The organism is Mesorhizobium sp. M0152, from assembly GCF_040322415.1.
In the GTDB taxonomy this organism is placed as follows: Bacteria; Pseudomonadota; Alphaproteobacteria; order Rhizobiales; family Rhizobiaceae; genus Mesorhizobium.
On record NZ_JAMYTH010000022.1, the window covers coordinates 55,710 to 110,355 of the forward strand.

Annotated in this window: 57 protein-coding genes and 3 pseudogenes (2 of these 60 only partly in view); 20 read left to right on the forward strand and 40 right to left on the reverse strand. The window is 62.7% G+C overall.

The window, feature by feature from the left end; all coding sequences use genetic code 11:
• A protein-coding gene (locus NKJ26_RS21275; RefSeq protein ID WP_352696906.1) for a VOC family protein crosses the window boundary here: on the reverse strand, positions 1–127 show its 5' end (the start). 455 nt of this gene lie to the left of the window's left edge; 127 of the gene's 582 nt are visible here — the first part of the coding sequence; the start codon lies at positions 125–127; the stop codon falls past the left edge of the window.
• Between the two features lie 392 nt (positions 128–519).
• Here NKJ26_RS21275 and NKJ26_RS21280 point away from each other — a divergent pair, with 392 nt between their 5' ends.
• On the forward strand, positions 520–1,416 hold the full coding sequence (locus NKJ26_RS21280) for a DMT family transporter (RefSeq protein ID WP_352696908.1): 897 nt from the start codon (positions 520–522) through the stop codon (positions 1,414–1,416).
• Between the two features lie 92 nt (positions 1,417–1,508).
• On the opposite strand, the gene NKJ26_RS21285 is transcribed toward NKJ26_RS21280, so the two are convergent.
• From NKJ26_RS21285 to NKJ26_RS21295, 3 genes and pseudogenes are all read right to left on the reverse strand, one after another.
• Positions 1,509–1,964, reverse strand: coding sequence for a hypothetical protein (locus NKJ26_RS21285; RefSeq protein WP_352696910.1), 456 nt, complete (start codon positions 1,962–1,964; stop codon positions 1,509–1,511).
• A gap of 1 nt (position 1,965) precedes the next feature.
• Positions 1,966–2,730: a hypothetical protein gene (locus NKJ26_RS21290; protein WP_352696912.1), complete on the reverse strand. Its 765-nt coding sequence runs from the start codon at positions 2,728–2,730 to the stop codon at positions 1,966–1,968.
• A gap of 529 nt (positions 2,731–3,259) precedes the next feature.
• Positions 3,260–4,111: pseudogene (locus NKJ26_RS21295) on the reverse strand (LysR substrate-binding domain-containing protein); the annotation flags it as partial.
• 113 nt (positions 4,112–4,224) lie between these two features.
• On the opposite strand from NKJ26_RS21295, the gene NKJ26_RS21300 reads away from it, so the two are divergent.
• The 3 genes from NKJ26_RS21300 to rarD all read left to right on the forward strand — a co-directional run bounded on the left by NKJ26_RS21300 (position 4,225) and on the right by rarD (position 8,126).
• A complete protein-coding gene (locus NKJ26_RS21300; RefSeq protein ID WP_352607953.1) occupies positions 4,225–4,632 on the forward strand; it encodes a tautomerase family protein in 408 nt (135 codons plus the stop codon).
• Positions 4,633–4,764: 132 nt separating this feature from the next.
• Positions 4,765–6,987 carry an AMP-binding protein gene (locus NKJ26_RS21305; protein ID WP_352696914.1) on the forward strand — a complete coding sequence of 741 codons (2,223 nt, stop codon included), beginning with the start codon at positions 4,765–4,767 and terminating at the stop codon, positions 6,985–6,987.
• Between the two features lie 206 nt (positions 6,988–7,193).
• Entirely contained in the window at positions 7,194–8,126 is a 933-nt protein-coding gene (gene rarD, locus NKJ26_RS21310) for an EamA family transporter RarD (RefSeq protein ID WP_352607949.1), read from the forward strand.
• Here the strand turns inward: rarD and NKJ26_RS21315 are convergent.
• Both NKJ26_RS21315 and NKJ26_RS21320 read right to left on the reverse strand, forming a co-directional pair.
• Complete coding sequence (locus tag NKJ26_RS21315; RefSeq protein ID WP_352607947.1) at positions 8,104–9,102, reverse strand: transporter; 999 nt, start codon at positions 9,100–9,102, stop codon at positions 8,104–8,106. The genes rarD and NKJ26_RS21315 overlap by 23 nt on opposite strands.
• A gap of 162 nt (positions 9,103–9,264) precedes the next feature.
• Positions 9,265–9,555, reverse strand: coding sequence for a hypothetical protein (locus tag NKJ26_RS21320; protein ID WP_352696916.1), 291 nt, complete (start codon positions 9,553–9,555; stop codon positions 9,265–9,267).
• A gap of 110 nt (positions 9,556–9,665) precedes the next feature.
• Between NKJ26_RS21320 and NKJ26_RS21325 the strand changes: the two genes are divergently transcribed.
• On the forward strand, positions 9,666–10,556 hold the full coding sequence (locus NKJ26_RS21325; RefSeq protein ID WP_352696918.1) for a LysR substrate-binding domain-containing protein: 891 nt from the start codon (positions 9,666–9,668) through the stop codon (positions 10,554–10,556).
• A 42-nt stretch (positions 10,557–10,598) separates the two neighbouring features.
• Here the strand turns inward: NKJ26_RS21325 and NKJ26_RS21330 are convergent, their stop codons facing one another.
• Positions 10,599–11,210 carry an LOG family protein gene (locus NKJ26_RS21330; RefSeq protein ID WP_027026355.1) on the reverse strand — a complete coding sequence of 204 codons (612 nt, stop codon included), beginning with the start codon at positions 11,208–11,210 and terminating at the stop codon, positions 10,599–10,601.
• A gap of 116 nt (positions 11,211–11,326) precedes the next feature.
• Between NKJ26_RS21330 and NKJ26_RS21335 the strand changes: the two genes are divergently transcribed.
• The 4 genes from NKJ26_RS21335 to NKJ26_RS21350 all read left to right on the forward strand — a co-directional run bounded on the left by NKJ26_RS21335 (position 11,327) and on the right by NKJ26_RS21350 (position 15,633).
• Positions 11,327–12,805, forward strand: coding sequence for a LysM peptidoglycan-binding domain-containing protein (locus NKJ26_RS21335; RefSeq protein WP_352696921.1), 1,479 nt, complete (start codon positions 11,327–11,329; stop codon positions 12,803–12,805).
• A gap of 121 nt (positions 12,806–12,926) precedes the next feature.
• On the forward strand, positions 12,927–13,274 hold the full coding sequence (locus NKJ26_RS21340; protein ID WP_352607937.1) for an ArsR/SmtB family transcription factor: 348 nt from the start codon (positions 12,927–12,929) through the stop codon (positions 13,272–13,274).
• A 25-nt stretch (positions 13,275–13,299) separates the two neighbouring features.
• Positions 13,300–15,186, forward strand: coding sequence for an ABCB family ABC transporter ATP-binding protein/permease (locus NKJ26_RS21345; protein WP_352696923.1), 1,887 nt, complete (start codon positions 13,300–13,302; stop codon positions 15,184–15,186).
• Between the two features lie 105 nt (positions 15,187–15,291).
• Positions 15,292–15,633, forward strand: a complete 342-nt coding sequence (locus NKJ26_RS21350) for an antibiotic biosynthesis monooxygenase (RefSeq protein ID WP_352696924.1) — start codon at positions 15,292–15,294, stop codon at positions 15,631–15,633.
• Here NKJ26_RS21350 and NKJ26_RS21355 read toward each other — a convergent pair.
• Positions 15,630–16,496: an SMP-30/gluconolactonase/LRE family protein gene (locus tag NKJ26_RS21355; RefSeq protein ID WP_352696925.1), complete on the reverse strand. Its 867-nt coding sequence runs from the start codon at positions 16,494–16,496 to the stop codon at positions 15,630–15,632. The two genes, NKJ26_RS21350 and NKJ26_RS21355, sit on opposite strands and share 4 nt — an antisense overlap.
• 243 nt (positions 16,497–16,739) lie before the next feature.
• Here NKJ26_RS21355 and NKJ26_RS21360 point away from each other — a divergent pair, with 243 nt between their 5' ends.
• Together NKJ26_RS21360 and NKJ26_RS21365 are read left to right on the forward strand one after the other, a co-directional pair.
• The gene (locus tag NKJ26_RS21360; RefSeq protein WP_352696927.1) at positions 16,740–17,438 is read left to right on the forward strand and encodes a phosphatidylserine decarboxylase; all 699 of its coding nucleotides are present in this window, start codon (positions 16,740–16,742) and stop codon (positions 17,436–17,438) included.
• Positions 17,439–17,441: 3 nt separating this feature from the next.
• Positions 17,442–18,260, forward strand: coding sequence for a CDP-alcohol phosphatidyltransferase family protein (locus tag NKJ26_RS21365; protein WP_502903164.1), 819 nt, complete (start codon positions 17,442–17,444; stop codon positions 18,258–18,260).
• 42 nt (positions 18,261–18,302) lie between these two features.
• Here the strand turns inward: NKJ26_RS21365 and cimA are convergent, their stop codons facing one another.
• The 8 genes and pseudogenes from cimA to cysS all read right to left on the reverse strand — a co-directional run bounded on the left by cimA (position 18,303) and on the right by cysS (position 24,407).
• Positions 18,303–19,925: a citramalate synthase gene (gene cimA, locus NKJ26_RS21370; RefSeq protein WP_352696928.1), complete on the reverse strand. Its 1,623-nt coding sequence runs from the start codon at positions 19,923–19,925 to the stop codon at positions 18,303–18,305.
• Between the two features lie 205 nt (positions 19,926–20,130).
• Complete coding sequence (gene pip / locus NKJ26_RS21375; RefSeq protein ID WP_352696930.1) at positions 20,131–21,081, reverse strand: prolyl aminopeptidase; 951 nt, start codon at positions 21,079–21,081, stop codon at positions 20,131–20,133.
• A complete protein-coding gene (locus tag NKJ26_RS21380; protein ID WP_352696932.1) occupies positions 21,078–21,554 on the reverse strand; it encodes a GFA family protein in 477 nt (158 codons plus the stop codon). Before NKJ26_RS21380 ends, pip begins: the two co-directional genes overlap by 4 nt.
• Positions 21,551–22,042 (reverse strand): GFA family protein, encoded by a 492-nt coding sequence (locus tag NKJ26_RS21385; RefSeq protein WP_352696934.1) that lies wholly within the window; start codon positions 22,040–22,042, stop codon positions 21,551–21,553. Before NKJ26_RS21385 ends, NKJ26_RS21380 begins: the two co-directional genes overlap by 4 nt.
• A gap of 6 nt (positions 22,043–22,048) precedes the next feature.
• On the reverse strand, positions 22,049–22,435 hold the full coding sequence (locus NKJ26_RS21390) for a VOC family protein (protein WP_352607917.1): 387 nt from the start codon (positions 22,433–22,435) through the stop codon (positions 22,049–22,051).
• Positions 22,432–22,560 (reverse strand): annotated as a pseudogene (locus NKJ26_RS21395) (endonuclease domain-containing protein); the annotation flags it as partial. The pseudogene NKJ26_RS21395 and the gene NKJ26_RS21390, both read right to left, overlap by 4 nt.
• A 38-nt stretch (positions 22,561–22,598) precedes the next feature.
• Positions 22,599–22,801, reverse strand: a pseudogene (locus tag NKJ26_RS33615) (hypothetical protein); the annotation flags it as partial.
• 154 nt (positions 22,802–22,955) lie between these two features.
• Positions 22,956–24,407 carry a cysteine--tRNA ligase gene (gene cysS, locus NKJ26_RS21400; protein WP_352696936.1) on the reverse strand — a complete coding sequence of 484 codons (1,452 nt, stop codon included), beginning with the start codon at positions 24,405–24,407 and terminating at the stop codon, positions 22,956–22,958.
• Between the two features lie 165 nt (positions 24,408–24,572).
• Between cysS and NKJ26_RS21405 the strand changes: the two genes are divergently transcribed.
• The gene (locus NKJ26_RS21405) at positions 24,573–24,713 is read left to right on the forward strand and encodes a hypothetical protein (RefSeq protein ID WP_352599737.1); all 141 of its coding nucleotides are present in this window, start codon (positions 24,573–24,575) and stop codon (positions 24,711–24,713) included.
• Positions 24,714–25,032: 319 nt separating this feature from the next.
• Here the strand turns inward: NKJ26_RS21405 and NKJ26_RS21410 are convergent, their stop codons facing one another.
• A complete protein-coding gene (locus NKJ26_RS21410) occupies positions 25,033–25,794 on the reverse strand; it encodes an SOS response-associated peptidase (RefSeq protein ID WP_352696938.1) in 762 nt (253 codons plus the stop codon).
• Positions 25,795–25,921: 127 nt separating this feature from the next.
• Between NKJ26_RS21410 and NKJ26_RS21415 the strand changes: the two genes are divergently transcribed.
• The 4 genes from NKJ26_RS21415 to NKJ26_RS21430 all read left to right on the forward strand — a co-directional run bounded on the left by NKJ26_RS21415 (position 25,922) and on the right by NKJ26_RS21430 (position 28,363).
• On the forward strand, positions 25,922–26,356 hold the full coding sequence (locus tag NKJ26_RS21415) for an NUDIX hydrolase (protein WP_352696940.1): 435 nt from the start codon (positions 25,922–25,924) through the stop codon (positions 26,354–26,356).
• A gap of 62 nt (positions 26,357–26,418) precedes the next feature.
• On the forward strand, positions 26,419–26,796 hold the full coding sequence (locus NKJ26_RS21420; RefSeq protein ID WP_352696942.1) for a TIGR02301 family protein: 378 nt from the start codon (positions 26,419–26,421) through the stop codon (positions 26,794–26,796).
• Positions 26,797–27,247: 451 nt separating this feature from the next.
• Positions 27,248–27,505 carry a hypothetical protein gene (locus NKJ26_RS21425; protein WP_008874920.1) on the forward strand — a complete coding sequence of 86 codons (258 nt, stop codon included), beginning with the start codon at positions 27,248–27,250 and terminating at the stop codon, positions 27,503–27,505.
• Between the two features lie 69 nt (positions 27,506–27,574).
• Complete coding sequence (locus tag NKJ26_RS21430) at positions 27,575–28,363, forward strand: hypothetical protein (protein WP_352599728.1); 789 nt, start codon at positions 27,575–27,577, stop codon at positions 28,361–28,363.
• A 47-nt stretch (positions 28,364–28,410) separates the two neighbouring features.
• On the opposite strand, the gene NKJ26_RS21435 is transcribed toward NKJ26_RS21430, so the two are convergent.
• Entirely contained in the window at positions 28,411–29,742 is a 1,332-nt protein-coding gene (locus tag NKJ26_RS21435) for a dihydroorotase (protein WP_352696944.1), read from the reverse strand.
• An 82-nt stretch (positions 29,743–29,824) separates the two neighbouring features.
• On the opposite strand from NKJ26_RS21435, the gene ygfZ reads away from it, so the two are divergent.
• From ygfZ to NKJ26_RS21450, 3 genes are all read left to right on the forward strand, one after another.
• Positions 29,825–30,691: a CAF17-like 4Fe-4S cluster assembly/insertion protein YgfZ gene (gene ygfZ, locus NKJ26_RS21440; RefSeq protein WP_352696946.1), complete on the forward strand. Its 867-nt coding sequence runs from the start codon at positions 29,825–29,827 to the stop codon at positions 30,689–30,691.
• Positions 30,691–31,326 carry an HD domain-containing protein gene (locus tag NKJ26_RS21445; RefSeq protein WP_352599722.1) on the forward strand — a complete coding sequence of 212 codons (636 nt, stop codon included), beginning with the start codon at positions 30,691–30,693 and terminating at the stop codon, positions 31,324–31,326. The genes ygfZ and NKJ26_RS21445 overlap by 1 nt, the downstream gene beginning before the upstream one ends.
• Positions 31,327–31,465: 139 nt before the next feature.
• Complete coding sequence (locus tag NKJ26_RS21450) at positions 31,466–33,532, forward strand: putative bifunctional diguanylate cyclase/phosphodiesterase (RefSeq protein WP_502903166.1); 2,067 nt, start codon at positions 31,466–31,468, stop codon at positions 33,530–33,532.
• A 16-nt stretch (positions 33,533–33,548) separates the two neighbouring features.
• On the opposite strand, the gene NKJ26_RS21455 is transcribed toward NKJ26_RS21450, so the two are convergent.
• The 22 genes from NKJ26_RS21455 to rpoZ form a co-directional block, all read right to left on the reverse strand.
• Complete coding sequence (locus NKJ26_RS21455) at positions 33,549–34,439, reverse strand: fatty acid desaturase family protein (protein ID WP_352696950.1); 891 nt, start codon at positions 34,437–34,439, stop codon at positions 33,549–33,551.
• A 23-nt stretch (positions 34,440–34,462) separates the two neighbouring features.
• Positions 34,463–34,549 (reverse strand): hypothetical protein, encoded by an 87-nt coding sequence (locus NKJ26_RS21460; protein ID WP_352696993.1) that lies wholly within the window; start codon positions 34,547–34,549, stop codon positions 34,463–34,465.
• A gap of 142 nt (positions 34,550–34,691) precedes the next feature.
• The gene (locus tag NKJ26_RS21465) at positions 34,692–36,155 is read right to left on the reverse strand and encodes a RimK family ATP-grasp domain-containing protein (RefSeq protein WP_352696952.1); all 1,464 of its coding nucleotides are present in this window, start codon (positions 36,153–36,155) and stop codon (positions 34,692–34,694) included.
• Complete coding sequence (locus NKJ26_RS21470) at positions 36,152–37,258, reverse strand: peptidase C39 family protein (RefSeq protein ID WP_352695611.1); 1,107 nt, start codon at positions 37,256–37,258, stop codon at positions 36,152–36,154. The genes NKJ26_RS21465 and NKJ26_RS21470 overlap by 4 nt, the downstream gene beginning before the upstream one ends.
• Positions 37,259–37,466: 208 nt before the next feature.
• Positions 37,467–38,258: an anti-sigma factor family protein gene (locus tag NKJ26_RS21475; RefSeq protein ID WP_352696954.1), complete on the reverse strand. Its 792-nt coding sequence runs from the start codon at positions 38,256–38,258 to the stop codon at positions 37,467–37,469.
• Positions 38,255–38,773 carry a sigma-70 family RNA polymerase sigma factor gene (locus NKJ26_RS21480; RefSeq protein ID WP_352599712.1) on the reverse strand — a complete coding sequence of 173 codons (519 nt, stop codon included), beginning with the start codon at positions 38,771–38,773 and terminating at the stop codon, positions 38,255–38,257. Before NKJ26_RS21480 ends, NKJ26_RS21475 begins: the two co-directional genes overlap by 4 nt.
• A 165-nt stretch (positions 38,774–38,938) precedes the next feature.
• Positions 38,939–39,373 (reverse strand): type II toxin-antitoxin system VapC family toxin, encoded by a 435-nt coding sequence (locus NKJ26_RS21485; RefSeq protein ID WP_352696956.1) that lies wholly within the window; start codon positions 39,371–39,373, stop codon positions 38,939–38,941.
• Positions 39,373–39,615 (reverse strand): type II toxin-antitoxin system VapB family antitoxin, encoded by a 243-nt coding sequence (locus tag NKJ26_RS21490; protein ID WP_352696958.1) that lies wholly within the window; start codon positions 39,613–39,615, stop codon positions 39,373–39,375. The genes NKJ26_RS21485 and NKJ26_RS21490 overlap by 1 nt, the downstream gene beginning before the upstream one ends.
• 61 nt (positions 39,616–39,676) lie before the next feature.
• A complete protein-coding gene (locus tag NKJ26_RS21495) occupies positions 39,677–42,418 on the reverse strand; it encodes a DUF2339 domain-containing protein (RefSeq protein ID WP_352696960.1) in 2,742 nt (913 codons plus the stop codon).
• An 83-nt stretch (positions 42,419–42,501) separates the two neighbouring features.
• Positions 42,502–43,020, reverse strand: coding sequence for a PaaI family thioesterase (locus NKJ26_RS21500; protein WP_352696962.1), 519 nt, complete (start codon positions 43,018–43,020; stop codon positions 42,502–42,504).
• Complete coding sequence (gene recO / locus NKJ26_RS21505; protein ID WP_352696964.1) at positions 43,017–43,793, reverse strand: DNA repair protein RecO; 777 nt, start codon at positions 43,791–43,793, stop codon at positions 43,017–43,019. Before recO ends, NKJ26_RS21500 begins: the two co-directional genes overlap by 4 nt.
• A 135-nt stretch (positions 43,794–43,928) precedes the next feature.
• On the reverse strand, positions 43,929–45,023 hold the full coding sequence (locus tag NKJ26_RS21510) for a porin (protein WP_352696966.1): 1,095 nt from the start codon (positions 45,021–45,023) through the stop codon (positions 43,929–43,931).
• Between the two features lie 492 nt (positions 45,024–45,515).
• The gene (locus NKJ26_RS21515; protein WP_352696968.1) at positions 45,516–46,412 is read right to left on the reverse strand and encodes an aminoglycoside phosphotransferase family protein; all 897 of its coding nucleotides are present in this window, start codon (positions 46,410–46,412) and stop codon (positions 45,516–45,518) included.
• Between the two features lie 108 nt (positions 46,413–46,520).
• Positions 46,521–47,447, reverse strand: coding sequence for a GTPase Era (gene era, locus NKJ26_RS21520; RefSeq protein WP_352696970.1), 927 nt, complete (start codon positions 47,445–47,447; stop codon positions 46,521–46,523).
• Complete coding sequence (gene rnc, locus NKJ26_RS21525; protein WP_352696972.1) at positions 47,444–48,169, reverse strand: ribonuclease III; 726 nt, start codon at positions 48,167–48,169, stop codon at positions 47,444–47,446. Before rnc ends, era begins: the two co-directional genes overlap by 4 nt.
• Before the next feature lie 4 nt (positions 48,170–48,173).
• Positions 48,174–48,923 (reverse strand): signal peptidase I, encoded by a 750-nt coding sequence (gene lepB / locus NKJ26_RS21530; protein ID WP_352599692.1) that lies wholly within the window; start codon positions 48,921–48,923, stop codon positions 48,174–48,176.
• 79 nt (positions 48,924–49,002) lie between these two features.
• Complete coding sequence (gene acpS, locus NKJ26_RS21535; RefSeq protein ID WP_352696974.1) at positions 49,003–49,416, reverse strand: holo-ACP synthase; 414 nt, start codon at positions 49,414–49,416, stop codon at positions 49,003–49,005.
• Positions 49,413–50,012 carry a DUF2062 domain-containing protein gene (locus NKJ26_RS21540; RefSeq protein WP_352696976.1) on the reverse strand — a complete coding sequence of 200 codons (600 nt, stop codon included), beginning with the start codon at positions 50,010–50,012 and terminating at the stop codon, positions 49,413–49,415. The genes acpS and NKJ26_RS21540 overlap by 4 nt, the downstream gene beginning before the upstream one ends.
• A gap of 258 nt (positions 50,013–50,270) precedes the next feature.
• Positions 50,271–50,651, reverse strand: a complete 381-nt coding sequence (locus NKJ26_RS21545; protein WP_352696978.1) for a VOC family protein — start codon at positions 50,649–50,651, stop codon at positions 50,271–50,273.
• A 13-nt stretch (positions 50,652–50,664) separates the two neighbouring features.
• Entirely contained in the window at positions 50,665–51,243 is a 579-nt protein-coding gene (gene pyrE, locus NKJ26_RS21550) for an orotate phosphoribosyltransferase (RefSeq protein WP_352696979.1), read from the reverse strand.
• A gap of 24 nt (positions 51,244–51,267) precedes the next feature.
• Positions 51,268–53,496, reverse strand: coding sequence for a RelA/SpoT family protein (locus tag NKJ26_RS21555; protein ID WP_352599684.1), 2,229 nt, complete (start codon positions 53,494–53,496; stop codon positions 51,268–51,270).
• Between the two features lie 128 nt (positions 53,497–53,624).
• Entirely contained in the window at positions 53,625–54,026 is a 402-nt protein-coding gene (rpoZ, locus tag NKJ26_RS21560) for a DNA-directed RNA polymerase subunit omega (protein ID WP_027026396.1), read from the reverse strand.
• A 321-nt stretch (positions 54,027–54,347) separates the two neighbouring features.
• Here rpoZ and NKJ26_RS21565 point away from each other — a divergent pair, with 321 nt between their 5' ends.
• Positions 54,348–54,646: the 5' portion of a LabA-like NYN domain-containing protein gene (locus NKJ26_RS21565; protein ID WP_352696981.1), read on the forward strand. 283 nt of this gene lie beyond the right edge of the window; only the first 299 of its 582 coding nucleotides appear in the window; it begins with the start codon at positions 54,348–54,350; its stop codon lies beyond the right edge, outside the window.

Consider the following 54,646-nt stretch of genomic DNA (forward strand, 5'->3'; position numbering starts at 1 on the left):
TGTCGAGGTTGGGCTGCTCGAAAATGAAAGGCATGCCTAGCACGCCTTCCCAGAAATCGATCGACGTCTGACGACCGGCGCCGACCAGCGTGATGTGATGGACGCCTTGCGATTGCAGCTTCTGCATTGCGTTCTCCCCTGCCATGTCGGTGTCTCGACACTAGAAGTGCCAGGTTTCAGGGCCCGCCGCGCACGATGCGAATGGCACCTCTCATGCGAGCGATGGTTTCCTGGTCCGCACCGTTCCTTAGCGTTCTGCGCGCCGCCCAGCGTCACGCGCCGGCTTTTGTGAGACAATGCTAAACCAATCAGTCGCGCCACGCCAGAAGTCGCATCCGGGATCACCCTGCCCCAACGCAAGCATGGCGCTGGAGCAGCGCCATGCAAGGTTTCGCCCCTATAGCTGGCAGGGGCGGAGCCGACCGGGGCCGGAGCGAGCATTTCCGCAAACGGCTGTGATGGGCATGGCCAGACTGCTGACACTACGATGTCAGGACAGAACCGCGTAAATTGGCTTTCATGACCGATGTTGCAGCCGCCACCGACCCCGCAGAACGGACACTTGGCATCATCCTGGTGTCGTCCTCGGCGGCCGTGTTCGGGCTGACCGGCGTGCTGACCAAGTCGATCCATGCCGACCCGCTGACCATCACCTGCTGGCGCGGCTTCGTCGGTTCGATCCTGATCACGCTCTATGTGCTGTGGCGCCGCCACCGCTCCGGCAATCGCGAAACGTTGCGGCTTGGCTGGCGCGGCTGGCTGCTGGCGGTGGAAGGGGCGCTGGCCAGCATCGCCTTCATCTCTGCCTTCAAATTCACCTTCGTCGCCAATGTCGCGGTCATCTATGCAACGTCGCCCTTCATCGCCGCCTTGCTGGCCTGGGTGCTGGTGCGCGAACCTTTCCGCCTGCAGACGATGGCGGCCGCGGCTGTATCGCTATTCGGCGTGGCGGTCATGGTCTGGTCCGGTTTCGGCACCGGCAATCTGTTCGGCGACGGACTGGCGCTGCTTATGACGATCGGCAGCGCGCTCTACATGATCATGGTGCGCGCCTTCCGCGATACGCCGGCGGTGTGGGCCGGCGCGGTTTCGGCCTTCCTGTTGTTCGTGCTCGGCTGGTTCGTTACCGATCCACTGGCGGTTTCCTCGAGGGACGCCGTTCTGCTCGCCACCTTCGGCGCATCCTTCGCGCTGGCTTCCATCCTGTGGACGGAAGGCTCGCGGCTCATCCCGGCGCCTGAATCCGGCCTGCTTGGCTCAGCGGAAGTGCCGTTTGCGATCCTGTTTGCCTTCCTGTTCCTCGCCGAGATACCGCCAATGGCCAGCATGATCGGCGGCACCATCGTGCTCGCCGCGGTGTTTGCCCATGCCGGACGCGACTGGCTGGCAGCCAAGCAACGGGCTACAGACACATGACCAGCATCGTGGTGCGTTCCGGGCGCCGAGTTCGCAATGTCCCGCCGCTTTCCGTCAAGCGACTACTCATTCGGCCGTCTGACCGCGATTGACTACAATGCACCAACGATTGCGGCAAATGCCGAGAGGATTGCGGCCGCGTTGTTCATGTTTGTGATGGTCTGCTTCGCCTGTTGGTATGCTGCTTTCAAGCTGGCGGCGACGGCCTTCAGCTCTTGCGTGATCGGTTGATAGCGCTGGCCTTGAGTATTAAGGTCAAGTTGGGTGGCCTGCGCCAGCTCCATCAATGTCGCATGCATGAGCTCAGCATAGTGAGCCCGCCTGGCCGGATTTCGGCGAGCAAGCTCGGCTAATGCAGAATGGGTTGCGGCCAATGCTTGGGCAGCCCCTTTGTTAGTAAGCTGCGGAACCGCAAGCGCAATTGCGCCTCCGGCCTTCGGAACCGTCCTGGCAAAGGCCGCTGCTGCGTCCTTGACCCCCTCAGGTACCAGCCGCTTGATCTTCCTGTTCTGGCTTCTGACAAACTTTCGAAAAACATCCTGATCCATCTCAGCCACCCTGTGTTGTCTTCAAGGCCTTCACCAAAGCAGCAAGATCAGTTGCGACAGCTGCAAACGCCTGCACTCTGGCGCTAGCGTCCGGCGAGCCCTCTGCCAAGGCCTTGTGCGCAGCAGCCAGCTTGCTGAAGATGTTTCCTGAATTCTCCAACGTCTCCTGCAACGTCACCGTGCTGTCGACGTCCGCACGGGCAGCGAGATACTCCTTGTATCGCTGCAGTCGATTCACCCTTCCATCCCGCCGCAATGCGTCAAGCACTAGAAGCCGATCAACCTCGTAGTCCTCGACCTGAGCGTGGACGAGTAAAGCGACGGAGTTCAGGCTATCTGGCATGTTCTTGGCAATGAACTGTACCGCCGGATCTGCTTTCCTGATGATGCCCTGTATTTTCGTTGCGTACGCATCTTGAAGGGCGAGCCCAGCCAAATTGCCGGCCAACTTGATGGCAGGGCCGGAAATAGGTGCGGCGCCTGGCACGGCAGCGCCTGCAAGTTGGCCAGCGGCGGCCCCCAATTTGTTGGCCGCATCCACAAGCTGAGTGCCAACACCTTGGTCGCCCGCCTGCACCAAGGCTCTCGCATAAGCATCGAGAGCAGAAAGGACTTCCAGCTGCGCCGGGGCAGTTACGATCAGCTTCTTATCGTAATCATTCAGCCGAAGCTGATAGCCGGGGCTTCCCGTCATGTAAGCCAGACCCTCTCTTTCCTGGCTTATGCGAACGGCAAGCATGCGGTTTGTAGTGAGCGCCTCTTCCATGGACGAAGCGGACTTTGACGCCGCGTCTCCAAACGCCTTTACTTGATCCCCCGGCGGAAGATTTGCGCAAGACGATACGAAAATACACGCCGAAGCTATCAGCCACGCTGAATAGCCCTTCACCCCGTTGACCATCTGTCTCCCCCAACCCCGAAGAAACGGTATTTATTTTCTCTTCATGAGTCAAATCTTATTTAATATTGCTAATTAGCGAAAATATTCTCTTGACTTGGTGCGGCCCCCGCAACTTCAGCAAGCTTCCGCGCGGTTCACAGCGCGTGGCTGTCAATCACATGGTCAAGCCGAGATACGAGCAGTTCGGGTTCCATGAGGGCTGTCGAACCGCTCTCCACGACCATCTCGAAAATATTTTTTTAGTTCATGGAACCAATCATCGGGGTCGGGCATTGTTAGTGCGACGGGCCACCCCAAGTCCCCCCAAACCCCTCGGCCCGTCCTACTCCAAGCCGACCGCAAGGTCGGCTTTTTCTTTGCCATCGTGTTGGTTGCGCGGCGGTTCGCCCGGTGGCCCATGCAGAGCCAGGTTGCCGCTGAGCAGCGCCGCCAGATCGCCAGCGGGACGGTCGGCGCCGGCGCGCAGCCGGATCGCGAACTCAGCCACCGGAACCCTCGGCAGGGCGAATTCGCGCGAAGCCTCGACAATGCCGGAATGGGCAAAGCGCGCGGTTCGCAGCGTCAGCGCCACACCGGCGTTCACGGCGGTTCGCAACCCGGCCAGACTGGCGCTGCCGGCAGCGATGCGATAGCGGCGGCCGGCCGCATCCAGCGATGCGAGCGCGGCCTCGCGAAAGCCGCAGTGGGGATCGAGCAGCGCGAGCGGCAACTCCTCCTGTCGCGAGGCCAGCCCTTTTTGCGAACACAACCATATCATCGGTTCACGCAACACGCCGACCTCGTCCGGCGCCGGGGTGTGGCGCATCACGATCGCCAGATCGAGGCTGCCTCCCTGCAGCGCCTGCGCCAGTTCAGCGGAGCGGCCGACCCGCAGTTCGATCCTGACGCGCGGATGACCGACGGCGAAGGCGCGCAGCAGATCCGGCAAGCCGCTGTCGGCGAAATCCTGCGTCGTGCCAATGGCGACGCGCCCGGCAGCCCGTGCTCCTTTCAGCGCCAGCCACGCCTCGCGATGCGCGGCCAGGATGCGCCTTGCATGGCTAACGAGGTCCTCGCCAGCCGGCGTCAACCCGCGACCCCTGCCTTGTGGCATCAAAAGCGGTTCGCCGACGATCTCCTCAAGCCGCTGCATCTGAGCGGTTACCGCCGAGGGTGAACGGCCGACGTGTGACGCCGCCTGCGCCAGTGAGCCGCTGTCGACGAAAGCAAGGAAAGTTCTGAGCAGATCGGGATCGAGCGTTTCCATAATTCGACCGTATCGAATCTTTCGTTTAAAACAATTCGATTTTTCCAACTCAAGGATGATGGCATCGTGCTCCCAACGGCAAACGACGCCGGTCCCAACCCAGGAGAAGAAAAATGCCCATCATCAATATCAGCATCACCGGTCAACCCGACGCCGCTCTGTCCGCCAGCATCGCCAGGCAGGTGACTGAAATCACCGCCACGCAGTTGCGCAAGGATCCGACGATCACCGCGGTCGCTGTCACCTATATCGACCCGCAGCACTGGTTCGCCGGCGGCAAGTCGCTTGCCGAGCACGGCACCAAGACGTTCTGGCTGGATATCAAGGTCGTCGACGGCACCAACACCAAGCTTGAGCTGGAAGCCTATCTCAAGGCGATCTTCGCCGCCTTCGGCAGCCTGCTGGGCGGCGTGCACGAGGAAAGCTACGCTTTCGTGCATGAAGTGCCGGCTGCCGCCTATGGCTATGGCGGCAAGACACAGGAATTCCGTTTCATCAGTGGCAAGTTGAGGGCGGCATAGCGCATTCTTCCCTTCCTCGCTTGCGAGAGAAGAAAGAAGCTCCGCATTGACCTTGCCCCCACATGGTCTAGGGTCTGGCCGACGCGGCCGCAAAAGAGCCGCGATGCTAAAAATCGTTGGGAGAGATGCGGCATGATCCTGACACTGGCGCTGCTTGCGGGTCTTGTCCTGGCTTGGCTGCTGATCGGCGTGGTGGAGAAATTCCGCCTCGGCCTGCGCTTCACCCAGGCGCTGCTCTATGTGCCGTTCAAACTCGCCTACCGGATCGGCGACAGCCGCATCACGATCGCCCGCAAGGCGCAGGTGCCTGTCATCTATGTCATCTCGCACCAATCGCGCTTCGAGCCGGCGCTGATGCTGTCGCTGCTGCCGGACGACACACTGCATATTCTCGACGAGGTCTCGGCGCGGTCGCCATGGCTCGAGCCGTGGCGCGAGCTTGGGCGCACCATCGCCTTCAACGCCGAACATATCTTCGTCAGCCGGCGGCTGGTGCGCGTGCTGAAGGGCAAGGGACGGCTCGCCGTCTATCTGCCGGATGCGGTCGAGCCCGACGTCAAGACGTTTCGCCTGTTTCGCGCCGTCACCCGTATCGCCATGCAAGCCGACGCCCGCATCGTGCCGATCTTCGTCGCCGGCGCGCGCAGCCTGCCAGTGTCGCTGACGTCGGCGGACAAGGCACCGCGACACTGGTTTCCGCGACTGTCGATCAGCGTTCTGGAGCCGATGACAATCGCCGAGCTGGTGGCGCGCAACCCGGACCAGGCTTCGAACACTAACGCGCTGTTCGATCGTGTCGCCGAGGCGCGGCTTTTCGGCACCGATCTCGATCGTGGCCTGTTCCTGGCCATCCGCGATGCCGCAACCAGGGTCGGCGCCTCGCACCCGATCATCGAGGACGTCATCTCCGGTTCGCTGAGCTACCGCAGGATGTTCATCGGCGCGCGGGTCCTGGGCAGGCGTTTCGAGGCTGCGACGGCGCCGGGCGAGGCAGTCGGCCTGATGCTGCCCAACGCCAACGGCGTCGTGCTGTCTTTCGTCGGGCTTTTGTCGGCCGGCCGGGTGGCGGCGATGATCAATTACACGGCCGGACCGGCAAGCGTAACCGCCGCCGTTCGCACCGCGATGATCCGCACCGTCGTTTCGTCGCGCGCCTTCGTCGAGAAAGCCGACCTCGCCGACATCGTGGCGGCAGTCGAAGAGGGCGGCGCCAGGCTCCTATGGCTGGAGGATGTGCGCGACAGCGTCGCCGCGCTGGACAAGCTTGCCGCTGCCTTGCTGTGGCGCTTGCCGTTACAGCGGCAGGACGGTGCCAAGCCGGCAGTCATCCTCTTCACCTCGGGCTCGGAAGGCACGCCCAAAGCTGTGGTGCTGTCGCACAGGAACCTGCTTGCCAACGCAATGCAGGCTGAGGCGCGCATCACCATCTCGCCGGCCGATATCCTGCTCAACGTGCTGCCGGTATTCCATTCCTTCGGCTTGACGGGCGGCACCATCCTGCCGCTGGTCACGGGCGTTAGGCTGTTCCTCTACCCCTCGCCGCTCCACTACAAGATCATCCCCGAGGTCGCGCGCAAGGCGAAGCCGACCGTCATGTTCGGCACCGACACGTTCCTCGCCAACTACGCACGCACCGCAAAGGACGGCGACTTTTCCAGCCTGCGCTTCGTTGTCGCCGGCGCCGAGGCGGTGAAGCCGGAAACCCGCCGCACCTACCGCGAGCGCTTCCAGGCCGAGATCATCGAAGGCTTCGGGCTGACCGAGGCCGCACCCGTCGTTGCCGTCAACACCGCGATCCACGGCCGCGACGGCACGGTCGGGCGGCTTTTACCGGCCATGCGCATGAAGCTGGAACCGGTCGAGGGCATCAGCGACGCCGGCCAACTATGGCTCGACGGACCGAACCTGATGATGGGCTACATGACAGCGGACCGGCCCGGTGAGCTGCAGCCGCTGACCGGCTGGCACGATACGGGCGACATCGTCGCCGTCGACCGCGAAGGCTTCATCACCATTCGCGGCCGTGCCAAGCGCTTCGCCAAGATCGCCGGCGAGATGGTGTCGCTGGGCGCGGTCGAGATGCTGGTGCAGTCGCTATGGCCGGAAGAGCGCCACGCGGCGGTGGCGGTGCCGGACAAAAGACGCGGCGAGCGCATCGTGCTGGTCACCACCGCCGACGATGCCAGCGCGGAGGAACTGCGCCAGTTCGGCAAAAAAGCGGGCGCGGCCGAACTGATGGTTCCCAACGACATCGTCAAGGTGGAAGAGATCCCGGTGCTGGGATCGGGCAAGACCGACTATGTATCGACCAGAAGGTTGGCGATCGACAGGCTGGGGCTAGGCATGGCGGCGTAGAACAGGGACGGTTGCGGGACGGAACTCTTGCAAACGCCGCTGAACAGCGCCCCCCTTCTGTCCCGCCGGACATTCCCCACATGCGCGAAGGAATGCCATCGTGCGATGCTTGTGTGCGAACCACCTTGAACCATCAGCAAGAGTCCATTGATCCATCAGAACTTTGCGATGGTCTTGCCGGCATTGCTGGGCCATAGCGTTGGTCCATGGCCACCGATGCAATCGCCCTCGAAGCAGATACAAAAACCCGCCGCGGCTTTCTTTTGGCGCTGGGCGCTTATCTTCTATGGGGACTGTTGCCGTTCTACATGAAGGCGGTCGCCCATCTGCCGCTTGCCGAGGTGATCGCCCACCGAATCGTCTGGTCGGTGCCGATCGCCGCGGCGGTCCTGGTCTGGGCCGGCCGCACGGCGGATTTCAAGGCGGCAATTCGCTCGCCGCGCACCATTTCGATGGCCGCGCTGACGGCGGCGCTGATTTCGGTCAACTGGGGCATCTATGTCTGGGCGATAGCCGTCGACCGCACCGTCGAGACCGCGCTCGGCTACTACATCAACCCGCTGGTCAGCGTCGTCGTCGGCGCGCTGCTGCTCGGCGAACGGCTCGACCGGCTGCAGATCGCGGCGGTTGTGCTGGCCGCGATCGCCGTCGCGGTGCTGACGATCGAGGGTGGCAAGCTGCCCTGGGTGTCGCTGGCATTGGCGTTTTCGTTCGCCGCCTACGGCTTCTTCCGCAAGACGCTGCCGATCGGCCCGAGCCAGGGGTTCCTGCTCGAAGTGCTTCTGCTGTCGGTGCCGGCCCTGGGCTACATCGGCTATCTCATAACGACCGGGCAGGATCACATCGTATCCAGCAATGCCACCGACATGGCGTTGCTTATGGGCTGTGGCCCCATCACGTCGGTGCCGCTGCTGTTGTTCGCATTCGGCGCCAAGCTGCTGCGGCTCTCCACCATCGGCATCATGCAGTACATCGCGCCGACCATGGTGTTCCTGATCGCGGTTCTGATCTTCAATGAGCCGTTCGGTACCACCCAGGCCATCGCCTTCGCCCTGATCTGGGCAGCACTGGCGGTCTATTCCTGGTCGATGCTGGTCACCGCTCGCCGGGCTGCCGCTACATCTGTCCGAGCCGCCTGACGAAAAGATAGGTCGCTCCCGCGATCAGCATCGACACCGCCGTCACCACCCAGAAGCCCATCGGCGTGTCGACCAACGGCAAGCCGCCGACATTCATGCCGAAAAGGCCGGAAATGATGGTCATCGGCAACAGCACCGCCGTCATCACCGACAGCACGTAGAGCAGCCGGTTCGACTGCGTCGTCAGCTTGGCCATCAGTTCGTCCTGCAAAAGCCGGGCGCGCGCCTGCAACTGCTCGCCGTCATAGTGCAGCGTATGTGCCCGATGCGAGAGCCGCGCCGCCATGTCGTTGATCGAATCGGGCAGGTCGTTGCGGTGCGAATGGTCAAGATGGCGAAACAGATTGGTCAGCGTCGCCATCTGCCGGTGGATCACCACCAGGTGCCGTCGTTCGTCGACCAGCGCCTGCCGCTCATTGTGCCATGCGTCGCAAACGATGCGATCCTCGATGCCGTCGAGACTGTCGCCGAGTGCGGCAAGTTCCGCCGCCATGCCGTCGAACGACTGGCCCACAACCGCCTCGATCAGTTCGGCCGGCGAACGGAATTTGCGGGAGCCGTTCTCGATCGCCTTGCGGATGTTGTCGACCGACTGAAGCGGCTGCTTGCGGGCGCCGACCAGCATGGTGTCGTTGAGGGCGAAGCGGAAATGGCCAAGTCCGCGGGCTTCCGCCGAATAGTCGTGGCGCAGGTCCGGCAGGTCGCCATAGAGCCAGTCATCCTCGAGGTCGATGTGACAACCATGGCTGGCGGACAGGAAGGCCTCGCGTACCGGTGCCGGCAAAGCCTGATCGGCGCCGATCTCATGGCGCGCACGCATGTCGGAGAGCTGATAGCTGCGCCATGTCCAGTGCGCGGCGGCCGCGTCCTTGGTCCGCGCGCCCTCGGCGGTAAAGTGGTAGATGAAGAACAGCCCGTGCTCGTCGGGCAGGTAAGGCGACAGGTCGGTGCCTTCCGGGGCGAGAGCGATATCCATGGACGCGGGTGCCAGATGCGGTTTTCGACAGCGGCGCCGCACGGCGGGCGCGTGGCCGCAACTTCTAGCACGAGCGAAGCCGGTTTCGTGTGACGGTTTCTTGACAGCAGATCACAATGCGTCGAGCGGCAGCGCATGCGCCGCCGCCGACGATTTTGCCATTCAGCGCTTGGGCCCAAACCCGGGATACGGATTGAGAGGCACGATTGCGGCAATGTCCATCATGCCCGCCTTGACCAGAGGCAAGGTGGCGAGGTGGCCGCGCACGTCGGCGTCGCTGACGGCCTCGAACATCATGCCGCTGCCGGGAATGTCGCCACGGTTCCAGACCTGGCGCACGGCGCCTTCGGCATAGAGCGTGCGCCGTTGCTCGGCCTCGCCGGGCAGAAGCGGTGCGAAATCGGCATCGGTGAACTTTTCGGTGTTGCGGGCAAGAAGGGCGAAGAACTGCATGGCGGTCTCCTTTGGTTGGGATGACCGACTATCGCCTCGACTGGTCAGACTTTCCAAGACTGATTAGGATAAAGTTAAGACCTATTGGGACTTGAAGCCTCGGAGAAAAAATGTTCGACCTGCGCCAGCTCCGCTACTTCGTCACTGTTGCCGAAACCGGCAATGTCGGTCGCGCCGCCGAAATCCTGCACATTTCCCAGTCGCCGCTCAGCCGGCAGGTCATGCAGCTCGAGGCGCAATTGGGCGTCGCCTTGTTCGAAAGAGCCAGGCAGCGGGTTCATCTCAACGCCGAGGGCCGCGCCTTTCTCGGCGAGGCAAGGGCACTGCTTGCCAGTGCGAAACGCCTGGAGGAGCTCGGTCGCGACCTTGCGACTGGCGCGGCAGGGCACCTCGCCATCGGCTATGTCGAGGGAGCGGTGCATGCCGGGGTGCTCAGCCAGATGCTTGGACAGTTCCGCCGGGACCGGCCCGAACTCCATCTGCGGCTGCTGAGCCAGCGTTCGGCCGCGCAACTGGAGGAATTGCGCCAGCGCACGCTCGATCTCGGCCTCGTCTATTCGCCGCCTGCGAATGACGATCCCGACATCGCCTCGACGCTGGTCCAGCGCGAGCCGCTGGTGCTGGCGATACCGCAGGGCGATGCGCTCGCCAATGTCGCCGACCTCTGCCCGGCCCATCTGGACGGTCGCGCCTGGATCACCGTTGTGCGCCAGCCCGACGACACCAACCGCGCCCAATTCCTGGCCGCCTGCGCCAAGGCCGGTTTCATGCCCGACATCGCCTATGAGACGGCCGATCCGTTGACGTCGCTTGGCCTGGTCAGCGCCGGGCTTGGCCTGGCGACAGTGCAGGCCAGCCTGCGCGCCGCGGCACCGCCGCGGATCGTGTTCCGCGACCTGCCATGGTTCGAACGCGCGGTTTCGATCCATCTTGCCTGGCGGCGCCATGATCGACGAGCCGTGATCGCGGATCTGAGGAAGGCAGTAGCGAATAGGGAATAGGGAAGCATTTCACATATTCCCTACTGCCTACTGCCTACTCCCTCACATCTTGTCTATCACCGACTGCACGCCCTCGGTCGGCGCGTCGACGGATGAGCCTGCCACCATGATGGCCGCGACGATCGCCTCGGGGTCGTTGACGACCAGCGGCTTGACCCGCTGCGCGGTGTGAATGAAGCCCTCGGTCGCCATGTGATCCAGCAACGCCAGCATCGGATCCCAGAATCCGCCGACATTGCCGAAGACGATCGGTTTGCGATGATGGCCGAGCTGCGCCCAGGTCATGATCTCGACGATCTCCTCGACCGTGCCGATGCCGCCCGGCAGCGCCACAAAGGCGTCGGATTTTTCGAACATCCTGTGTTTGCGCTCGTGCATGTTGTCGGTGATCAACAATTCGTCGAGCCGGTCAAGCGCGGTTTCGGTTGCCTCCCTGTTGATCAGGAAGCGCGGGATAATGCCGGTGACCTTGCCGCCGGCCTTGAGCGCGCCATCGGCAACGGCGCCCATGATCCCCTTGGTGCCGCCGCCATAGATCAGCCTGAGGCCTGAGCGCGCAATCGAGCGGCCAAGCAGGTGCCCGGCCTTGGCATAGGTTTCATCGCGGCCCGGAGACGAGCCGCAATAGACGCAGACGGATCGAATCGTGTTCATGCCGATGATTGGTGATTGGGTCTGAAAGCGCGGTCAAGCCCTGGGGCGGGCTTTTTCTTGTCGGCCTATGCAAAACAGGCTAGACCGGGCGTTAGGTGGCTAAGGGGTAGGGAAATATGGCAATTAATCCATTGAAGGCGTTCTTGTTCGCGGCGGGTGGGACCGTCGCGGCCGCAGGAACCGCCTATGTATCGGGCGCACTCGACCCGTATCTCGGTCGCACGCCGCCGGCGGAAGTGGCGGCCTTGACGCCGCCCGCGGCGCCTACGTCCGCCGAACCCGGCACCGAGGCGAGGCTGCCGGCGGTGGCGGTGCCGGCCGCTCCCGCCGCGGCGCCGCAGACGACGGCTCCAGCGGCGCCCGCTGCACCCGCCGCTGGTCCGATCGCACCGACTTTCGACGTCGTGCGCGTCGAGAGCAACGGTTCGATCGTCATTGCCGGCAATGCGGCGCCTAACTCGAAGGTCGAGATTCTCAACGGCACGATCGTGCTCGGCTCGACGGTCGCGGGTGCCGATGGCGCCTTCGTCATCGTGCTCGACGATCCATTGAAGCCTGGCGACTATACAATCGCACTGCGCTCGACGACCGGCGACATCGTGACCGCTTCGGCGCAGACCGCTGTCGTCTCGGTTCCGGCCAATGCGGCCGGCCAGGTACTGGCCATGGTCGAGGAGCCGGGCAAGCCGGCTGAATTGCTCACTGTGCCGGCACCCGGAGCCAAACCATCCGCACCGGCTGCCGGTGACCAGGCCGCCACGCCGGCAGCGGAGGCGCCGGCCGCAACGACACCGGCACCAGCCGCCGTCGAAGCGGCACCTGCCGTGACGGCACCAGCCACGCCGCCCGCGGCACTCGGCGAACCCAAGATCGTAGTCGAGGCGGTCGAGATCGACGGCAACAAGATCTTTGTCGCCGGCGTCGCCGATCCGGGCCGCAAGGTACGCGCCTACGCCAACGATATCCTGCTCGGCGATGCCAAGACGTCGCCGGACGGTCATTTCCTCGTCGAGGCGGCGCGCGACATTCCGGTCGGCAGCTACACCATCCGTGTCGACGGTCTGGACGCCGACGGCGTGAAGGTGGTGGCTCGCGCCGCCGTGCCGTTCGAGCGCGAACCCGGCGAATCGGTCGCCGCCGTGGCGCCGGTGAAGCCCAAGCCCGCCCAAGCAAAGCCGGTCGTGTCTGCTGGGCAAGCGCCTGCCGCTCCGGCACCCGCAATTGCCGCCGAGAAGGCACAACCCGCACCGGCTCCCACCGCGCCGGCAGCACCCGGTGCCAAGGCTCCGGCCGCTGTCGCAGCGGCAACGCCGCCAAGCGATGTGCCCGAGACCGTGGCGCCCAAGCTCGAGCATGCCGACAGCGCCATTATCATCCGTCGCCACGACACGCTGTGGCGGATCTCGCGGCGCGTCTACGGCCACGGCATGCGCTATTCGACCATCTACCTCGCCAACCAGGATCAGATCACCGATCCCGATCGCATCTGGCCGGGGCAGGTGTTCAAGGTCCCGGAAAAGTCAAAGGAAGGCGAAGCCGCCGACCTCAAGGCGATGGGCGAGCAGGCAACGACGGCGCCCACCAAGACGCAGTAGGCTTCGCGCCTGCAGGGGAGTGCGCAATCTCCCCTTGGGGAAGTTCGAACGCCACGCAGATACTATCTACCCATCGGCGTAGCTTGCCCGATACACACTCATCGTTTATCGCCGATGGACGATGACCGAATCCCTCATTGAAACAGCCGGCGGCTGCGGCTCGCCGGAAAGCGCTGCAGCGGATAGCCGTGCCGTTGCCGCCCGGCTGGCGGCGCTTTCGCACCCGGCGCGGATCGAAATCATCAAACACCTGTCGGCCAGCCATTCCTGCTGCTGCCGTGAAGTCGTCGACCGCCTCGATCTGGCGCAGTCCACGGTCTCCCAGCACCTGAAGGTGCTGGTCGAGGCCGGTCTGGTCCGGTTCGAGCCAGACCGCCAGCGGTCGCGCTATGCGGTCGATCGTGCCGCGCTCACCGAAATATCGGCATCGCTGAACGCGCTCGTCGATTCCTGCTGCTCCGGTCGCTGACCCCCTCACCTGAAAGGCAAGAAAAGTGGCCGAAAAAACCGTATCCGCCGAATCCGGCACGACGCTCGCGACATTGCGCAATCTCTGGCCCTACATGTGGCCGGCCGATCGCGCCGACCTCAGGGCGCGGGTCACCTGGGCGACGCTGCTGCTGGTCGTCGCCAAGGTAACGCTGGTCGCCGGCCCCTATTTCTTCAAATGGGCGACCGATGCGTTGGCCGGCGCCGCCAAGACGCCGCCGCCGCTGCCCTCTTTCCTACTCGCCCCAGTGATGCTGGTCATCGCCTATAATGTGCTGCGCCTGGTGCAGCTCGGCTTCAACCAGCTGCGCGACGCGCTGTTTGCCCGCGTCGGCCAGCATGCGGTGCGCCAGCTCGCCTTCCGCACCTTCGTCCATATGCACCAGTTGTCGCTGCGCTTTCATCTGGAGCGCCGCACTGGCGGCCTGTCGCGCATCATCGAGCGCGGCACCAAGGGCATCGAGACGATCGTGCGCTTCATCATGCTGAACACGGCGCCGACCATTCTCGAATTCTCCCTGACGGCCGGCATCTTCGCCTTCACCTATGGATGGAAATACGTGGCCGTGGTGGCGCTCACCGTCTGCGTCTATGTGTGGTTCACGGTCAAGGCCAGCGACTGGCGCATCTCGATCCGCCGCGACATGAACGACAGCGACACCGACGCCAACACCAAGGCGATCGACTCGCTGCTGAATTTCGAGACGGTCAAGTATTTCACCAATGAAGCGATGGAAGCCGAGCGCTTCGACCGCTCGATGGCGCGTTACGAGCTCGCCGCCACAAGGACCTGGACCTCGCTCGGCTGGCTGAACTTCGGCCAGGGCGTCATCTTCGGCCTCGGCACGGTGGTCGTCATGTGCATGTCGGCGCTCGAGGTACAGGCCGGCACGCAGTCCGTCGGCGATTTCGTCTTCATCAATGCCATGCTGGTGCAGCTTTCCGTGCCGCTCAACTTCATCGGCTTCATCTACCGCGAAATCCGCCAGGGGCTGACCGATATCGAGCACATGTTCGACCTGCTCGACGTGCCGCAGGAGATCGTCGACAAGCCCGATGCAAGGCCCTTGGTCGTCGGCGCCGGCAAGGTCGAGTTCCGCGACGTGCATTTCTCCTATGATCCGAACCGCAAGATCCTGAAGGGTGTCAGTTTCGAAGTGCCGGCCGGCAAGACGGTCGCCATCGTCGGTCCGTCAGGCGCCGGCAAATCCACCATCTCGCGGCTGCTGTTCCGCTTCTACGACGTGCAGGCCGGCCAGGTGCTGATCGATGGCCAGGACATTCGTGACGTGACGCAGGAAAGCCTGCGCGCCGTGCTCGGCATGGTGCCGCAGGACACGGTGCTCTTCAACGACACCATCGCCTATAACATCCGCTACGGCCGGGTCGGCGCCAGCGAGGACGAGGTGCGCAAGGCGGCCGAACTTGCCCAGATCGGCCCGTTCATCGACAAGCTTCCCGACGGCTATAAGTCCATGGTCGGCGAGCGCGGCCTGAAGCTTTCCGGTGGCGAGAAGCAGCGCGTGGCGATCGCCCGCACCATCCTCAAGGCGCCGCCGGTCCTGATGCTCGATGAAGCCACTTCCGCGCTGGACAGCCACACCGAGCAGGAGATCCAGGCCGCACTCGATCTTGTCAGCAAGGGCCGCACCACCATCGTCATCGCCCACCGTCTGTCGACGGTGATCTCGGCCGACGAAATCATCGTGCTCAAGGACGGCCAGATCGTCGAGCGCGGCACCCATGCCGAGCTGATGCGCGCGCACGGCCTCTACGCCTCGATGTGGGATCGCCAGCGCGAGGCGACGGAGGCCGAGGAGCGGCTGCGCATCGCCCGCGAGAGCGACGAACTCGGCGTCGTCGTCCGCCGGCGGACGTCGGAGATGTCGTAGGAATTTTGGAGCGCCGATTTCCTGAAATTCCGCTTGACCTCAACTTTGGTTGAGATTGTACGCCGTCCTTGGAGCCCGCGAACATCCAGGAACGGAACAATCAAAATGAGCAAGACAAATCAGAATGGCGGCAGCGTGTTCAGGGTGGACAAGTTTGTCGTCCCCGCCGCTGCCCGCGAGGAAATACTCGCCAAAGTCAGGACAACGCATGAATTGCTGCGCCGGCAGGATGGTTTCGTGCAGGATTTCCTGCTCGAGCAATTCTCCGGCCCCGGCGAGTTCAACCTCGTTACCATCGTCGAATGGGAAAGCCAGGCGGCCGTCGACCAGGTGGTGCCGATCGTCAAGGCAGCGCATGAGCGCATCGCCTTCGACCCGAAGGAGACGATCGCCCGGCTCGGCGTACGGGCTGATATCGCCAACTATCGGCGAGTGCCCGGGCTCTAGCCGGGCCAGCCAACGCCAGGTGCCGGGGCTCCAACGCCGAGCACCTGGCCGGTGCGGGCATCCCCCGTCATGTGCTCGAATCCCCGCCATTCGGCAGCGACGATGAACAGCGTTTGCCTGCCCGCACCGCCCAGCATGCAGGCAAAGCAACCGCGGTCGACAGTGACCGTCTGCAACACTGCCCCGCCTTCGCGCACCCGCACGCAGTGTTTGTTCGGTACGTCTGCATACCAAATCGCCCCTTCTTCATCGAGGCAAATGCCGTCGGGATAGCCGTCGAGATCGGCCCAGACGCGGCGTTTGGACAAGGCGCCGTCGGCTGCGATGTCGAACGCCGTCAACCGGTTGGCGTGGGATTCGGCAACGATCAGCGTCCTGTTGTCCGGGGTCACCGTCATGCCGTTGGCAAAAGCGATGTCTTCCGCCACTTGCCGGACTGCGCCGTCAGGCGTGATCAGCACGATGGTACCCGGACCGAAATGCTGGCCGGGAGCCGGCGCCGGCCCGCCGCCGTTGACATAGATGTTGCCGCGGCCATCGACCACGATCTCGTTCCACGGACTTGTCGAAAGGGCACGCAAATCTGCATGGACGACGAGGGCGCCGTCGGCTTCCTGCCGCAGCAGCAAGCCTTCGCGGCCGGACACGACGAGCAGACGGCCGTTCGGCAACCAGTCGATGGAGTAGGGCAGCACAGCCGGTAGAGTGAGCATGAGTTCACTGTTGCCGTCGGCATCGACGGCGACGATCTCGCCCGTACCCCAGTTGCAGACCCACAGGCGTCCATCATGCCAGCGCGGCGACTCGCCGAAAGCGAGGCCGGAGGTAACGAGACGCGTTTTAGGGACTGGTGGTTTCTGCATCTGCGAGAACTCCTTGTTGCGCACGGCATCATGGCCGAGATGGCCGTGAGAGGCATCGTCTCACCAAGGACGGACGAGGAGTCCTGGTTCCTACACCGCCTTGTCGCTTTTCGCGCCCTCCTGCCGTTGCACACCGCCACCTCTTCAAGCTGCGGCCAGTGCGGTCTCCGCTATTGTTGCGTTGCGGCGATGAGGGCTTTCGGCTATTGAGGCCGGACTTGAAACGGAGCCCGCCCCAGCCCGATGAGCCTTGTCGATACGGTCAAGAACGCGTTCGTACCGATCCATCGCGAAGGCTACCCCTTCATCGCGGCCTTTGGCGCGGCGACGCTTTTCCTCGGCTATTTTTCTTCGATCCTGTTCTGGATCGGCCTTATCCTGACCGCATGGTGCGTCTATTTCTTCCGCGATCCCGAGCGCGTCACCCCGGTCGACGACCGCCTGGTGATCAGTCCCGCCGATGGCATCGTCTCGGCGGTCGGACCGGCGGTGCCGCCGCGTGAGCTTGGCCTGGGCAATGTCGAAATGACTCGCATCTCGGTGTTCATGAACGTCTTTTCCTGCCATGTGAACCGCGCTCCGGTGCGCGGCCGCATTGCCAGGATCGAACATCGGCCCGGAAAATTCCTCAATGCCGAACTCGACAAGGCCAGCACCGAGAACGAGCGCAACGGGCTCGTGATCGAAAGCCCCAACGGCACGGTTGCCGCGGTGCAGATCGCCGGCCTGGTGGCGCGGCGCATCGTCTGCTGGGCCGAGGCCGGCGGTTCGATCGGCATCGGCGAACGTTTCGGGCTGATCCGCTTCGGCTCGCGCGTCGACGTGTTCCTGCCTTTGAGCGCCACGCTGCGTGTGGCCGTCGGCCAGACCGCGGTCGGCGGCGAAACCGTGCTGGCCGAATTCGGCGGCGTCGCCGGCACGCCCCTCGTGCGGGTTTCCTGACCGGTGGGCACGCAATACAAGAAGTTCGAGGCTCACGGCAGCGGCGGCCCGCGCATCCGCGAAATTCCGATGCGCATGGTGCTGCCCAATCTGGTCACCGTGCTTGCCATCTGCGCCGGCCTGTCCGGCATTCGCTTCGGCTTCGAAGGTCGTTTTGAGCCGGCGGTGGTGATGGTGCTGCTCGCGGCCTTCCTCGACGGCATTGACGGCCGCCTGGCGCGGATGCTGAAGGCGACCTCGAAATTCGGCGCGCAGATGGATTCGCTGGCCGATATCGTCAATTTCGGCGTAGCGCCCGCGCTGGTGCTTTATGCCTTCCTGCTCGACCGCGCCGGCTCTCCGGGCTGGATCGCAGCCCTTCTGTTCGCCATCGCCTGCGGGCTACGGCTCGCCCGTTTCAACGTGCTCGACGACGAGAAGGGCGAACGCCCGATATGGCAGAGCGAATATTTCGTCGGCGTGCCGGCGCCGGCGGGCGCGGTGCTGGTGATGCTGCCGCTCTATCTCTATTTCCTGCGCCTCGGGCTGGAGCCCAGCCGCCCCGCCGCCTTCGTTGCCGCCGGCTTCACCGTCCTGGTCGCCTTCCTGCTGGTCAGCCGGTTGCCCGTCTATTCCGGCAAGAGCCTCAAGATCCCGGGCGACCGGGTGCTGCCGATCATTCTCGGCGTCGTGCTCTACGTCCTCTTGCTGATGACCTATCCCTGGTACACGCTGACCGCTTCGGTCGCCGGTTACCTGATCTTCCTGCCGTTCAGCGTGCGCGCCTATTCCAAGCGCGCCAAGCTGGAAGGCGAGAAGGTGCCGCCTTCGGACATTGGGTAGGCTGGATCGGAGGGCGACCTCAGCCTCTGATTGCTTCGCGCATCACTCCGCAGCCACCAGTCCCGCCATTTCCCGGTTCTTCATCAGCTTGTAGACGATCGAATCCATCAGCGCCTGGAACGAGGCGTCGATGATGTTTTCCGAGACGCCGACCGTCCACCAGCGCGCGCCGGTGCCGTCATGCGATTCGATCAGCACGCGGGTGATCGCCTCAGTGCCGCCATTGAGGATACGCACCTTGAAATCGGCGAGCTCGAGATCGGCGATTTCGCTCTGATACTTGCCGAGATCCTTGCGCAGCGCGATGTCGAGTGCGTTGACCGGGCCATGCCCCTCGGCCACGGACATCTTCTCCTCGCCGTCGACCAGCACCTTCACGATCGCTTCGGAGACCGTCTTCAACTGGCCGTTGGCATCGAAGCGGCGCTCGACCATGCAGCGGAAGGAGGTGACGTTGAAAAACTCCGGCAATCCCTGCAGCATCTTGCGCGCGAGCAGCTCGAAAGAAGCGTCGGCGCCTTCATAGGCATAGCCCGAGGCCTCGCGCTCCTTGACGACAGCGATCAGCGCATCGAGCCGATGATCGTCCCTCGGCACATCGATGCCGCGCCGCTTCAGCTCGGCAAGGAAATTGGCCTTGCCGCCCTGGTCGGAGACCATGACGCGGCGGCGGTTGCCGACCGCTTCGGGGGGGACATGCTCATAGGTCGCCGGCTCCTTGGCAAGTGCGGAGGCATGGATGCCGGCTTTGGTGGCAAAGGCCGAGGCGCCGACATAGGGTGCCTGGGCTTCAGGCGCCCGGTTGAGGAGTTCATCGAAAGCGCGAGAGAGCCTGGAGATGCCCGTGAGCGCTTCGGCCGAAATGCCCGTCTCGAAACGATCGGCGAAGGCCGGCTTCAGCGCCAGCGTCGGGACGATAGAGATCAGATTGGCGTTGCCGCAGCGTTCCCCGATGCCGTTCAGCGTGCCCTGGATCTGGCGCACGCCGGCCTCGACGGCGGCTAGCGAATTCGCCACCGCCTGGCCGGTATCATCGTGGGCATGGATGCCGAGACTGGTGCCGGGAATGCCGGAGGCAATCACCCGCTCGACGACAGCGCGGATTTCCGAGGGCTGCGTGCCGCCATTGGTGTCACACAGCACCACCCAGCGCGCACCGGCATCATGGGCGGTCTTGGCGCAGGCGAGCGCATAATCCGGATTGGCCTTGAAACCATCGAAGAAATGCTCGCAGTCGACCATCGCTTCCTTGCCGGAAGCGATCGCCGCCTCGACCGAAGTCTTGATCGACTCCAGATTCTCCTCGTTGGTGCAACCGAGCGCGACTCTGACGTGATAGTCCCAGCTCTTGGCGACGAAGCAGATGGCATCGGATTTCGATTGCACAAGCGCCGCAAGGCCGGGATCGTTGGAGGCCGACACCCCTGCCCGTTTGGTCATGCCGAAGGCGACGAATTTGGCGTTCGCCGTGCGCTTCTCCTGGAAGAAGGCCGTGTCGGTCGGATTGGCGCCGGGATAGCCGCCCTCGACATAGTCCATGCCGAATTCATCAAGCAGTTTTGCAATCGCGATCTTGTCCTCGACGGAAAAGTCGATGCCGGGCGTCTGCTGGCCGTCGCGCAGGGTCGTGTCGAAGAGGAAGAGGCGTTGCTTTGTCATGGTCATAGCTCGAAAGGCCGCGATCCTTCGCGCCCCCCTCTGTCCTGCTGGACATCTCCCCCACAAGGGGGGAGATCGAACCGCACACCGGCTTTCGCTAATCTCCAGCGCTGCACGGCGAGCGACATGGCCGAAGCTGCCAATCTCCCCCCAAGTGGGGGAGATGTCCGGCAGGACAGAGGGGGGCGCCGTAGTGCACGAACCTGCATGGTTATTTCCCCGCAAACCCATCCGTCGCGCGGATCAGTCGGTCTAAAATCCCGGGCTCCGAATAGGAATGGCCGGCGCCCTCGATCAGGTGAAAATCCGCCTTCGGCCAAGCCTTGTGCAGGGCCCAGGCGTATTTCGCCGGGCACGGCATGTCGTAGCGGCCATGAACGATGGCGCCGGGGATGTCCTTGAGCTTGTGCGCATCGCGCAGCAGCTGTCCCTCGTCCAGCCAGCCGGCATGGACGAAATAGTGGTTCTCGATGCGGGCAAAGGCGATGGCATAGTCGTCCTCTCCAAACTTGTCGCTGGTTTCCGGCTCCGGCAGCAGCGTGATCGTCTCGCCTTCCCACAGGCTCCAGGCGAGCGCCGCTTCCAGTTGCGCCTTGCGGTCGGACCCAACCAGCCGCTTGCGATAGGCCGCCATCATGTCGCCGCGCTCGGCCTCGGGGATTGGCGCCACAAAACGTTCCCACTTGTCGGGAAACATCTCGGACACGCCGAACTGATAATACCATTCGAGTTCCGCACGGGTCAGCGTATAGATGCCGCGCACCACCAGTTCGCTCACGCGGTCCGGGTGGGTTTCGGCATAGGCCAGCGCCAGCGTCGAGCCCCAGGAGCCGCCGAAAACCAGCCATGTGTCGAAGCCGGCCATCTCGCGCAGGCGTTCGATATCGGTCACGAGATGCCAGGTAGTGTTGGCCTCGAGCGAGGCATTTGGCGTCGATTTCCCACAGCCGCGCTGGTCGAACAGAATGACGTCGTAAAGTTTCGGGTCGAACAGCCGCCGGTGTTTTGGCGAGATGGTGCCGCCCGGCCCGCCATGCAGGAACACCGCCGGCTTGGCGCCCTTCGTGCCGGAACGTTCCCAATAGACCATGTGGCCGTCGCCGACATCGAGCATGCCCGAGTCAAACGGTTCGATCTCGGGGTAGAGGGTGCGTAAGCTCATAGTTTAAGGCCTTGCTGCGGCCAGTTGGCCGTCTCGTGATCTGGATGCTGGAAGGAGATGATCTGCTCCTGCCTGGCGTAATAGTCGGGATCGTCATGGACCGGCGCCTTGAAGATTGCCTCCACCAAGGGCAGCCGCGCGGCGTAGTTGACCTGGATTTGCGGCGCCAGGTCCGAACGGTCATCGAAGGCGCCGATGGCGATCTCCAAGCCGCCCGGCTGCCGGTAGGTCAGCGGCGTGCCGCAGCGGGCGCAGAAGCCTCGATCGATATTGACCGAGGATTGGAAATAGCTCGGCTCTTCGTGAGTCCATTCGACGCCGTCTTGCGGCACCGTCACCAGCGCACCGAAGAAGGAGCCGAACTGTTTCTGGCACATGCGGCAATGGCAGATCGACGGGCGTCCGAGCGCGCCCTTGATGCGGAAGCGCACGGCGCCGCACTGGCAGCCGCCGGTTCGAACGGTTTCGGTCATGATATCTTCTCCGGCGGCCATTGCTCGGTGTCGTGGTCAGGATGCTGATAGGAAACGAGATCAGCCAGATAGGGGGCCGAGTCGATGTCGGCCATCGTGTCCTCACCCGGCAATTGCGGGATGGTGTCGACGTAGGGGAGCTTTGCTTCCGTGCCCCACTGGATCACCGGCGCGATTTCGGCCGGATTGTCGAACGCACCAATGGCGAGGCCGACCCCGTCGGGCGCGGTGAAAGTCAGCGGCGTGCCGCAATCGGCGCAAAAACCACGCTGGACATGGTTGGACGAACGGAAGTATTTCGGCTCGCCGCGGGTCCAGTCGAGCTTGGCGCCGCGCACCGAGACCAGCGGCGCATAAAACGAGCCGAACGCCTTCTGGCACATGCGGCAGTGGCAGATCGAGGCTTCGCCGAGCGCGCCTTCGACGCGGAAGCGCACCGCGCCGCACTGGCAGCCGCCTGTGTAGACCGGCCGGTTGTCGAGGCTCATCACGTCTCACTCCGGATCATGACAGACGGCCTCGACATTGTTGCCGTCCGGATCGAAAACGAAGGCGCCGTAATAATTCGGGTGATAATGCGGCCGCAGCCCCGGCGCACCATTGTCCTTGCCACCAGCAGCAAGGGCCGCGAGATGGAACGCATCGACCTCGGCGCGGCTGCGCGCGGTGAAGGCGACGTGCTGATGGGCCCTGGGCTTGTCCTTACCGGCATGCAGCCAGAACACCGGCCGCTCGCGGCCATAGCCGCCGACCTTGGCACCGCCAGTGTATTCCTGCGGCACCATATAAAGCAGCGCCGCCCCCAGCGGCGCCATCGCCCTGTCGTAGAAAGCCTTCGAAGCATCGAAATCGGCAACGGTGATACCGAGATGGTCGATCACGAAACGGACTCCCTTGCTGGTTCGCCCACCGGCATTTCAGCTGCGGCCAAACCGGCCTCGATCACGATATGCTGGCAGACATTGTCGATATCGCGAATGACGTCGTCGTTCCAGAAGCGCAGGAGCACCGGCGAGAGCCTCCTGACAGTTTCGAAGCTTATTGCGGTTCGTGTTCTATGGCGCCCCCCTCTGTCCTGCCGGACATCTCCCCCACTTGGGGGGAGATTGGCCGTCATGGCGGCTTTCGCCAATCTCCAGCGTCGCAAAGGCAGCGCAGTCGACGAAGCTACCGATCTCCCCCCTTGTGGGGGAGATGTCCGGCAGGACAGAGGGGGGCGCTGCCCCGCCGGCCTGTCGGCTTGAGACCACTGTGCGCTCGGGAAAAGAGAGGAGTCAAAGCGAACAAGCGGAAACGTCGGCGATCCTTCACACCCCCCTCTGTCCTGCCGGACATCTCCCCCGCAAAGGGGGAGATCGGCTGTCGCCACCGCTTTCGCCAACTTGGTATTCAGCACCACCCTCACCGCTTGACCTCCCAGGTCGTCACGCGCTCTCCGGTGACCGGGTCCTTGCCGTCCTTCAATTGCACGCCTTGCGCCAGCAACTCATCGCGTATGCGATCGGCCTCGGCCCAATTTTTGGCGGCGATGAATTTCAGGCGCTTGGCGATAGCCTCGCCGATCGCGGCCTCATCCACTTTGGCCGCACCGACATCGAAGCCGAGGAAGGCAAGCGCCGCCTTCAGCGAGGCTGCGGCAGCGTTTTCGCCATTTTCATTGAACTCGATGGCCTCGCTTGCCAGTTGGGTGAGTTGCTGGAAAGCGGCATAGGTGGCAAGATCGTCGGACAGCGCCGCCACGACCTCTGCCGGCACCTGCCCTGCCGCTGCCGACGCCAGATCCGCCGCCCGTTTCCATTTGCGCAGTGTATTCTCGGCCTCTTCCAGCTTGCGCACGGAAAAGTCGATCGGTTCGCGGTAATGCGTCATCAGCATGGCCAGCCGCAGCACCTCGCCCGGCCATTTGCGGCCGCCGAACGTATCGGTCTCCAGCAGCTCATGGATCGAGTAGAAATTGCCGACGCTTTTCGACATCTTCTGCCCTTCGACCTGCAGGAAGCCGTTGTGCATCCAGACATTGGCCATGACATCGGTGCCATGGGCGCAGCGCGACTGGGCGATTTCGTTCTCGTGGTGCGGGAAGATCAGGTCGAGGCCGCCGCCATGGATGTCGAAGACATCGCCGAGATAGGCGGCCGACATCGCCGAGCACTCGATGTGCCATCCCGGACGGCCCCTGCCCCAGGGCGAATTCCAGCCCGGCTCTTCCGGCGACGACAGCTTCCACAGCACGAAATCGCCGGGACTTTTCTTGTGAGCGTCGACGGCGACGCGGGCGCCGGCCTGCTGCTCGTCGAGATTACGCTTCGACAGTTGGCCGTAGGCCGGCATCGACGCCGTGTCGAACAGGACTTCGCCTGCGGCGACATAGGCATGGCCGCGTCCGATCAGGCTTTGAATCAAGGTGATCATGTCGGCCTTGCCATCGGCCCTTGGCTCGACGAATTCGGTGGCGCGCGGCTCGACGGTCGGCTCCAGGCAACCGAGCGTGGCGACATCCCTGTGGTATTGGTCGGCGGTTTTTTCCGTCACCCGGCGGATCGCCTCGTTGAGCGACAATTTTCCGGCGGCGATATCGCCGCCGAAGTCGCGCAACGCGCGCGCGTTGATCTTGTCGTCGACGTCGGTGATGTTGCGCACATAGGTGACATGCGCCTCCCCGTAGAAATGGCGCAGCAACCGGAAGAGCACGTCGAAGACGATCGCTGGCCTGGCATTGCCGATATGCGCGAAGTCGTAGACTGTCGGGCCGCAGACATACATGCGTACATTGCGCGCATCGATCGGGACGAAGTCCGCCTTCGTCCGCGTCAGCGTATTATAGAGGCGCAGGCTCTTCGATGCGTCAGACATTCCATGCCTTCCCGGTCCAGAACTTTTGTTTGGATGGAGCCAGCCTCGCGCCGAGACGCAAATAAGACTCCAGCCTGCTGGCCGGGGCGTTTGTCCAATCTGGGGAAAGATGAGGCGAAAACGTCCGGACCAGCGCGAGGCTAGCCAATAATGCAAATGCCACAAATGGCGAAAGACGTTTTCATGGGCGGCTTTATCGCCCTGGCCGGTGTTGCCGTCAAGTCGCTGGTCCTAGGAAAAATGTCGAGAAGACTGGCAAATGCGTCGCTCGATCACACGGAATCAGGCAGTGAAACATTTTATTAAACATGTCGGCACAGTCATGAAACATTCGCCGGCTAGATCAACAAGCGTCACGATTTGGTCCGATTCGGCAATCAAACGCAGGCACGAAAACATTATCTGGGAAGAGACACATGCCTCGAAGCAAGCAAGACGCCAGCCGCGCCAAGCAACCGGCGCTGGCTAGCCACTATCGTGCAATCGGCCCGGCCGCGATTGTCGCCGCCCTTCTTCACACAGCAAAGAAGAAAAAGCCGGCGCAGAAGATCGTATCGCCCCGCGCTGCCTGAAGCCGCCGAGCCACTCTGGTGAATTCGGACGCCGGAATGAATAACGGCTTGCGCTAGAACAGCGTCATTTGACTGTCGTCCGCGCCGGGCTTCTTGCGCGTCGCCTTCTCTGGCTCCGGTCCAATCTCGCCCCTCTCCTGAATCTCCGGTCCGGTGTTGGCGACCTTGTTGACGAGGTCGGACACGGGAATTGCTTCGAAGAAATCGAGCGGGGCCGGCCGCAGCAGGCCGGCTACATCGCGTGGCTCGAGCGTGCGGCAATCAAGCCAGCGGGCGAAATCCCTGATATCGATGACCACCGGCATGCGATCGTGGATATGCGCTATAGCGGCATTGGCGTTGACGGTCAGGATGGCGCCGGTATCCATTTCCGAACCGCCAGGCTCGGCGTAGGTCTCGATCAGGCCGGCGAAGGCGACCAGTCCGCCGTGTTTGGGCCGAATCCAATAGGGCTGCCCCTTCTTACCGCCGCTTTGCCGCCATTCGTAGAAACCGGATGCCGGCACCAGAGCGCGGCGATGACGCATGGCTGTCTTGAACGAAGCCTTTTCGATTGCGCCTTCAGAGCGTGCGTTGAACAGCAGCGGAAATTCCCTGGTGTCTTTGACCCAGGCGGGGATCAGCCCCCAACGCACCAGCATCGGTTGCCGGTCCGGCAGATTGGAGCCAGGCGCCCTCGGAACGCCGGCGATCGCCATCAGGATCGGCTGCGTCGGCGCGATGTTGTAGCGTGCCGGAAATTCCTCCAGTTCAGCCAATCCCAGGAAGGCAGCCGTCTGGTCCGGCGTCGCGGTCAAGGCAAAGCGTCCGCACATGATCGATCGGGCCTTTCGAACGGTTGGATTTTGAAAGTGGCGATCGAACCGGCGTTGCGCAACCGCTAAAGCTTCCCCATGCTGGGCGGTCCACAAGACCTGCCTTCAAATGAGCTGATCGAAAACTATGAATGAAGCACGCAAGGTACTTCCAGCAGTCTCGGTGGCTGTGGTGCGTGGCGACACCGTGCTCCTGGTCAGGCGGGCAAGGGCGCCTTCGCAAGGGCTCTACGCATTCCCGGGCGGCAAAGTGGAGGCCGGAGAGACGCTGGAGGACGCGGCACAACGCGAACTGCTGGAAGAGACCGGTTTGCGGGCGACCGGTTTTCGCCCGCTCCGGGAAATCCACATCGACGGCAGCGACGAAAACCACCCGGTCGATTATCTCCTCACGGTCTTTGGCGCCGCCTACGCTGCCGGCGAGGCCATAGCCAGCGACGACGCCGAGACGGCGGCATTCTACACACTGCGCGAGATGACGGCGCTGCCGCTCGCCGGTTCGGTGTTCGCGGTGGCCGAGGACTTGCTCGGTCGAACCGACGGTTTCCCTGAAAGTCCTTGAATTCCCGGTTCGCCGCGCCGAAATCGCCTTGCAGGCGACAAATTGTTTGGCCACATAGACCGATGAGCCGCACTTCTTTTCTCGTTGCCTTGTGCCTTGCCGTCAGCATGGCCGTAGCGGCACGACCGGCGATGAGCGCCGAGTCGCCGTTCGAGCCGGGACTGATGCGATTGGCCGAGGTTTTGGGGTCGCTGCATTTTCTGCGCAATCTGTGCGGCGAGAAAGGCGACCAATGGCGCGTCGAGATGCAGAAGCTTCTTGATTCGGAAAATCCCGACGCCGAACGGCGCGCCCGCTTCATCGCCAGCTTCAATCATGGCTACCGCTCCTTCGGCGGCACCTATACGCGGTGCACCGCTTCAGCCGCCGAAGCCATCAGCCGTTACATGAAGGAAGGCGAAACGCTGTCGCGGGACATCGCCTCGCGCTACGGCAACTAGGCAATTCCAGCAAAAGCTTGAACCGGTATCCGTCCGTAATTGCACCAGGGCAAGACGAGAAGCGGTTCTGCGTTTCAGCGAAAAACGATGAACCGCTCCAGGCATTCATCAACAGGTATTCGGGCTGTTGCCAGCGAGCGCTGATCTATCCGGCTTGTGCCGGTCGATATCTTGGTGCAATCCTGATGTTGCACTTCTGCAACAACATTAATGAAACGTTACGGGGCAAATGCGGAATTAACTCAAACTGAAGGTTTTCACCCCGCGAGCCGGCCTAATCGGCTAAGTTTGATCCGAACTGAACGCAGCTTCGCCAGACGCAGCGGACCCCCTGTAAAACCGACCAAAAAAATGTCGTATTTACAGGCACTTAATTCGGTCCAATGTGAACGGAACAGATCGAGCCTGATCCACACGGATGGATCGCCGCTTGAAAGGGTGGACATCGCTTATGGAACATGGTGTCAACGACATCGACGCGCTGGTCAGGGAAGAAAAACGCCTGACGGCGGTGGAGAGCCACAGCGAAGCCTGGGCGGAAGGCCTTTCGGCGGGGATCGAGCCGGAGATCATTGCCGAGGCGGCGCTCGAGACTGCCTTCGGTGAAATGTTGCGCGCCAACGGCGAGACCTCGGCACTTGCCTTGCTCGACCGCATGCGGGAAAAGGTGATTGCTGGCGCCTTCGAACCTGAGCGGCTGCGGCACTGAACCGACGTCCGGTTCTTTGGCGATAGATGCCGTTCGGGCAAAATGCCCGGGAGCAGGGAGATACGGGCAGTGAATTTCACGATGTCAGGCAAGCCGAAGGGCTTGGTCCTCTACATCCGACTCGCTGCTTGCTGTGCCGCGATTACCTTGCTGACGTGCCTGGCGAGCAGCCCAGCCCACGCCTTGAGCGAAATCAAGCGCGAAGAGCTTCCCTCTCCCGTCACACCGTCGGCGGATGACGATATCTCGTCGCCCGGAAGCGCAATTCCCATGCCCGATCCCGTGGAGGCACCGCCTTCGACCAGCCGGCCGGCTGCTCCGGACGCAGCGGAGCCCGACAGTCCGTCAGATGGCACCAGCAACAGACCGCGTGTCGATCCGGAAGCACCCTTGCCCGAGGTCGTCTACGACCTCGGCAAACTGCCTGAACCGGTGCGGCGTATGCACGACCTGATCGTGGAGGCCTGCAAGGGCGGCGACATCGAAAAGCTGAGGCCTTTGATCGGCCAGGGCGAGAGCATGACGCAGATATCGTTGGCCGACATAGACGGCGACCCCATCGCCTTCCTCAAAGGCCTCTCCGGCGATCCGGACGGCCAGGAAATCCTGGCTATTCTGGAAGAGGTGCTTACCGCCGGCTACGTTCACGTCGACGCGGGGACACCGCAGGAACTCTATGTCTGGCCGTATTTCTTCGCGCTGCCGCTGGACAAGCTCGACGCCAAGCAGCGGGTCGAACTGTTCAAGATCGTCACCGCCGGCGATTTCGACGACATGAAGCAGTTCGGCGCTTATATCTTCTACCGCGTCGGCATCACGCCCGCAGGGCAATGGACCTTCTTCGTCGCCGGGGACTGAACCTCTAATCCTCTCCTTGTGGGGGCGCCGAAGGCAAGACAGGGAGCCTAGCGGGGCAACGCCTCGGAAAATTCCACAGCCCTGCCCTGACCCGGCGTAACGATCTCGCCTTCCCACATGATGCGCTGGCCGCGAATGACGGTGCCGATTGGCCAGCCGGTCACTTCCTTGCCGTCATAAGGCGTCCAACCGGCTTTCGAGCCGGCCTGAGCATTGGTGATGGTCTCGCGCCGCTTCATGTCGACAATGGTGAAGTCGGCATCGTAGCCGGCGGCGATGCGGCCCTTGCGCGCTATGCCGAAGATCCGCTGCGGGCCATGGCTGGCCAGGTCGACAAAGCGCTGCAGGGTCAACCGGCCGGCATTGACGTGGTCGAGCATGATCGGCACCAGTGTCTGCACGCCGGTCATACCCGATGGCGAGGCCGGATACGGCTTGGCCTTCTCGGCCAGCGTGTGCGGCGCATGATCGGAGCCGAGCACGTCGACGATGCCTTGCGCAATGCCGTGCCAGACACCGTCGCGATGGCGGGCAGCGCGTACCGGCGGGTTCATCTGGATCAGCGTGCCGAGCCGCGCATAATCGTCAGCGCTCAGTGTCAAATGGTGTGGCGTCGCCTCGCAGGTCGCGACGTCCTTGTGATGTTCAAGGAACAAAATCTCCTCGGCTGTCGAGATGTGCAGGACATGGATGCGGGCGCGAACGTTGCGCGCGATGCGCACCAGCCGCTCGGTGCAGCGCAAGGCCGCGATCTCGTCGCGCCAGACCGGATGCGATGACGGATCGCCTACGATGCGTTCGCCCAGGCGTTCGCGCAGCCGGAACTCGTCTTCGGAATGAAAGGCGGCACGGCGGCGCGTATTCCTAAGGATCGAGGCGACGCCTTCGTCGTCTTCGACCAGCAGGTCGCCGGTGGAAGAGCCCATGAAAATCTTGATCCCGGCCGCGCCCGGCAACCGCTCGAGTTCGCCGACGTCTTTTGCATTCTCGCGGGTGCCGCCGACCCAGAAGGCAAAGTCGCAATGCATGCGGCCGCTGCCACGCCGGACCTTGTCGGCGAGCGCTGCCTCGCTGGTGGTCAGCGGATTGGTGTTGGGCATCTCGAACACCGCGGTGACACCGCCAAGCACCGCCGCCCGGGAGCCCGTCTCCAGGTCTTCCTTGTGCTCCAGTCCCGGCTCGCGAAAATGCACCTGGCTGTCGACGACACCCGGCAGGATGTGCAGGCCACGGCAGTCGATCGTCTCGTCGGCCGAGGCCTGGCGGAGATCTGCGATGGCGGCGATGCGCCCGTCCTTCACGCCAATATCGCGAAGCCCCTCGCCGTCATGGTTGACCACCATGCCGCCTGTCAGGATGAGGTCGTAGGTGTTGGCCATGCTGATCGATCTCTTGCAGGGGGAGTGTCAGCGGCTTACGTAATGACCAACCGTTTTGCAAGATCAGGCTTTTATTCGCTCCATGCCCTTTGCCCTCCTGAACGACCGTGCGCTCATCTCCGTCTCCGGCCCGGATGCCGAGCACTTCCTGCAGAACATCCTGACCACCGATCTCGATGCGCTTGGCGTCGGCGAAGCAAACCCCGGCGCTCTGCTTTCGCCGCAAGGCAAGATCCTGTTCGACTTCCTGATCTCTCGCGCCAGCGAAAACGCATTCCGGCTCGAATGCCGTGCCGACATTTCAGATGATTTCGTACGCAGGCTGACGCTTTATAAACTCCGCGCGAAGGTCGAGATTGCCAAGTCCGAACAAGCGTTTGTCACCGTTGCGTGGGGGAAAGAGTCAATCGCCTCGCAAACTGATTCAACCGTGGTTGCCGACAGACGCTTCCGCGATGAAAGCGTCACCCGCTCTTATGCCGGTGCCGGCAGCTCAGAAAACAGCGACACCGCAGCGTGGCAGGCTCTCCGCGTCGCCCAAGGTATTGCCGAAAGCGGGGTCGACTATGCGCTCGGCGATGCCTTCCCGCATGACGTGTTGCTCGACGAGATGGGCGGCGTCGGGTTCAAGAAGGGCTGCTATGTCGGCCAGGAAGTCGTCTCGCGCATGCAGCACCGGGGCACCGCCAGGCGACGCGTGCTGATTGTCCGGTCCGAGCGTCCCCTGCCCCCCGCAGGTGCCGAACTCACCGTGGGGGGACGACCGGTCGGCACGCTCGGCTCGAATGCCGGCACGACCGGGCTTGCCATTGCTCGCATCGACAGGGTCAAGGCGGCGTTGGATCTCGGTCAGCCGATCCTGGCGGGAGACCAGCCGGTGACGCTGACTATCCCCGTCTGGGCGAAGTTCAGTTTCCCGCAGGAAACCGTCGGCGCGGAGGAAGCCTGATGGCGGCGGACCGCACCGGCGCGCCGCCACGCGCCTGGCAGCGCATGCTGTCCGGCCGCCGGCTCGATCTGCTCGATCCCTCGCCGCTCGACATCGAGATTTCGGACATTGCCCATGGGCTCGCACGCGTCGCCCGCTGGAATGGCCAGACCAGCGGCGAGCATGCCTTTTCGGTTGCCCAGCACTCTCTGTTGGTCGAGGCCCTGTTCAACGACCTGATGCCGGCAGCTTCGCCCGACGACCGGCTGGCGGCCCTGCTGCACGATGCGCCGGAATATGTCATCGGCGACATGATCTCGCCGTTCAAATCGGTGATGGGGGGCAGCTACAAGGATTGTGAGTTGCGCTTGCAGCGCGCCATACACCTGCGGTTCTCGCTGCCTCCCGAACCGGCTGCCGCGCTGCGCAAGGAGATCAAGCGCGCCGACCAGATCGCCGCCTATTTCGAGGCAACGCTGCTTGCCGGCTTTTCGGCCGCCGAGGCGACGGAGTTCTTCGGCCGCCCGCGCGGCTTCAGCGCCGAACGCTTCGATTTCACGCCGCGCTCGGTAATTTGGGCACAGAACGCATTCCTGAAACGATTTTTTGCAATCGAGAAGTCGCGGCGCCAGGTCCCCGCACCAGCGGTTGGATAGCAAACGCTAAATTAACCGTCAGCGACCACAGTATCCCGTCATATCACGAGCCGCAGGCACGCTCATGCCCGTCGCCGATGACAAGGGTAGTTCGTTCGTCCCGGGACGGGATGCAGAAGGCGTGGAGCGCTCGCAACGCATGGAAGACGAACTGCGCGCGCAGAACGAACGCTTCGCAGCTGCGGTCGAGAACATGTCACATGGCCTGTGCATGTTCGATGCCGACGAGCGCATGATCATCTGCAACGGCAACTATATCAATCTCTTCCGCCTCGACGCCAAGGTGATGCAGCCGGGTATCCGCTTCATCGACATTCTGAGGCACAGCGTCGATATCGGCGTCGCCTCGCAAAGCGCCGACGAACTCCATGCCATCCGCAAGCCCTATATCGACCAGGCGAAACCCTCGACCTACGAAGAGACGCTGTCGGATGGTCGCATCATCAGCATCTCGCACCGCCCGCTGGCCTTGGGCGGTTGGGTCTCGATCTACGAGGACATCACCGAACAGCGACGCGCCGAACAGGATCTGAAGGAGCAGCACCGCCGCTTCGACGCGGCACTCGCCAACATGTCGCAAGGCCTGGTGATGTACGATGCCGACGGCAAGATGATCGTGCGCAACCGGCGTTTTCTGGAGCTCTACAATGTCACCGAGGCGGACTTCCCGCTTGGAACCACGCATCGCGACGCTCTCGAACGGTTGCTGGAACTCGGCATCTATACGAAGATCGACGTCGACAGCGAAGTCGCCAAAACCGAAGCCTGCCTGAAGGCGGCAAAAATCCATTCGGCCTATCGGCATCTTACCGACGGCAGGACGGTTCTGGTCACACGTCGACCGATGAGCGGCGGCGGTTGGGTAGTGACCTTCGACGACGTTACCGAACGTCGCCGCATCGAAGAGCGCATGACCCATCTTGCGCATCACGACGCGTTGACCGGACTGCCCAACCGCTCGATGTTTCGCGAACGGCTCGACCTGGCGCTCGAGGATGCGGCGGCTGCGCCGTTGGCGATTTTCTCGCTCGATCTGGATCGCTTCAAGGCGGTCAACGACACCCTGGGACATCCGGCTGGCGACTGGCTGCTGAAGAGCGTGGCCGAGAGGCTGCGGCGTTGCCTGCGCAATGAAACAGACATCGTTGCCCGCTTCGGCGGCGACGAATTCGTCGTTATGCAGTTCAATTTCAAGGGCATCGCCAATGCTGAAAAGCTGGCGAAGCGCATCATAGAGTCAATCGCAAAGCCCTTTCGCGATAAGAGCCTGGACATGCATGTCGGTATCAGCTTGGGCATAGCTGTTTTCCCCGACGACGGCACGGATGCCGACACGCTGCTGAAAAACGCCGACACCGCGCTCTATCGGGCGAAGAGCGAAGGGCGCAATCTCTATCGCTTCTTCGAACCCGCAATGGACGCCATCGTGCAGGCCCGCCGGGCGCTTGAGGTCGACCTCGAGGCCGCGGTGCCACGCCAGGAATTCGATCTCGATTTCCAGCCCATCATGAACATCGCCTCCGGCGAGATCGTCGGCGCGGAGGCCTTGATGCGTTGGCATTCGCCGGCGCGCGGCACGGTGGCGCCGGACGAATTCATTCCGGCTGCCGAAGAGACCGGAGTAATCGTGCCGCTCGGCGAGTGGGCGCTCCGGAAAGCCTGCACAACGGCCGCAAGCTGGCCTCCCGGCTTGCGCATTGCGGTCAATGTCTCGGCCGTTCAGCTCAAAAGCGGCGGTTTTGCTCGCGACGTCATCTCAGCTCTGGCCTTTTCAGGCGTGCCGGCCGGACAGCTGGAACTGGAAATCACTGAAACCGTGTTGATGGACGAAAGCAAAGCCGTGCTGAAGACGCTGCGACAGTTGCGCGAACTCGGCATCCACATCGCGCTGGACGATTTCGGCACCGGCTATTCCTCGCTTGGCTACCTCAGGCGTTTCCCGGTGGACAAGATCAAGATCGATCGCTCATTCATTCACGACATGGGCAATCGCGACACGGCGGCCATCGTTCGCACCATCATCGGGCTGGGTGCAGAACTCGGCATCATAGTCACCGCCGAGGGGGTCGAGACCGAGGCGCAGCTCGACATGCTACGCAAGAATGGCTGCGTCGAGGCGCAGGGTTATTTGATTGGCGTGCCGTCAAGGGCAGCGGACATCCCGCGTCTGTTGAAGCTGCGTGCGTTGCACAGCCAGACGGGCTGACGGCATCGGCGGAAGGTCAGCTCAGCGCCTCGATATATTTCTCATGGAAGCTGACATAGCCCGGCTCGACCACCTTGAGATGCCGCTCGATCAGCGCATGAAACTGCGGCAATTGGTGAAACGGCACACCGGGATAGGCATGATGCTCGGCATGGAACGGCATGTTCCAAGCCAGCTTGCGCACCACCCAATTGGTCAGCGTAGTTCTTGTATTCTCCAGCATGTTGGCGACGAACGGACAACGGCCATGCTCGGCCAGGAGATAGAGGCGCAGAAAGGGTTGACCTAGCAGAGCCGGAACGATCCAGGCATAGAGAATCAGGGTGAGCCGGAAATAGACGGCGAGCAGAAAGACCGCTCCGTAAAACACGATCATGGCGCGCGCCTCGGCGCGTACCTTGGGCCGGCCTTTCGGCGGCACATAGCTTTCCTTGCCGCCTCCGGTCGCGTTGGCGCAGAGCGTCTTGAAATGGCCCCACCACAGCGGGATTCCGGAAACATGCACGAGGTACTGCCATAGCATCTCGGGCTTGGGAGATGCCAGTTCCGGGTCGTTCTCGGGATCCTGTGTGAAGCGGTGATGGGCGAAATGGAAATAGCGGAACCAGTCGGCCGGCAGCGCGAGCGCCAGGCTACAGACCCGCGCCACCGCATCGTTCAACCATTGCGTCTCGAAAGCCGTGCGGTGAACCGTTTCGTGGAGGACCGTGAACAGGAATACGATCAGTATGCCTTGCGGCAACATCAGAAGCGGCCAGAACGGCACCCTGGCGGCGATCAACGCTCCTAAAAGGATGATCGCGCCCCAGTGGACGGCGAGCTGAGCCAGGCCCAACGCATCCGATTTGGCGGTGAGGCGATTGCGCTCTTCCGGCGTCAGGGATGCGATAACGTCGCGATGGTCCATGTATGCGTTTTCGCCGATTGAGTTCATCGCGCCAAGATACCTCGACATGGGGAATGCCTGCGCAGGAGCGTGACGTCGTCGGCCTCGACCAACAGGAAGCATCGACTCATCTCCGCCGCGATCCAGCTGTGGTGCACGACAAGTTCGTCCGGCTTCAGGCGGCCCGGTCGCGGAAGCGACGGTAGATCTCCTGGCGATCGCAGCCGACAAAATCCTCCATGACGATGAACCGCATGTTTTGCACCAATTAAACTACCGCCCCGGCCGGTCCAACCGTTCCAGGAACCACTGCGTCAATCGCACCCATACGTCGTCCTTCTCGCCGGAATCTTCCCAGCCATGGTCGAGATTGGGATTGTCGTTGACCTCGATGACGAAGACGCCGTCCTTGGTCTCCTTGAGATCGACGCCGTAGAGGCCGTCGCCGATGCAGCGCGCCGCCTTGACCGCGGTCTCGACGACATGTGCCGGCGTCTCCTTCAGTGTAAAGGTCTTGATGCCGCCCTGGTCCGGCTTGCCGCTGGCCTTGTGGTTGACGATCTGCCAGTGCTTCTTGGCCATGAGGTAGTGAACGGCAAAAAGCGGTTGGCCGCCGAGCACCCCGACGCGCCAATCATATTCGGTCGGAATGAATTTCTGGGCGATCAGGAGATCGGAATCCTCCAGCCACTCGGTGGCGAGCCGCGTCAGCTCCTCCAAATTGGCGCATTTCTTGACGCCGCGAGAGAAGGAAGAATCCGGGATCTTCAAGACCAGTGGAAAACCGAGCGTCTGCGCCGCCAGTTCGAGGTCCGAGGCGCCGGCGATCATCACCGTCGGGGGCACCGGTACTTTGTTGTATGCCATCAATTCGTTGAGATAGACTTTGTTGGTGCAGCGGATCATCGACAGCGGATCGTCGATGACGGGCATGCCTTCCTGCTGGGCGCGGCGGGCGAAACGATAGGTGTGGTTGGAGATCGACGTCGTCTCGCGGATGAACAGGGCGTCGTAATTGGCAAGCTTGGCGAGGTCCCGCTTGGTGATGGGTTCGATTTCGACGCCCATCTTCTCGGCGATCTTGGCCCAGTAGCGCAGCGACGAGATTTCCGAGGGTGGCAATTCCTCATGCGGATCGACCAGAGTGGCGAAGGTGTAGCGCGCCGGCGTGCGGCCCTTGGTGTCGCGCCATTCGCGGTTGGTGTAGGTCTCCAGGCACTGGATGAAGCTTGCTTCTTCGTCCTCCGTCATCCTTGCCAAGGGATGGAAGCCGATCTTGCGAATCGAGGCCCATTCGGCGCTATCCTTGATATGAACTTCGAGCGCAGGTGCGCGGAACCAGTCGAACAGCAGCTTGGCGAAGCGGTCCCAGACTTTCGATGGACCGATGCCGAAGAAGATGCAGACCTTTGCCGGGAAGGCGCCGCCAAGATCCTTGCGGCACTTGTTGAGCGCCAGTTCGAGTTCCGGCAACGCATGCTCGTAGAGCTTGCGTTCCGACAGGTCGATCATCGTCTCGACGGTCGGGATGACCTTGTGGCCGCGCGAGCTCGCCAGCAGTGACGCATAATAGCCACGGCTTTGATAGCCGTAGTTATTCGACAGGTTGATGACCTTCGGCCGCTGGCCGCGAAACAGCGCCGGATGCGCAAGATAATCGCGATTGGTGATGATCTTGTGCGGCGTCGCCACCTGGTCGAGATCGCTCTGCCGGCCGGTAAGGATGACCCAGGTCATTGTCTGTCGCGCTTTCCCAGAGTGATGGCGGCACGCAGTCCATCGCGGCCGAACTGCGCCATATTCATGAAGATGCCGTAGGGCACCGGAATGTTGGCGGCATCAAGGATGGTCTCCTGCCTTTCGTCCTCGACCCAGGGATCGTGGATCAGGATATGGTCGCCGTCATCGCCGATGGCCAGCACCCAGTGAGGCACTTTCTTGCCGAACATCAGGAAACCGCTGATCAGCACCAGAACCAGTTTCCCCCCGGCGATCGCGGCGCGAATGTCGTCGATGGTGAACGGACGGTAATTCACCGGGATGCCGTAAAGTTCCGCGCGGCGGCGAAAGTCGACCTGGGCCAGTTCCATGACCCGGCGCTTGTCCTCGCTGCGCACCGATTGCAGGAACAGCGCGCCGTAGAAGGAGACGTAGACCTCCGCAGCAAGCCCGCTTTCATATCCCGAGACAGCGAGACCGAACGGCTCGCAACCGCCCGGTCCCGACATCATGAAGACGGTCGTCGCCTCGCGCCAGAGGCGGATTTCCATCACCGGATCGGGCACGAAGCCTGGGTCGAAATTGGCCATGGCCATCATCAGGCAGCAAGGGCCGCAGGTGAACTCGCAGGTCTGCTGATAGAACGGCACCATGGTGGCGGCCGGAAGATCGCCGCGCAGGGTCTTTTCATAGCGAAGCGCCGTCTCACCGTCCTCATAGTAGCCCGGCTCACGCCCAATCTTGCGGTAACCAGCCTGCTCATAGATGCGAATGGCGCGTCCGTTGTCCTCCCGCACTTCGAGGCGGAGCATCATGCGGCCATGCTCGAAGGCGGCATCCTCCGCGGCTGCGAGCAACTGACGGCCGACACCAAGTCCGGCGAAAAACGGTCCAACGGCTAGGGAATAGAGCCGCGCCACACCGCTGCCCTTGCGAAACAGCACGATCGCGTAGCCGGCGACGCGGCCATGGACCTCGGCGATCAAGATCTCGGCGGTCTCGCGCTCGATGAACAGGCGGAAGGAGCGGCGGGAAATGCGGTCGCTCGAGAAAACGGCTTTCTCGATGGCGGCGAGGTCATCGACGTCAGACGCGCGGGCCGTGCGGATCTCGGCAGGCATGCGGGCTTGGAAAACCTCGATTGGATTGTGGAAAAGGCCCCGATCAAAAGCGTCGCAAATACCGCCTGAAGCGCCGGTATTCGTCAAGCGCTATCGCTCCTTGATTAGGGCCGAATTGTGACAGTTTCCGCCGCGGCAAGGAAGCACTCGGACTTTGAACAGGATCGCCTTTTTTAAAGGCTACCGGCCGCGAAAAGCCGCGGCCGATTCAGCTTGCGAGACCGGCCAAAAGCTGGCCGTAGGCGCTCTTCGCAACGATCGCCAATTGCTCGCGCGGCAGCGAGCCGACGACGGCACAGCCATAGCCCTTGTCCAGCCAATAGACAGCCTGCGGGCCGTCTTGCGCCGAGGCATAGGTACCCTTGGCGTTCTCCGTCGATTCTGCGGTGACGAAGAGAGATATGCGCTCGCCCTTGTCGTCCTCGTAGAGCAGCATCGCGGCCTTAGCCTCGCCGGCCGGCAGCAATCGGCCACCGATCAGCTGAAAACCGTTCGCGGTCAGGTCCGGCGCCACCAGCTTCAGCCCGACCCGGTCGGACAGCCAGGTCTGCAGGTGATCCTTGTCGTTGGCAGGCACCTCGACCGCGTGCCGCTTTTCGGCGGCATAGATGACATGGGCGGCGATTGCCTGTTCGGCGAGCTGATCTTCCGCCTGGTCCTCCCGTCCGACGCCGCCGATGCCGGCAAGATATCCGCCAAGTCCACCCGCGGCCAGAAGTACGGCCGCGGCGGCGGCAAGCCACCAGCGCGGGCGTAGCGCGGCGGCCTTGGCCGGCGCGTCACCGAGCACCACATTGCGCAATCGCGCTGGCACGGTTTCATCCAGCACGCCGGCGAGGGCCGCACGCATCGCATCCCGGTCGGCGGCGAAGCGGACGCTCCTGGCCTTCATTTCGGGGTTGGCGTCGAGCCAGGCATCGTAGGCGATGCGTTCGTCGGCTGGCAGTTCGCCGTCGAGCGCCATGTGGATGTCACGTTCGGAAAAATCGCGGCGGATCATTTCTCGACGATCCTTATCGTACGGCGGCGGGCCGTGTCGTCCAGCAACCCGCGCAGTTCCTCACGGCCACGCGCGATGCGCGACATCAGCGTGCCAGCCGGCACCCCCAGAATGTTGGCGGCCTCGGCATAGGAAAAGCCTTCGATGGCGACCATGACAAGCGCCGCGCGGCGGTCGGGGCTGATCGCCTGCAACGCATCCATGATCTCGCGCGAAGCGATGCCTTCCAGCTGCTCGGCCGGCTGGGCAACCGCCTCGCCGGCTTCCAGCGGCAGCATCGCCGCCTCGCCGCGACGGTTCACCTTGCGCATCTGGTCGATGAACAAATGATGCATGATCGTAAACAGCCACCTCCTGGGGCTTTCTCCTGTCTGCCAGTTGTCGAGCCGCACAAGCGCACGCTCGAGGCAATCCTGGACGAGATCGTCGGCGGCATCGCGGTCGCGTAAAAGCGAGCGCGCGTAGCGTCGCAAACGCGGTATTTCGCCGAGGATTGCTGCCTTCTTTTCGTCCATGACCGCTGGTTCTGAGGTCGCCCTTGTTGATCTCGATTGAACGCGCCTTCCAGGCGCGGCGCAAGCGGCCAGCGCGAAGCGGTCCGCCGCCCCGGTCACCCAAGCAATGAGACAACGCTGGCGGGTGCCGGTTTATTCCCGGCTACCAACGGTCAAAACCTTGATTTACGCTAAATCCGTCTGAAGGAAATCGTTGCCCTTGTAGAGCAACGGAACATCGAGCGCCTTTGCGCAGGCATAGGCAAAACAGTCGCCAAGATTGAGATCGGCCGGATGACCGACCGCTTTGCCGTAGCGGATACTGGCGTCAATGGCGCGCCCGCCAATATCTCCATCGATGGAGACATTGCGAGCGTCGATCTCGACAATGAACGCATCGACCAGATCGCGCGCCGCCACGAGCATTCCGGGGGTGGGTTTTCTTTGGTCACCAGCACTCATTCGTCCAAGGCCGATTCTTCCAAGGCCAAGCGTTGCTTCGAGTCGGACGAACGCAGAAATATACAATGGACCGGCGGCGCCGGCGATCTGCTTGAACAATTCCTCCCAGCCCGGTTCCCTGGCGAGAATCGCAACGATCACTGACGCATCGACGAACATCAGTCTTCCCACATCTCGTCCATGAACGCTTTTATGTCGAAGTTTGGATCGGGCGACCCCAACGCAGCCGCCTGGGCCTGAAGAACGGCAATCCTCTCGCGCAGCGGCTTGCGGTCGCGATTGCGTTCAAGCTCATGCAAAAGTGCGGTCCGCACTGCTTCCGTCTTGCTCGGCGCGTTCGTCTCGCGCTGCAGCTTCGTCGCCAGTGCATCCACCTCGTCGTCGCGGATATAAAGCGGCATTGTGAATATCTCCTATGGAATATTCATATATTCCATTTTGAATATTCCGACAACCCAATCCTTAAGCTTGCCTTGCCGCGCGCGTCAAAAGCCGCTGGTAGAACAGGCCGATGCCGATCAGCACTGCGCCAAGCCCGATGAAGGACAGCGCCCTGAGCACGCCTTCCAGTTCGGACATGTCGAAGAGAAAGACCTTCAACACCGCGACAGCGATCAATGCGGCGGACGCAATGCGCAGTACCTGCGACTTCAGCCAGACACCGGCGGTGAGCAATGCAACGCCGATGACCAGCCAGAGCGCCGAGTAGGTGTAGGTTTCCAACTGGCCAAGGCCGCTCCACAGGCCGATGAACTCGCCTTTGAACAGGCGCCTGACCGACAGGGTGGCATAGGCGAAGGCAAGCACAGCCGCCACCAGCGCCAGCATCTGCGCATACCATTTCGGCCGCTTGTCCCTGCTATAGAGCGCCAGCCCGCCGGCGGCGACGGCCGGCAGGAGATAGGCGAGGAACAACAGGTTGAAGGCCGGGATCCGGCCGGTCGATTCGTCGGTGAACAGCGGGTTCAGCACCACGAAATGCCGGATAACGATGAGGGCGACCGATGCCACACCGGCGGCCATCGAACCATAGCGCAGCACCGAGCTTGGCGAGCGCATGTCGATGGCGACCAGAATGGCGCCGGCGCCGATGGCGATCAGCGTGTAGATCGCTTGTTCGGCGAGCGTGATGGCACCCGTGTCGATGACGCCGCCATGCATGGCATGGCGCACCAGCATGGCGAGCGTGAGCAACGCAAACAGTGCCGCGGCTGCTTCCATGGCGAGGCGCGGCCGGCCATTGGTGGTGCGGGCGAGCTGCCAGGCGACGAAGCCGAAGGCGAGCGCCGGGATGCCGTACCCCGCCAGCAGCCAGTTGAACACCGGTGTCGTGGACAGGAATTCGGCGCCGACGATGGTCGGGTCGAAGGCGATGCGGCCAAGCACGGCGATCACGGCGCCAACCGAAATCCAGCCAAGCACGGGATAGGAGCGCCAGCGCGTCGCCAGCGCCGGCACGATGGCCGCGGCGCCGAGCAGGATGGTGGTCCAGCCGGAATCGAAAGCCATATGCAGCATCAACAGGCCCGCGAGCGCTGCGCCACTCATGGCGAACGACACGGCCGCGCCTCCCGTGAGCGGCGGTTCTTCGCCGCGCGCGATCCATTCGCCGCCGGCGGCGAAAACCAAGACCAGCAGCACTGCCGCGGCGGCGTAGACAAGATCGCGGTCGAGATTGCCGAAGGTGAACCAGAGCGCCAGCAGGATAACCAGCGGCACGATGACGCCCCACGCTGCCCATGAGGCGGCGCGAATCCACGTCGCGGCGGCGAATTTGCGCGCGGCCCACAAGCCGGCGCCGATGAAGACAAGGCCAAGCACGATGCCGATACGCGACGTCAGGGCGTCGGACGCCACCACGGGCTGGCCGTCGACGCCTAGAGCACCGCTGGAAAAATCCGACGCCACCGATGTTGGCGGAATGATGCCGAGATAGATCAGCACCGTCACCAGACCCGCCGCATAAAGCAGCGGCAGCGCCTGTGGACGATAGAGTGCGACTGCGACCATCGCAGCGAGGATCATGGCGGCCTGCAAAGCATCGCCGGCGGCGGCGAAGGCCGGGTCGACGGACAGGCCCAGCGCCGAAAATGCTACGAACAGGCCAGGCGCGATCGACGGCAAGTCGAAAACCCTGGCTGATCCCGCTGCCTCGTCACGGCGGCCGAGCCAGGCGAAAGCGAGCACGGCCAGCGTGACGGCATCGATGAAGAGGATAGCGGAGAGGTTCGCGCCCGGTGCATCCATCATGTAGAGAATGGTCCAGATGCCGGTGCCGACAAAAGCCGCCGCCATCAGCGATTTCCAGTCGCGCATGCGTGCGATGACGCCGGTGGCGGCGAGCACGATCGCGAGATAGCCGAACAGCGCCCAAGGATTGGGCGCCTGCGAGGCAATCAGCATCGGCGTCACCATGGCGCCGACGAGGCCGATGCCGGCCAGCGCCAGGCCATGGACAAGGGCAGCAGCGATGGTGGCAACGCCAATGGCGCCGAGCAGCGTGAAAGCGAGCGCCGGGCCGATGAAGCCGTAAATGCCATGCGCGGCATAAACGGTGCCAAACAGGATGAAGGCACCCGCCGCTGTCAGGATGGCCGGAATATAGGCACCGGCCGCGCCCTGGACCGGTACCTTGAGGCCGGTGCGCCGGATGAACTCGCCAGCGGCGACCAGCACCAGGCCGAGCACGGCCGCCATGATGAGCCGCGCACCGGGACCAAAAATGCCGGACTCGATCGTGTAGCGGATCAGGAACAAACCACCCAGCGCCAGCGCGATGCCGCCGACCCAGACCGCCCACCGGGTGCCGAGCGCCGTTTCGACATTGGACTGGCGGGCGGCTAGCGCCGCTGCGGCCGGCTCAACAACATCGGCTGTCTTCGGCGCCGCCTCAGCGGCGGCCCATGGGCCGGGCACAGGCTCGCCAGTCGGGATCTCCGCCTCTGCCGCCGGCGTCTGCGCGCCCTCGCTCACCACCGGTGAGGCGATATCGGCCGGTGCCACAGCCGCGTCGGCCACATCGGCAGGCTTGCTATCGGCAGCTGCCTGTTCGGACGGTTTGTTCACGGGCGGCACGGCGCCCGAAAGGACAAGGCTGCGCAACGCGCCAAGCTCGCGCTCGACGAGAGCTATCCGGCTCTGCTGGCGCGAAATGATGACGAACAAGGCGATGATGGCGACAAGGCCGATCAGGCTTTCAAACATGGCGGTTCCCCCAAACCAGGCCAGTTTTCACTGACGTTCAGTCTCACTGACATTCAAATGCGGCGGCCAAACGGCCACAAGACTCAACGTGCCGACAGATTGGCGGCTGGAAAGATCGAGCATGTCTCGGTGCCGAAAGCCAGCAGCTTGCCGCCGGCATCCTTCAGCGTCGCTTCCGATACCGCCAGCGTGCGGCCTTTGTGGACTACCTTGCCTTCGCAGACGACCTCGCCTGTCCTGGGCGTGATCGGCCGCGTCAGGTTCACCTTGAACTCAGCCGTGGTATAGGCCTCGCCCTTTTCGAGCAGCGTCTGCACGGCGCAGGCCAGCGCCGAATCGAGCAGGGTCGCCGCCCAACCGCCATGCACACCACCCAGCGGGTTCAGATGGCGCTCGTTCGGCACGCCTCGGAACACGGCACGGCCTCCCGAGACTTCGGTCAGCGCGAAGCTGAGCTGGAAGGAGATCGGGGGCGCCGGATATTTGCCATCGACGATGCGCTGCAAAAGTTCCAGGCCGGTATAGTCAAGGATATCGGCATGCGGAATGGTGCCGAGGCCGAGCGGCGAAACCCGGCCCGGATAAAGCTCGACTTCGCTCATGTGATGATTTCCCTGGCGGCATTCTCTCCAGCAACGGCCTTGCGCGTCGCGTGGTGCTTGCGCAGCGCCGCAAGGAAGCCGGCACGGGCGCCGGGCTCTTCGATACCACGCGGCTCATAGACGTGGCGGGTGAAGAAGAAACCAGTTAGCCGGAAGGCATCCTCGACCGCTGCCGGATCCGCGCGCAGGCCCGAGCCGCGCTGCAGGAAGGACGGCAGCGCCAGCATCTTGTCGCGCCATGGCGCGCCGGCCTCTCGCGAAACCGCCCGTCCCGATTTCGGCGAGACATAGGCAAGGTCCTGTTGCGTGCCGGTAGCGGCGCAGCGGCTGAGATCGAGACCGAAGCCGAGCTCATCGAGGATCAGAAGCTCGAAGCGCGCCACCAGTTCGCCGGCGGCATCGGCATCGTCGAGATGGACGATCATCACCGCAAGCGCCTCGTAGAGGCCGCCATGGCCGTCGCGCTCGGGCAGCAGGCGCAGATGCGCGGCCATGGTCTGCAGCCCATAGACGGCAACCGCGCTGTCCATCAGCCGGGCGGCGTTCATCTCGATCGCCTCGGCTTGGAACGTGCCGAGATGCTCGTCAAGGCGCGCGCGCCATAACAGGTCGACACGATTGCCTGGCTGGAGAACGGGCTGCTGCTTGCGCGAACGACCACCGCGAACGAGACCTAGATGGCGCCCATGCGCGCGCGTCATCACCTCGAGAATGGCGCTGGTTTCGCCATGCTTGCGGGTGCCGAGAATGATTCCCTCGTCGCGCCATTCCATGCCCAAGCCTTTCACCGGTTGGGTGGCGAAATCAAGGTATGGATTGGTGCCCGGCAGGGTCGACTTTTCACATCGGCAACAAAAAGCCGCCCGCAGCGATGTGCCGCGGGCGGTCTGGTAAGGTCAGTCTATCCGTTAGAACGAGCGCTGGAAGCGAACGATGCCGCCGACGCCGTCCTTGAATTTGTCGTCGAAATTCTTGAAGTAATCGACTTCGGCCGTGATCGTGTAGCCGGGGACGATGGTGTAGGCGACGTTCGCGGCAACCGCGAAGTCCTCGAAGTCGGTGTAGGAGACCTGCGCGTTGAGCTGGACCTTCTTGTTGACGGTGTAGGTGCCGCCGCCCCAGACGGCGAAGTTGCCCGTCCACGGCTTGTAGAAGTTGGTCGCCTTGTTATCGTCGGTGCCGTAACCGCCCATGATGAAGAGCGTCAGGTCCGAGGTCGCCTTGACATCGAGGCGGACCTTGCCGGCCCATTCTTCCCAATTGCTGTTATAGGCGCCAACGGCGGTGATCGCACCCCAATCGCCCTTGTACTTCACACCGCCCACGACATGCGGAACGTAGCTGTCGATGGTCTCGGCGCCCGAACCTTCTTCAAGCGAGGCCACCGCCGAGAAGCCGTTGCCGGCATCGAAGTAGTAGCTGATCAGGTTCGTATCCTTGAGGCCGTAAGGAATGATCGTGTCCTGGACGACGTTGCCGGCATAACCGATGAAGCTGTCATAGGCCGTTTCGTCCTTACCGACGCGCAGCCCGCCAAGCTGGATCCAGGCGAAATGCAGATCGGCAGCCTTGTTGCCGGCCTCGCTGTCAATCGCGAAGCCATCCGCGCCCTTGGCGGTGGTTACGCTACCGAAGTTGAAGCGTGTCTCGGTGTAGGTCTTCAAGGTGCCGAGTTCGGTCTCCTGGCCGGTCCACGTCTTCAGCGTGAAGCGCGCGTTCTTGTTCCAGGTGTCGTTGATGCCGCCATCCATCGAATCTATGGCCTTGGTGCCGTCCAGCACGCGATTGCCATCACCGAAGCTGGCGTCGTAGCGGATATAGCCGCCGATGCGCAGGCATGTCTCGGTGCCCGGAATATAGAAGTAGCCGGCGCCGTAGACGTCGCAGATCTTGACGTATTCGGCCGGCTCCGGTTCGGCGACGACGACAGCATCCGCGGCGCGTGCGCCGGAAACCGCGATCAGCGCCGCGGCTGAGCCGAGAAGGAGGCTCTTGATATTCATTTTCTGACCTCTCCAGTCAAAGTTAAAAATGGCTTCGGATTTGTGGATGGCGGCAATGTTTTCCCACCTCACCCCCACAATGAAAAAGGCTCGCACCGCTCCCCCTTTTCGGCGGCGAACATACCCATCGAACTCCCGCCTTCAATGACGATTTCCAAAATAAATGAGATTCTTCAAACAGATTAATGCTGTGTTGCACAAATAACACTTACAAAAACACAAGATGGCACAATCGGCACACCGTCATTAATTCAATATATATCTGAATACTTTCTCCGGCTAATTACATTTCTGATATCTGTAAATCCACGAAAACGTCAAAGAAGGGGCTTTCCTGACGATTCCGAGTGAAAATATCAATATTTCGCCACTCGCCCCTCCGCTGTCACCCATCCGCTAAACCGTCCTTTGGTGTTGCGGGGAATACCGATTGCCGGTTGGCTCGGCCGCAGGCTCTCCAACTCAACGCGAGAAGCGTGGCCGAACGAGGAATCACATCGCGCTGCGTCTGTGGTCGGCAAGCACTTCATCGATCACTTGCCAGGATTTTCCAACCTCGACCGGGTCGACGTCGATATGGCCCGCGGCGGTGATCAGCGCCTTCCACAGCGCCCAGCCACGCCCTCGTGCCCAGATCGCCTTATCGGCGGCAAGACCGGCGCGGAACGCCTCCCGGCTTTCCCCTTCGAACAGCGTCCAGGCAATCGCCAGATCGCAGGACGGGTCGCCGACACCGGAGGTGCCGAAGTCGATCACGGCGCTCAAGCGGCCGTTTTCGACAAGGAGATTGCCCCAACTGACATCGCCATGGAACCAGACAGGAGGACCTTGCCAGGTCGCGGCCAGTGCCGCGTCCCAAATGGCGCTGGCTGCTCCGGCATCGATGCTGCCCTCGAGCGCGGCGATCGCCTGTCTCGTCTCGCCGTCATAGACGGTCAGCGGTCCACCGCGAAAGAAGTTGTGCTGCCCCGGCGCCGGGCCGCCGGTAGCATCGATCCGTCGCAAGGCGACCAGGAACTCGGCCAGATCCGTCGCGAAATGCGACAGGTCGGCGATACGCTCTCGCTTCACCGTCTCGCCTTCGATCCAGCGGTAGACGGACCAATGCCAGGGATAATCCTCGGCCGGAACCCCCATCGCCAACGGCACAGGAATCGCCAGCGGCAGCAGCGGCGCGAGTCTCGGCAACCAGCGATGTTCCTTTTCCACTTGCAGGGAATAGGCGGCCGCACTCGGCAGCCGCACGGTCATCTCGTCGCCGAGATGAAAGGTCCTGTTGTCCCAGCCGCCAAATTCAACCGGCCTCACCGCGAGGTCCTTCCAGCGGGGAAACTGCGTGGCGACCAAACGGCTGACCAGCGCCGTGTCGATGGTGAGCTTGCCGTCCATGCACCCTTGTGCGGGTTGGGCGTCTCACGGAAACCCGAACCGCCTCCATCTCACTGGTTGACGCAATTTAGGACGGACAACCGGTTTCGCACTTTTCCCGGAATTGCTTTAACGTGGAAACTCCAGCCCCATCTCGCGGTAGCGTTCGGGATCATCGCCCCAGTTCTCGCGGACCTTGACGAACAGGAACAGGTGCACTTTCTGCTCGAGGATGCCAGCGATCTCCATGCGCGCGGCCTGACCGATGGCGCGGATCGTCTCGCCCTTGTGGCCGAGAACGATCTTCTTCTGGCTGTCGCGTTCGACATAGATGGTCTGGTCAATGCGCACCGAGCCGTCCGGCTTCTCTTCCCATTTCTCGGTCTCGATATGCGAGGAATAGGGCAATTCCTGATGCAGCCTGAGATAAAGCTTTTCGCGCGTGATCTCGGCGGCGAGCTGGCGCATCGGCAGGTCGGAAATCTGGTCTTCCGGATAATACCAGGGGCCGGCCGGCAGCGCTTCGGCGAGATAGTCGAGCAGGTCCTTGCAGCCGGAACCGGTCAGCGCCGAAACCATGAAGGTACGCTTGAACGGCACTTTTTCATTGGCCGCCGCCGCCAAGGCCAGCAGCGCCTCGTGCTTGACGCGGTCGACCTTGTTGAGGATCAACACCATCGGCTGGCGCACATCCTTCAGCCGTTCGAGGATGGCGTCGGCGTCGCCCCTGATGCCGCGCTCGGCGTCGATCAGCAGCAAAACGATGTCTGCGTCCTTGGCGCCGCCCCAGGCCGTGGTCACCATCGCCGTATCCAGCCGGCGCTTGGGCTTGAAGATGCCTGGCGTGTCGACGAAGACGATCTGCGCATTTTTATGCGTGGCGATGCCGCGCACGATGGCACGTGTCGTCTGCACCTTGTGGGTGACGATCGACACCTTTGCGCCGACAAGCTGGTTGACCAGCGTCGACTTGCCCGCATTCGGGGCGCCAATCAGCGCAACGAAGCCGGAGTGCGTGGTTCCCGGTCCAGGAGTTGTATCTTCGGTGGCGGTCATGCCGCGCTCCCTTCATTGGCCCAGACGCCTTCGCGAACAAGCAGTGCTGCCGCGGCGGCCTGCTCGGCCTCGCGCTTGGAACGGCCACTGCCGGTGGCCGGCAGAAATGCGCCTACCCTGACGCTGACCGTGAACAACGGATCATGGTCCGGCCCCTCACGGCTGTCGATTCGATAGACCGGCACCGCACTGGCCGCCTGATGCGCCCATTCCTGCAATTCGGTCTTGGCGTCCCGGCGAGCGGCACCGGAGGCCTGCGAACGCGGCTGCCAATATCTGTGGATGAAAGCGCGCGCAGCTTCCAGCCCGCCATCGAGATAGAGCACGGCAATCAAAGATTCCAGCGCGTCGGCGCGCAGGTTGACGCGCTTGCGCCCATCAAGCCCGCGCACATCCGATCCGGCGCGGATCAGGGCCGGCAGCCCGATTTGCTCGGCGATGTCCGACAACGCCTCGGCGTTCACCAACGCGTTGAGCCGCAGCGACAATTCACCTTCCGCCGCATCCGGAAATGCCTCCAGCAGCATGTCGGCAACGACTAGGCCGAGAACCCGGTCGCCAAGAAACTCGAAACGCTCATAGTCGGTGCCTGCATTGACGCCGCGGGCACTGGCGTGCGTCAAGGCCCGCTGCAAACGCTGACGGTCGGCAAAGGCATGACCCGTGCGTTCCACAAGCGCTTCGGCGAGCGCGTCGGCGGTCAACCGTTTTGTTGCCGCCATGACCCTAGTTGACGAAATGGAACAGGCGCGAAGCGCGCATCAGCGACGGCCATTTCCAGATTTCGAGCGGGCTCGCCTTGCCGCCGATCGAGAAGAAGACGAGATTGGCGCGGCCAACCAGGTTCTCAGCAGGAACGAAGCCGACGGTGAAGCGGCTATCGGCGGAGTTGTCCCTGTTGTCGCCCATCATGAAATAATGGTCTGGCGGCACGTCGAACTCGCGGGTGTTGTCGCCGATCGAGTTCGGCGACAGGTCCAGCGTGTCGTAGCTGACGCCGTTGGGGAGCGTCTCGCGGTAGACGTCGATCGGATAATCCTTTTCGGTGATGTCGGGATTGTCGATCTGACCTGTCTTCACGCGCGGCACGCCGACGCCGTTGATGAACAACTGGCCATCCTTCACCTGGATCTTGTCACCGGGCAGGCCGACCACGCGCTTGATATAGTCGACGGAAGGGTCCGGCGGGAACTTGAACACCGCTACGTCGCCGCGCTTCGGCTCGGAGCCCCAGATACGGCCAGAGAAAATGTCGGGTCCAAAAGGCAGCGAATAGCGGGAATAGCCATAGGACCATTTGGTGACGAACAGGTAGTCGCCTTCCAGGAGCGTCGGCCGCATCGATCCCGACGGGATCGAAAAGGGCTGGAACAACAGCGTGCGGATGACCAGGGCGAGCAAAAGCGCCTGGACGATGACGCTGACGGTTTCGCCAAGCCCGCCGGATTTCTTCTGGGATTTTTCAGCCACGCTCATGTCGTCCTCGATTGTGCGTTGGATGGGTATAGAGTCTCGGCGCGCGCTGGGCAACGTCAATGCCGGTGGTCAGATGCAATCAATGTGGCGCTTGTTCGACCGGCAGCGCTTCTATGATCACAAAGGCTTGAGCAAGCGGGAAATCATCCGTGATGGTGAGGTGGATCGCCGCACGGTGGCCCTTTGGCAGTATCTTATCCAACCGGGCCAAGGCGCCGCCGGTCAACGCCATCGTCGGCGCGCCGCTGGGCAGGTTGACGACGCCCATGTCGCGCCAGAAGACGCCTTGCGCCAGACCGGTACCCAGCGCCTTGGCGCAGGCTTCCTTGGCGGCGAAACGCTTGGCGTAGGAGGCCGCACGGGCGCGCCGGTTATCCGACCGCGCCTGTTCCATCTCAGTGTAGATTCTCTGGATGAAGCGCTGGCCGTGACGCTCCAGCGACTTCTCGATCCGTCTGATGTCGATCAGGTCGCTGCCGATGCCGATGATCATTGTGCGGCGGAGCCGATGCCGCCTCTGGGACGGGGCGATTGTCCATGACGGCTTGCGCGCTCGGCAAGGCGCTTGCGCCGCTGCTCGCGGAAAGCGCTCATACCCCAGCGCGTGATGCCGTAGAACAGAAGTCCAAAGACCAGTCCGAGCGGTACAGCACCGATCAGCATCGGCTCAAGCACGGGTTTCCACAATTGTGCGAAGGAAAGCTTGTGCAGCATCTCGCCGAGATGAGCCGGCGGGCCATGCGCCGGCAGGCGGTCGTGCAAGATCAGCTTGCCGGTTTCCCAGGACGCGCCCCACAATAAGGGGAAGGTCAACGGATTGCCGAAGAAAACAGCGCCGAGTGCCGCCGCCACCAAATTGCCGGCGATGAGCCAGCACAGAACCGCGGCAATGGCGAAGTGGAACCCCACGGGGAAGAACGAGGCGAAGACGCCAGCAGCGACACCGGCGGCGACGGCATGCGGGGTGGCCTTCAGCCGCAGGATGCGCTTGGAGAAATACTGGAGCGAGCGCGAAAACGAACGGCGCGGCCACAGATAGGTACGCACCCGCTCTAAAAGGCCATCAGGCTTGCGGCGTCGAAAAAGCACTCTGTTCCCGTTCCACAGCTTCCGCCCCGGCTTTTTTCAGCCGGGCAGGACAGCCACATCTTGCGCTTGACGATCGCCCGATGGCAATCGCTACCTTGATATAGAGACGCGCTGGCGGAAGAACAACCGAACGCCACCCTCACGGCCCGCCTGTGCCAACCGTCTCGGATGGCGCTGTTCGCTTCGAACAGGGGACGATAAAGGCGAATTTATGGAACCGGCGTGCCGTATCGCCTGAAGAGGCGGCGTCCGTGGCGGCTACGGCTGGTATTCACTGACCTCGACCAGATTGCCATCGGGGTCGCGGAAATAGACCGACATCATCGCACCTCGCGCTCCAATGCGTTCGACAGGCCCGAGCTCAACCGCCACGTCGTTGGCCTGGAGACTGGCGAGGAGTTCGTCGAGCGGCCGGTCCGTGATCAGGCAGAAATCGCCGGATCCCGGCGTCGGCGACTTCGCTTTCGGCTCGAAGGTGCGGTCGACCTCGTGGACATTGATCTTCTGGTTGCCAAAAGCCAGCGCTGTCGGCCGGCCCGGCGCATCGATGCGTTCAAAGCCCAGCACGCGCTGATAAAAGGCACAGGTCGCATCGAGCGAAGCGACCGTCAGCACGAAATGATCGATGCCGGCGATCATTTCTGGCTCCTTGTCAGATGTTGCGGCTACCGGGCTTAACGGCCGGAATAGCGGCGAGTTCCGGCGGCAGTCGATCGGCCGGGTAGGCCGGAACCTCATATTCGGCGAGCGCGATCAGCGGCACGCCGACATCGATCTTGCCGGCCGAACGGTCGATGATGCAGGCGGCGGCAACCACCTCGGCGCCGAGTTCCCGCAGGCACTCGATGGTTTCGCGGATCGACAGGCCGGTGGTGACGATGTCCTCGACGATGACGACACGCGCGCCCTTGGCGATCTCGAAGCGGCGCAGCCTGAACTTGCCGCCCTCCCGCTCGACCCAGATCGCAGGCACATCCAGATGCCGCGAGGTCTCGTAGGCTGGGATCAGGCCGCCGATCGCCGGGCCGACGACATAGTCGATCTTGCCGGGCACGCCCGCGCGGATCTTTTCGGCCAGCGCCTTGCACAGCCGCTCGGTCTTGTCGGCATGCATGAACACCCGTGCCTTCTGCAGGAAGACCGGGCTTCTCAGGCCCGAGGTCAAAATGAAATGCCCTTCCAGAACAGCACCCGCCTCGCGAAAAACGTCCAGCACTTCATCGGTCTTCATATAGCCTGTCCCAGATCAGCCGTGTCAGCCATTGACGCGCCTTGCATCGCTGACGCTCGAATTGTCCTTGAGCTGCGACAGCAGCCGGTTGAGGTGCTTCAAATCCCAGACTTCGAGATCGATCAGCATTTCGGTGAAGTCGGGCGCGGTGCGCACCATCGACAGCGTATGGATGTTGGCATCGTTCGACGCAACAACCTGAGCGATATCGGCGAGCGACCCCGGCGCGTTGATGGCGGTGACCGAGACACGCGCCGGAAAGCGTTCCTTGGTGCGCTCGTCGATATCCCAGCGCACGTCGATCCAGCGCTCCGGCTGGTCGTCGAAGGCCTGCAGCGCCGGCGACTGGATCGGATAGATGGTGATGCCGGTGCCCGGCTGGACGATGCCGACAATACGATCGCCTGGGACCGCCCCTTCCGGCGCGAACCGCACCGGCAAATCGCCACGCACGCCGCGGATTGGAACCGCGCCGTCGCGCGGCTGGTCCTTGTCCTTGCGCGCTGCGCGGCCCGGAATCTGGAACAGCATGCCGGCGGCATTGCGGATCTTCGACCAGCCCTCCTCTCGCTGCTTGGGAGCCGCCGGCGTGACACGCTCGTCCTTGTAGTCGGGGAACACCGCCTTCATGACGTCGGTGGAGGCAAGCTCGCCACGGCCGACCGAAGCCAGCACATCCTCGATGTCCTTGCGCGCCAGCCGGTGCAGCACGGGCTTCAGGCTCTCCTTGGTGAAAGTCTTGCCCGCCCGTTCGAAGGCGCGCTCCAGGATACGGGCGCCAAGGCCCGAATACTGTTTGCGGATGGCGTTCTTGGTGGCACGGCGAATGGCGGCGCGGGCCTTGCCGGTGACGACGACCGACTCCCAGGCGGCAGGCGGCACCTGCGCCTTCGAGCGGATGATCTCGACCTCATCACCGTTCTTCAGTTCCGTCATCAGCGGCATGATGCGGCCGTTGACCTTGGCGCCAACGCAGGTATCGCCGACATCGGTGTGCACGGCATAGGCAAAGTCGATCGGCGTGGCACCTTTCGGAAGCGCGATCAGCATCCCCTTCGGCGTGAAGCAGAACACCTGGTCCTGGAACAGCTCGAGCTTGGTGTTTTCGAGGAAATCCTCGGGATTATCGCCCTCGGCCAGCTGTTCGATGGTGCGCCGCAACCAGGCATAGGCGTTGGTCTCCTTCGAGATCGCATGGGCGGCGCCGTTGGTCTTGCCGCCGGTGTCCTTGTAGATCGAATGGGCGGCGACGCCGTATTCGGCGATCTTGTTCATCTCGCGGGTGCGGATCTGCAATTCTACGCGCTGACGCGACGGACCGACGATGGTGGTGTGGATCGAGCGATAGTCGTTCTGCTTCGGCGTCGAGATGTAGTCCTTGAAGCGGCCGGGCACCATCGACCATGTAGTGTGAATGGCGCCGAGCGCGCGATAACAATCCTCGACCGTATCGAGAACGACGCGGAAGCCGAAAATGTCGGACAGTTGCTCGAAGGACAGCGCCTTGGCCTCCATCTTTCGGAACACCGACCATGGCTTCTTCTGCCGGCTTTTGACGCCCGCATTGATCGCGTGTTTTTCGAACAGAGCCGAAAGTGCCTTCTCGATCTCGGACAGCACACCCTTGTTGCGCTCGAATATCTCGGCGAGCCGGGCGGTGACGGCCCGATAGGCCTCCGGATTGATGTAGCGGAAGGCGATCTCCTCCAGCTCCTCGCGCATGCCCTGCATGCCCATGCGCCCGGCCAGCGGCGCATAGATGTCCATCGTCTCCTCGGCGATGCGCAGGCGCTTGGCCTCCGGCATATGGTCGAGGGTGCGCATGTTGTGCAGGCGGTCGGCGAGCTTGACCAGAAGGACACGGACGTCTTCCGAGATCGCCAGCAGGAGCTTGCGCAGGTTCTCCGCCTGCTCGGCCTTCTTCGACACGAGGTCGAGCTTCTTCAGTTTGGTCAACCCCTCGACCAGCTTGCCCATTTCTGGCCCGAACAGCTCATCGATCTCGGCCCTGGTGGCGGTCGTGTCCTCGATGGTGTCGTGCAGCAGGGCGACGGCGATCGTCGCCTCGTCCATGTGCATTTCGGTGAGGATCGCGGCGACTTCGAGCGGATGCGAGAAATAGGGATCGCCGGAGGCGCGCTTCTGGTGACCATGCTTCTGCATGGCATAGACATAGGCTTTGTTGAGCAGCGCCTCGTTGACGTCAGGCTTGTAGCGCTGGACGCGCTCGACAAGCTCATACTGACGCATCATGGGCGGAATCTCTCGGCGATGAAATGAATCATGCGCCGCACTGTTGTACGGCGCATGTCATAGATAACCACGAAACTGCCGAGACGGAAGTGCCGGAAGATTGTTCCAGGCGCTTCCGTGGAGCTGTCTTAATAGTCGTCGCTCTTTTCCGGCGGCACCAGACCTTCAATGCCGGCCAGCAGGTCTTCCTCGGTCATGCGATCGAAGGTGACATTGTCTTCGGCGTCGTCGGTATCGGCGGCCGCAACGGCGCCACCGGTCTGGTCGGCGATCGCCTCGCCATCTGCTTCGGGCTCGTCGACTTCGACATGCTTCTGCAGCGAATGGATCAGGTCTTCCTTGAGATCGTCAGGCGACAGCGTCTCGTCGGCGATTTCGCGCAATGCGATGACCGGGTTCTTGTCGTTGTCGCGCGGCACGGTGATCTGCGCGCCCTGGCTGATCTGACGAGCACGGTGGCCGGCAAGCAGCACCAGCTCGAAGCGGTTGTCGACCTTGTCGATGCAGTCTTCAACGGTTACGCGGGCCATGGATTGCCCCTTTCATGCCTGGATTTGATGGAGAACAGGCGCGGTCCATAACCCGGATGCCGCCAAAATACAAGCATTTTGGCAATGGCCGGACTATAGGGCGCTCGATCTTCGCTCAAACACCGGATTTGACAAAACGATGCCGCACTTACGGTCCGGCGCCGCGATCACAATTGCTTGCAGTGGGGCGACCGCCCTTGGATTGCCACCAAACTGGCGTTATTTCGATTGATGGAAGGTCAACCGGATTATTATGACCTGACTGGTAGTCGCTACCGCATTTCGTTTGGACGACCGCTTATTTCGAAAAGGGTATTTTCCATGTTCGATCCCCGTGAAAAAATCGCCCTGTTCATCGACGGCGCCAATCTCTACGCCACCTCGCGCGCGCTCGGCTTCGACATCGACTATCGCAAGCTCCTGTCGAGCTTCCAGAAGCGCGGATACCTGCTGCGCGCCTATTATTACACGGCACTCGTCGAGGACCAGGAGTACTCCTCGATCCGCCCCCTGATCGACTGGCTCGACTATAACGGCTTCAAGGTGGTGACCAAGCCCGCCAAGGAATTCACCGACTCGACGGGCCGCCGCAAGATCAAGGGCAATATGGACATCGAGCT

What these genes read in the sequence shown, in the direction of transcription:
- NKJ26_RS21340 (WP_352607937.1), top strand. Translation starts at nt 12,927, where the DNA reads ATGACCGAATCCCTCATTGAAACAGCCGGCGGCTGCGGCTCGCCGGAA.
- NKJ26_RS21475 (WP_352696954.1), bottom strand. Translation starts at nt 38,258, where the DNA reads ATGATCCGCCGCGATTTTTCCGAACGTGACATCCACATGGCGCTCGAC.
- recO (WP_352696964.1), bottom strand. Translation starts at nt 43,793, where the DNA reads ATGGAATGGCGCGACGAGGGAATCATTCTCGGCACCCGCAAGCATGGC.
- NKJ26_RS21515 (WP_352696968.1), bottom strand. Translation starts at nt 46,412, where the DNA reads ATGGACGGCAAGCTCACCATCGACACGGCGCTGGTCAGCCGTTTGGTC.
- NKJ26_RS21355 (WP_352696925.1), bottom strand. Translation starts at nt 16,496, where the DNA reads ATGCAGAAACCACCAGTCCCTAAAACGCGTCTCGTTACCTCCGGCCTC.
- NKJ26_RS21410 (WP_352696938.1), bottom strand. Translation starts at nt 25,794, where the DNA reads ATGTGCGGACGCTTTGCCTTGACCGCGACGCCGGACCAGACGGCTGCC.
- NKJ26_RS21290 (WP_352696912.1), bottom strand. Translation starts at nt 2,730, where the DNA reads ATGGAAGAGGCGCTCACTACAAACCGCATGCTTGCCGTTCGCATAAGC.
- ygfZ (WP_352696946.1), top strand. Translation starts at nt 29,825, where the DNA reads ATGCCCTTTGCCCTCCTGAACGACCGTGCGCTCATCTCCGTCTCCGGC.
- NKJ26_RS21320 (WP_352696916.1), bottom strand. Translation starts at nt 9,555, where the DNA reads ATGCAGTTCTTCGCCCTTCTTGCCCGCAACACCGAAAAGTTCACCGAT.
- NKJ26_RS21300 (WP_352607953.1), top strand. Translation starts at nt 4,225, where the DNA reads ATGCCCATCATCAATATCAGCATCACCGGTCAACCCGACGCCGCTCTG.
- era (WP_352696970.1), bottom strand. Translation starts at nt 47,447, where the DNA reads ATGACCGCCACCGAAGATACAACTCCTGGACCGGGAACCACGCACTCC.
- NKJ26_RS21455 (WP_352696950.1), bottom strand. Translation starts at nt 34,439, where the DNA reads ATGGACCATCGCGACGTTATCGCATCCCTGACGCCGGAAGAGCGCAAT.
- NKJ26_RS21495 (WP_352696960.1), bottom strand. Translation starts at nt 42,418, where the DNA reads ATGTTTGAAAGCCTGATCGGCCTTGTCGCCATCATCGCCTTGTTCGTC.
- NKJ26_RS21285 (WP_352696910.1), bottom strand. Translation starts at nt 1,964, where the DNA reads ATGGATCAGGATGTTTTTCGAAAGTTTGTCAGAAGCCAGAACAGGAAG.
- NKJ26_RS21325 (WP_352696918.1), top strand. Translation starts at nt 9,666, where the DNA reads ATGTTCGACCTGCGCCAGCTCCGCTACTTCGTCACTGTTGCCGAAACC.
- pyrE (WP_352696979.1), bottom strand. Translation starts at nt 51,243, where the DNA reads ATGAAGACCGATGAAGTGCTGGACGTTTTTCGCGAGGCGGGTGCTGTT.
- NKJ26_RS21450 (WP_502903166.1), top strand. Translation starts at nt 31,466, where the DNA reads ATGGAAGACGAACTGCGCGCGCAGAACGAACGCTTCGCAGCTGCGGTC.
- NKJ26_RS21510 (WP_352696966.1), bottom strand. Translation starts at nt 45,023, where the DNA reads ATGAATATCAAGAGCCTCCTTCTCGGCTCAGCCGCGGCGCTGATCGCG.
- NKJ26_RS21330 (WP_027026355.1), bottom strand. Translation starts at nt 11,210, where the DNA reads ATGAACACGATTCGATCCGTCTGCGTCTATTGCGGCTCGTCTCCGGGC.
- NKJ26_RS21480 (WP_352599712.1), bottom strand. Translation starts at nt 38,773, where the DNA reads ATGGACGAAAAGAAGGCAGCAATCCTCGGCGAAATACCGCGTTTGCGA.
- NKJ26_RS21405 (WP_352599737.1), top strand. Translation starts at nt 24,573, where the DNA reads ATGGCGAAAGACGTTTTCATGGGCGGCTTTATCGCCCTGGCCGGTGTT.
- NKJ26_RS21445 (WP_352599722.1), top strand. Translation starts at nt 30,691, where the DNA reads ATGGCGGCGGACCGCACCGGCGCGCCGCCACGCGCCTGGCAGCGCATG.
- NKJ26_RS21500 (WP_352696962.1), bottom strand. Translation starts at nt 43,020, where the DNA reads ATGAGCGAAGTCGAGCTTTATCCGGGCCGGGTTTCGCCGCTCGGCCTC.
- NKJ26_RS21360 (WP_352696927.1), top strand. Translation starts at nt 16,740, where the DNA reads ATGAGCCTTGTCGATACGGTCAAGAACGCGTTCGTACCGATCCATCGC.
- rpoZ (WP_027026396.1), bottom strand. Translation starts at nt 54,026, where the DNA reads ATGGCCCGCGTAACCGTTGAAGACTGCATCGACAAGGTCGACAACCGC.
- cysS (WP_352696936.1), bottom strand. Translation starts at nt 24,407, where the DNA reads ATGTCTGACGCATCGAAGAGCCTGCGCCTCTATAATACGCTGACGCGG.
- NKJ26_RS21420 (WP_352696942.1), top strand. Translation starts at nt 26,419, where the DNA reads ATGAGCCGCACTTCTTTTCTCGTTGCCTTGTGCCTTGCCGTCAGCATG.
- NKJ26_RS21315 (WP_352607947.1), bottom strand. Translation starts at nt 9,102, where the DNA reads ATGGATATCGCTCTCGCCCCGGAAGGCACCGACCTGTCGCCTTACCTG.
- NKJ26_RS21280 (WP_352696908.1), top strand. Translation starts at nt 520, where the DNA reads ATGACCGATGTTGCAGCCGCCACCGACCCCGCAGAACGGACACTTGGC.
- NKJ26_RS21465 (WP_352696952.1), bottom strand. Translation starts at nt 36,155, where the DNA reads ATGACCTGGGTCATCCTTACCGGCCGGCAGAGCGATCTCGACCAGGTG.
- pip (WP_352696930.1), bottom strand. Translation starts at nt 21,081, where the DNA reads ATGAGCTTACGCACCCTCTACCCCGAGATCGAACCGTTTGACTCGGGC.
- NKJ26_RS21350 (WP_352696924.1), top strand. Translation starts at nt 15,292, where the DNA reads ATGAGCAAGACAAATCAGAATGGCGGCAGCGTGTTCAGGGTGGACAAG.
- lepB (WP_352599692.1), bottom strand. Translation starts at nt 48,923, where the DNA reads ATGAGCGTGGCTGAAAAATCCCAGAAGAAATCCGGCGGGCTTGGCGAA.
- NKJ26_RS21335 (WP_352696921.1), top strand. Translation starts at nt 11,327, where the DNA reads ATGGCAATTAATCCATTGAAGGCGTTCTTGTTCGCGGCGGGTGGGACC.
- NKJ26_RS21460 (WP_352696993.1), bottom strand. Translation starts at nt 34,549, where the DNA reads ATGAGTCGATGCTTCCTGTTGGTCGAGGCCGACGACGTCACGCTCCTG.
- NKJ26_RS21485 (WP_352696956.1), bottom strand. Translation starts at nt 39,373, where the DNA reads ATGTTCGTCGATGCGTCAGTGATCGTTGCGATTCTCGCCAGGGAACCG.
- NKJ26_RS21490 (WP_352696958.1), bottom strand. Translation starts at nt 39,615, where the DNA reads ATGCCGCTTTATATCCGCGACGACGAGGTGGATGCACTGGCGACGAAG.
- rnc (WP_352696972.1), bottom strand. Translation starts at nt 48,169, where the DNA reads ATGGCGGCAACAAAACGGTTGACCGCCGACGCGCTCGCCGAAGCGCTT.
- NKJ26_RS21470 (WP_352695611.1), bottom strand. Translation starts at nt 37,258, where the DNA reads ATGCCTGCCGAGATCCGCACGGCCCGCGCGTCTGACGTCGATGACCTC.
- NKJ26_RS21555 (WP_352599684.1), bottom strand. Translation starts at nt 53,496, where the DNA reads ATGATGCGTCAGTATGAGCTTGTCGAGCGCGTCCAGCGCTACAAGCCT.
- NKJ26_RS21435 (WP_352696944.1), bottom strand. Translation starts at nt 29,742, where the DNA reads ATGGCCAACACCTACGACCTCATCCTGACAGGCGGCATGGTGGTCAAC.
- rarD (WP_352607949.1), top strand. Translation starts at nt 7,194, where the DNA reads ATGGCCACCGATGCAATCGCCCTCGAAGCAGATACAAAAACCCGCCGC.
- NKJ26_RS21545 (WP_352696978.1), bottom strand. Translation starts at nt 50,651, where the DNA reads ATGATCGCCGGCATCGATCATTTCGTGCTGACGGTCGCTTCGCTCGAT.
- NKJ26_RS21415 (WP_352696940.1), top strand. Translation starts at nt 25,922, where the DNA reads ATGAATGAAGCACGCAAGGTACTTCCAGCAGTCTCGGTGGCTGTGGTG.
- NKJ26_RS21425 (WP_008874920.1), top strand. Translation starts at nt 27,248, where the DNA reads ATGGAACATGGTGTCAACGACATCGACGCGCTGGTCAGGGAAGAAAAA.
- NKJ26_RS21380 (WP_352696932.1), bottom strand. Translation starts at nt 21,554, where the DNA reads ATGACCGAAACCGTTCGAACCGGCGGCTGCCAGTGCGGCGCCGTGCGC.
- cimA (WP_352696928.1), bottom strand. Translation starts at nt 19,925, where the DNA reads ATGACCATGACAAAGCAACGCCTCTTCCTCTTCGACACGACCCTGCGC.
- NKJ26_RS21305 (WP_352696914.1), top strand. Translation starts at nt 4,765, where the DNA reads ATGATCCTGACACTGGCGCTGCTTGCGGGTCTTGTCCTGGCTTGGCTG.
- acpS (WP_352696974.1), bottom strand. Translation starts at nt 49,416, where the DNA reads ATGATCATCGGCATCGGCAGCGACCTGATCGACATCAGACGGATCGAG.
- NKJ26_RS21385 (WP_352696934.1), bottom strand. Translation starts at nt 22,042, where the DNA reads ATGAGCCTCGACAACCGGCCGGTCTACACAGGCGGCTGCCAGTGCGGC.